This window comes from Levilactobacillus zymae DSM 19395, from assembly GCF_001434115.1.
In the GTDB taxonomy this organism is placed as follows: domain Bacteria; phylum Bacillota; class Bacilli; order Lactobacillales; family Lactobacillaceae; genus Levilactobacillus; species Levilactobacillus zymae.
In genome coordinates this window covers 1-48,691 of sequence record NZ_AZDW01000024.1, presented here as the reverse complement: position 1 = coordinate 48,691, position 48,691 = coordinate 1, and the positions used below count along the sequence as shown (strand labels likewise).

Annotated in this window: 41 protein-coding genes; 9 read left to right on the top strand and 32 right to left on the bottom strand. The window is 54.8% G+C overall.

Annotated features, from left to right (window positions below; genetic code table 11):
* Positions 1–158: 158 nt before the first annotated feature.
* The 4 genes from preA to FD38_RS05650 form a co-directional block, all read right to left on the bottom strand.
* Positions 159–1,427, bottom strand: a complete 1,269-nt coding sequence (preA, locus tag FD38_RS05665) for an NAD-dependent dihydropyrimidine dehydrogenase subunit PreA (RefSeq protein ID WP_057732159.1) — start codon at positions 1,425–1,427, stop codon at positions 159–161.
* The gene (locus tag FD38_RS05660) at positions 1,420–2,655 is read right to left on the bottom strand and encodes an FAD-dependent oxidoreductase (protein WP_057732157.1); all 1,236 of its coding nucleotides are present in this window, start codon (positions 2,653–2,655) and stop codon (positions 1,420–1,422) included. Before FD38_RS05660 ends, preA begins: the two co-directional genes overlap by 8 nt.
* A gap of 540 nt (positions 2,656–3,195) precedes the next feature.
* Positions 3,196–6,969, bottom strand: coding sequence for a helicase-exonuclease AddAB subunit AddA (gene addA / locus FD38_RS05655; RefSeq protein ID WP_057732155.1), 3,774 nt, complete (start codon positions 6,967–6,969; stop codon positions 3,196–3,198).
* Complete coding sequence (locus FD38_RS05650) at positions 6,962–10,561, bottom strand: PD-(D/E)XK nuclease family protein (RefSeq protein ID WP_057732153.1); 3,600 nt, start codon at positions 10,559–10,561, stop codon at positions 6,962–6,964. The genes addA and FD38_RS05650 overlap by 8 nt, the downstream gene beginning before the upstream one ends.
* A 189-nt stretch (positions 10,562–10,750) precedes the next feature.
* Between FD38_RS05650 and FD38_RS05645 the strand changes: the two genes are divergently transcribed.
* Positions 10,751–11,887 carry an ArgE/DapE family deacylase gene (locus FD38_RS05645; protein ID WP_057732152.1) on the top strand — a complete coding sequence of 379 codons (1,137 nt, stop codon included), beginning with the start codon at positions 10,751–10,753 and terminating at the stop codon, positions 11,885–11,887.
* Between the two features lie 80 nt (positions 11,888–11,967).
* Here the strand turns inward: FD38_RS05645 and FD38_RS05640 are convergent, their stop codons facing one another.
* The 3 genes from FD38_RS05640 to FD38_RS05630 all read right to left on the bottom strand — a co-directional run bounded on the left by FD38_RS05640 (position 11,968) and on the right by FD38_RS05630 (position 14,521).
* Positions 11,968–12,993, bottom strand: coding sequence for a polysaccharide deacetylase family protein (locus FD38_RS05640; protein ID WP_147007847.1), 1,026 nt, complete (start codon positions 12,991–12,993; stop codon positions 11,968–11,970).
* Positions 12,994–13,453: 460 nt separating this feature from the next.
* The gene (locus FD38_RS05635) at positions 13,454–13,819 is read right to left on the bottom strand and encodes a hypothetical protein (protein ID WP_057732150.1); all 366 of its coding nucleotides are present in this window, start codon (positions 13,817–13,819) and stop codon (positions 13,454–13,456) included.
* A gap of 99 nt (positions 13,820–13,918) precedes the next feature.
* A complete protein-coding gene (locus tag FD38_RS05630; RefSeq protein WP_057732148.1) occupies positions 13,919–14,521 on the bottom strand; it encodes an SDR family oxidoreductase in 603 nt (200 codons plus the stop codon).
* A 157-nt stretch (positions 14,522–14,678) separates the two neighbouring features.
* Between FD38_RS05630 and FD38_RS05625 the strand changes: the two genes are divergently transcribed.
* Complete coding sequence (locus FD38_RS05625) at positions 14,679–15,662, top strand: aldo/keto reductase (protein ID WP_057732146.1); 984 nt, start codon at positions 14,679–14,681, stop codon at positions 15,660–15,662.
* A 255-nt stretch (positions 15,663–15,917) separates the two neighbouring features.
* The gene (locus FD38_RS05620) at positions 15,918–17,228 is read left to right on the top strand and encodes an NCS2 family permease (RefSeq protein ID WP_057732143.1); all 1,311 of its coding nucleotides are present in this window, start codon (positions 15,918–15,920) and stop codon (positions 17,226–17,228) included.
* 59 nt (positions 17,229–17,287) lie between these two features.
* On the opposite strand, the gene FD38_RS05615 is transcribed toward FD38_RS05620, so the two are convergent.
* The 5 genes from FD38_RS05615 to FD38_RS05595 all read right to left on the bottom strand — a co-directional run bounded on the left by FD38_RS05615 (position 17,288) and on the right by FD38_RS05595 (position 19,442).
* Positions 17,288–17,695, bottom strand: coding sequence for a hypothetical protein (locus tag FD38_RS05615; RefSeq protein ID WP_057732141.1), 408 nt, complete (start codon positions 17,693–17,695; stop codon positions 17,288–17,290).
* Positions 17,692–18,099 carry a hypothetical protein gene (locus tag FD38_RS05610; RefSeq protein WP_057732139.1) on the bottom strand — a complete coding sequence of 136 codons (408 nt, stop codon included), beginning with the start codon at positions 18,097–18,099 and terminating at the stop codon, positions 17,692–17,694. Before FD38_RS05610 ends, FD38_RS05615 begins: the two co-directional genes overlap by 4 nt.
* Before the next feature lie 8 nt (positions 18,100–18,107).
* A complete protein-coding gene (locus FD38_RS05605) occupies positions 18,108–18,347 on the bottom strand; it encodes a hypothetical protein (protein WP_057732137.1) in 240 nt (79 codons plus the stop codon).
* Between the two features lie 28 nt (positions 18,348–18,375).
* Positions 18,376–18,786 (bottom strand): hypothetical protein, encoded by a 411-nt coding sequence (locus FD38_RS05600; RefSeq protein ID WP_057732135.1) that lies wholly within the window; start codon positions 18,784–18,786, stop codon positions 18,376–18,378.
* 65 nt (positions 18,787–18,851) lie between these two features.
* Positions 18,852–19,442: a TetR/AcrR family transcriptional regulator gene (locus FD38_RS05595; protein WP_057732133.1), complete on the bottom strand. Its 591-nt coding sequence runs from the start codon at positions 19,440–19,442 to the stop codon at positions 18,852–18,854.
* A gap of 124 nt (positions 19,443–19,566) precedes the next feature.
* Between FD38_RS05595 and FD38_RS05590 the strand changes: the two genes are divergently transcribed.
* Positions 19,567–20,454 (top strand): NAD(P)H-binding protein, encoded by an 888-nt coding sequence (locus FD38_RS05590; RefSeq protein WP_057732131.1) that lies wholly within the window; start codon positions 19,567–19,569, stop codon positions 20,452–20,454.
* Positions 20,455–20,500: 46 nt separating this feature from the next.
* Here FD38_RS05590 and FD38_RS05585 read toward each other — a convergent pair whose 3' ends face one another.
* From FD38_RS05585 to FD38_RS05575, 3 genes are read right to left on the bottom strand one after another with little or no spacing between them, the layout of a single operon-like run.
* A complete protein-coding gene (locus tag FD38_RS05585) occupies positions 20,501–21,007 on the bottom strand; it encodes a MerR family transcriptional regulator (protein ID WP_057732129.1) in 507 nt (168 codons plus the stop codon).
* A 31-nt stretch (positions 21,008–21,038) separates the two neighbouring features.
* On the bottom strand, positions 21,039–21,545 hold the full coding sequence (locus FD38_RS05580; RefSeq protein WP_057732127.1) for an SRPBCC family protein: 507 nt from the start codon (positions 21,543–21,545) through the stop codon (positions 21,039–21,041).
* A gap of 16 nt (positions 21,546–21,561) precedes the next feature.
* On the bottom strand, positions 21,562–22,551 hold the full coding sequence (locus FD38_RS05575; RefSeq protein ID WP_162254316.1) for a zinc-binding dehydrogenase: 990 nt from the start codon (positions 22,549–22,551) through the stop codon (positions 21,562–21,564).
* A gap of 214 nt (positions 22,552–22,765) precedes the next feature.
* Between FD38_RS05575 and FD38_RS05570 the strand changes: the two genes are divergently transcribed.
* Positions 22,766–23,551 carry an alpha/beta fold hydrolase gene (locus FD38_RS05570; RefSeq protein ID WP_057732123.1) on the top strand — a complete coding sequence of 262 codons (786 nt, stop codon included), beginning with the start codon at positions 22,766–22,768 and terminating at the stop codon, positions 23,549–23,551.
* On the opposite strand, the gene FD38_RS05565 is transcribed toward FD38_RS05570, so the two are convergent.
* A complete protein-coding gene (locus tag FD38_RS05565) occupies positions 23,548–24,492 on the bottom strand; it encodes a sugar-binding transcriptional regulator (protein WP_057732121.1) in 945 nt (314 codons plus the stop codon). The two genes, FD38_RS05570 and FD38_RS05565, sit on opposite strands and share 4 nt — an antisense overlap.
* A gap of 155 nt (positions 24,493–24,647) precedes the next feature.
* Here FD38_RS05565 and FD38_RS05560 point away from each other — a divergent pair, with 155 nt between their 5' ends.
* From FD38_RS05560 to citG, 4 genes are all read left to right on the top strand, one after another.
* The gene (locus FD38_RS05560) at positions 24,648–25,802 is read left to right on the top strand and encodes an NAD(P)-dependent malic enzyme (protein WP_057732119.1); all 1,155 of its coding nucleotides are present in this window, start codon (positions 24,648–24,650) and stop codon (positions 25,800–25,802) included.
* 610 nt (positions 25,803–26,412) lie between these two features.
* Positions 26,413–27,468: a [citrate (pro-3S)-lyase] ligase gene (citC, locus tag FD38_RS05555; protein WP_057732117.1), complete on the top strand. Its 1,056-nt coding sequence runs from the start codon at positions 26,413–26,415 to the stop codon at positions 27,466–27,468.
* 17 nt (positions 27,469–27,485) lie between these two features.
* Positions 27,486–28,043 carry a citrate lyase holo-[acyl-carrier protein] synthase gene (gene citX, locus FD38_RS05550; RefSeq protein WP_057732115.1) on the top strand — a complete coding sequence of 186 codons (558 nt, stop codon included), beginning with the start codon at positions 27,486–27,488 and terminating at the stop codon, positions 28,041–28,043.
* On the top strand, positions 28,043–28,894 hold the full coding sequence (gene citG, locus FD38_RS05545) for a triphosphoribosyl-dephospho-CoA synthase CitG (RefSeq protein ID WP_057732113.1): 852 nt from the start codon (positions 28,043–28,045) through the stop codon (positions 28,892–28,894). Before citX ends, citG begins: the two co-directional genes overlap by 1 nt.
* 61 nt (positions 28,895–28,955) lie before the next feature.
* On the opposite strand, the gene FD38_RS05540 is transcribed toward citG, so the two are convergent.
* The 16 genes from FD38_RS05540 to FD38_RS05465 form a co-directional block, all read right to left on the bottom strand.
* Entirely contained in the window at positions 28,956–29,249 is a 294-nt protein-coding gene (locus tag FD38_RS05540) for a hypothetical protein (protein WP_057732111.1), read from the bottom strand.
* Positions 29,250–29,316: 67 nt separating this feature from the next.
* Entirely contained in the window at positions 29,317–29,784 is a 468-nt protein-coding gene (locus FD38_RS05535) for a hypothetical protein (protein WP_147007846.1), read from the bottom strand.
* A 142-nt stretch (positions 29,785–29,926) separates the two neighbouring features.
* A complete protein-coding gene (locus FD38_RS05530; protein ID WP_057732107.1) occupies positions 29,927–30,820 on the bottom strand; it encodes a LysR family transcriptional regulator in 894 nt (297 codons plus the stop codon).
* Between the two features lie 30 nt (positions 30,821–30,850).
* Positions 30,851–32,389, bottom strand: a complete 1,539-nt coding sequence (gene citF, locus FD38_RS05525; protein WP_057732105.1) for a citrate lyase subunit alpha — start codon at positions 32,387–32,389, stop codon at positions 30,851–30,853.
* Complete coding sequence (gene citE / locus FD38_RS05520; RefSeq protein WP_057732103.1) at positions 32,379–33,293, bottom strand: citrate (pro-3S)-lyase subunit beta; 915 nt, start codon at positions 33,291–33,293, stop codon at positions 32,379–32,381. The genes citF and citE overlap by 11 nt, the downstream gene beginning before the upstream one ends.
* A gap of 2 nt (positions 33,294–33,295) precedes the next feature.
* Positions 33,296–33,589: a citrate lyase acyl carrier protein gene (gene citD / locus FD38_RS05515; protein ID WP_057732101.1), complete on the bottom strand. Its 294-nt coding sequence runs from the start codon at positions 33,587–33,589 to the stop codon at positions 33,296–33,298.
* A 334-nt stretch (positions 33,590–33,923) separates the two neighbouring features.
* Positions 33,924–35,342 (bottom strand): anion permease, encoded by a 1,419-nt coding sequence (locus tag FD38_RS05510; RefSeq protein WP_057732099.1) that lies wholly within the window; start codon positions 35,340–35,342, stop codon positions 33,924–33,926.
* A gap of 68 nt (positions 35,343–35,410) precedes the next feature.
* Positions 35,411–36,805, bottom strand: a complete 1,395-nt coding sequence (locus FD38_RS05505; RefSeq protein ID WP_057732097.1) for a flavocytochrome c — start codon at positions 36,803–36,805, stop codon at positions 35,411–35,413.
* Between the two features lie 25 nt (positions 36,806–36,830).
* Positions 36,831–37,397, bottom strand: coding sequence for an NADPH-dependent FMN reductase (locus FD38_RS05500; protein WP_057732096.1), 567 nt, complete (start codon positions 37,395–37,397; stop codon positions 36,831–36,833).
* 109 nt (positions 37,398–37,506) lie between these two features.
* Positions 37,507–38,889 (bottom strand): class II fumarate hydratase, encoded by a 1,383-nt coding sequence (locus tag FD38_RS05495; RefSeq protein WP_057732094.1) that lies wholly within the window; start codon positions 38,887–38,889, stop codon positions 37,507–37,509.
* A 478-nt stretch (positions 38,890–39,367) separates the two neighbouring features.
* The gene (locus FD38_RS05490) at positions 39,368–40,228 is read right to left on the bottom strand and encodes an FAD synthetase family protein (protein ID WP_057732092.1); all 861 of its coding nucleotides are present in this window, start codon (positions 40,226–40,228) and stop codon (positions 39,368–39,370) included.
* A gap of 72 nt (positions 40,229–40,300) precedes the next feature.
* Positions 40,301–42,046: a pyruvate oxidase gene (gene spxB / locus FD38_RS05485; RefSeq protein WP_057732090.1), complete on the bottom strand. Its 1,746-nt coding sequence runs from the start codon at positions 42,044–42,046 to the stop codon at positions 40,301–40,303.
* A gap of 375 nt (positions 42,047–42,421) precedes the next feature.
* Positions 42,422–43,327, bottom strand: coding sequence for a LysR family transcriptional regulator (locus FD38_RS05480; RefSeq protein ID WP_057732088.1), 906 nt, complete (start codon positions 43,325–43,327; stop codon positions 42,422–42,424).
* 203 nt (positions 43,328–43,530) lie between these two features.
* Entirely contained in the window at positions 43,531–44,484 is a 954-nt protein-coding gene (locus FD38_RS05475; RefSeq protein ID WP_087742694.1) for an L-lactate dehydrogenase, read from the bottom strand.
* A gap of 222 nt (positions 44,485–44,706) precedes the next feature.
* Positions 44,707–45,312, bottom strand: a complete 606-nt coding sequence (gene pcp, locus FD38_RS05470; protein WP_057732085.1) for a pyroglutamyl-peptidase I — start codon at positions 45,310–45,312, stop codon at positions 44,707–44,709.
* A gap of 84 nt (positions 45,313–45,396) precedes the next feature.
* The gene (locus FD38_RS05465; RefSeq protein ID WP_057732082.1) at positions 45,397–48,495 is read right to left on the bottom strand and encodes a YfhO family protein; all 3,099 of its coding nucleotides are present in this window, start codon (positions 48,493–48,495) and stop codon (positions 45,397–45,399) included.
* Positions 48,496–48,691 lie beyond the last annotated feature (196 nt).

Here is a 48,691-nt window from a genome sequence, read left to right as displayed (position 1 = left end):
GGGGCTTCAAATCGTGCCCGCAGGCGTTCCAGCCCCTGAGCGCCGGAAGGCGACCAATTTTATCTCAATTCAATCCAAACAAAAGACCCGCCCCGGTGCGATTAGCCGGTGCGGGTCTTTCGTATAAGTTTGTTCAATGTTGCTTAGGTGTCGATTGACTAGTGGGTCAAACGAACAGATTCAATATCAATGTCTTCAACGTTACCTTGCCGGCCCGGTTTCATCTCAATCTTCCCGGTCGAGATGGCGCCCACTGGGCAGACCAGGTTACACAACTGGCAGCCGACACACTTGCTGTAGTCGACGGATGGCCGCCGGGTCTTTTCGTCCCAGGTGATGGCTTGGTGCGCCCCGTCGAAACAGGAGATGAAGCACCGGCCACAGCCGATACACTTGTCCCAGTCGATCTTCGGGTAAACCTTGTAGTCCCGGTCCAGGTCTTCGGCGGGCAGGATGTTCTTGTTGGCAATCCCCACCAGGTCGGACAGGTGGTCGACACCCTGTTCTTCCATGTAGTGCATCAACCCGTTCTTCATGTCTTCAACGATCCGGTACCCGTATTGCATGACCGCGGTCGTGACCTGTAACGTCGTGGAGCCCAAGAGGATGAATTCAACGGCGTCTTCCCAGGTTTCAATCCCACCAATCCCGGAGATTGGCAATTGTTCCATGCCGGCAGCGACCCGCAGTTGTTGGATGAACCGCAGAGCGATTGGCTTGACGGCCTTCCCGGAGAATCCGGAAATGGAAGACTTGCCGTTAACGATTGGTAAGGCGACCTTCTTGTCGAGGTCCAGGTTGGCCACGGACTTCACGGTGTTGATCGTGGCAATCCCATCGGCCCCACCATCCATGGCGGCCTTCGCAGCCGGTACCATGTCGGTGATGTTTGGCGTCATCTTGGCCATCATTGGCAGGTCGGACCCGCGCTTAACGGCCGCACAGTACTTCTTGACCAACGCTGGATTGGTCCCCACGTCGGACCCCATGGCGTGCGAGGTCATTTGTGGGCAGGACAGGTTCATTTCGATCATGTCCGCGCCGGCTTCGGTGACTAACCGAGCCAGTTCTACCCAGTCGTCTTCGTTGGTCCCCATGATGGAGGCGATGACGATCTTGTTCGGGTAGTTCTTCTTCAACTTGGTCAAATCATCCAGGTTTTCTTGCAATGGATGTTCGGCGATCTGTTCCATGTTCTTGAATCCCACGAACGGGGTCCCTTCCTTGGTCAGTTCGTCAAACCGCGGCGACACTTCGTCGATCTTGAAGTGTTCCGGGCCGATGGTCTTGAAGACCACGCCACCCCAGCCTTCATCGAAGGCCTTGGCACACATTTCGTAACAGTTGTCAACCGGTGAGGAGGACAGGCAGAACGGGTTTTCGAAATGCACGCCCAGAAAGTCAATTCCTAAATCTTTATTAATCATTTTGGCGACCTCCCATTAACGTCTTGTCGATTTCTTCAGCAACTTCCTTACCCTTCCGAACGGCCCAAACGACGGTCTTGTCGCCGTGCGCGATATCGCCCGTGACGTAAACCTTCGGATCTTGGGTTTGGTAACCGATGAATGGGACTTCGCCGCGCTTGGTGGTGATGCCTAAGCCGTCGGTGTTGACCTGTTGGCCAATGGCTAAGATGACCTTGTCGGCCTTGATCTTCATTTCGGCATCGATCTTCCGGTGCTTGAAGGTCACTTCGTTGCCGGTCATCGATTCGGGCACGTAGCCGTCGACGATGGTGACACCGGCCTTTTGGGTCCCGGCGAGTTCCTTCTTGGAAGCCCGGAATTCGGCAAATTCTTCGTAGACCATGTCGGTCACGTGCTTAACGCCTAAGCGCTTCAACGTGGTGGACACATCCATGGCCACGTCCCCACCACCGACAACGACGACGTTATCGGGTTCGGTGACTTCGCCCTTAGCGTCCTTGACGCGGGCCAAGAAGTCCACGGCCGTTTCGACGTTGGCTTGGTCGTCAAACATAGGTAACATCTTGGCTTCACTGGCCCCCACGGCTAAGATCACGGAATCGTAATCGGCCTTCAATTGGTCCATAGTGATGTCGCTGCCAATGGCGGTGTTCAGGTGTAAGGTGGCGCCCAAATCGGTGATCCGCTTGATTTCGTAGTCCACGATGTTTTGCGGTAACCGGTATTCCGGAATCCCGTAGGTCAGGTAACCACCGGGCTTGGTGTTCTTTTCGTAAATGTCGACCGCGTAACCCTTTTCGAGTAAGGTCGTGGCGGATTGTAACCCGGCAGGACCACTCCCGACGATGGCGATCTTCAGGCCGTTAGACTTGCCCTTTTCCAAGATCTTCATCCCGGCTTGTTGTTCAAAGTCGGTGACGTAACGTTGAATCCCACCGATATCGATTGGCACATCAATCCCACTCCGGGAGCAGGCCAGTTCACAGTATTTTTCGGTGGGGCAAACGCGGGCACAGATGGCACCTAACGCGTTGTTTTCCCGAATGGTTTCGGCAGCGCCCTTAATGTTCCGGAAACGCACGCTGCGGATGAAGCGGGCTGGATCGGTGCCGGCCGGGCAGGCTTTGGTACACGGGGCATCGTGACAGAGAAGGCAACGGGCGGCTTCTTCGGCGACCGTAGTCATGGTGTAACCCGAATCTTCTTTCGTATAATTATTGCTCATGATAGATTGGCTCCTCACTTTAAAAAGATAGGGTAACGCAACAGAAAACTTTTCCGGTTCGCTCGTGGTTAAGTGATGTCTAGTGGAATAATAGCTGAAGTGGTGAACCGGTCTTGCTTTACATGAGGAAGTTTAGCAGAAGCGCTTTCAACGCGCCAAAGCCCCGGTGATCCTGCCGAACGTTTTAAGGGAATTGCCTTATTAGTTAAACTACTATTTTTGTTCCTAGTTCAAATCCTTTTGCGCATAAAATTTCTGATGAAAATATACTATTTTATATAGATGCCAGCGAATGTGGCCGGTGACCTGCTTTTTCACCCGCATTTTGATGAGTTAAAATTTCACATTCTTTCGGGCATGCCTCAAATTAAATTAAATATACTATTTTGGCATAAAATACTGCGTATATTTCCTGGTTCTCACCCTGCAGAGGCCGGTAAATCCCCAGCACAAATTGACTTTGATCACCTGTCTAGCTGGATTCAAAAAGGCGATTTTCCACCCGTTATCAGGGGAAAATCGCCTTTAGATTATTTACTATTAGTCGGTTTGTAAGGGTTTCGGGGCGACCGCCACCAATTTACCAATCTCTAAGAGATACAGGTATTGGTGCAAAATCGGTTGTCCGGTCATCTGTTGGAGCGCGAGGGCGTACAGGTTGACCTGACCAGCGTACCGGTCGACCAACTTGGCCACGCCGGCCTGCTGGTCGCGGCTGTTGACGTGGTCGGTCTTGTAGTCAAACAGGATCAAACCGTCGGGGGTCGTCAAATAACCATCGACGATCCCGTGGACCAGGACCTGCGACTCCCGTTCCTGAAAGTCGCGGAACAAGCTTTTGGCCGGCATCAATAACGAGAACGGCACTTCTCTGTGGAGTTGATCGGGATGCGCCAGAATCGCCTGCCCCACCGGCGTGGCGTAGAATTGCAGAATCGCCTGAGGGTCGATCCGCTGTGCCACCTCGGCCGTTAAGACCTTACCGGCGACCAGTCGATCAATCAACGCCTGAATCCGTTCCACCGTGGGAAGCGTCGTGACGTCTAATTGCTGCAAAACCAAGTGGGTCGCCGTCCCGATTTCGGTCGGTAAGGGCGCCCGCACGGTCTGCAGGAATTCGGGCCGGGCAAAGTCGTGACTTACGTACCGCCGACCGGCTTGGCCCGTGGGCGTAGTTTGGCTTTCCGCCATCAGCGCCCTGTCGGGTTCCTCGAAGAGCCGTTTGGCTTCCGAAACGGATTGGTAGGCCGTGGTCACGGTCGCCGCCTGGTGCGGATACTGAAAGGCCATGACTTGCTGCAAGGCGGCATCGTCGACCGGCGTGACGGTCAGCTGATCGGCTGCCGCTTGCGCTTGGTCCAACCAGTCCATCTGGGTCGTGGCGACCGGTTCGCTAGGGGCGAGGTCGGCCGCCGTGGCAAAGGTCACCCCAAAGTGGGTCGGATCACCCGCCAACGGGCTAATGGCCGCGTGGTCTTCCTGCCAGTCCTGTTTTTGGGCTTGCGGCGTTCTGATCAGGCACATCCCCACCCAGTCTAGGTAGTTAGCCACCGTCGACTTTTCCCGCATGGTCGCGGGTAAGACCAGGTCCTCGGATTGAAAGGCCTGACTCCAGGTGGTCAGCGCTTGTTCGCGGCTCTTGGCCGACCCCACGATGTAGAGTCGCGCCTCCGCCCGCGTTAACGCCACGTAGAGTTTTCGCATTTCTTCGGCCAGACTGGCCCGACTAATGGCTTGCGCCGTCAGAAGTTTTTGGAGGCTCGGTGTCTTGACCCGGGTGCGGGTGTTGAGGTAGTCGATGCCGATACCGTCCTTCCCACTAAGGACGTAATTGCCCTGTTGGTCCTGACGGTTGAATTGCCGCGACGCATCCATCAAGAAGACTACCGGAAATTCCAGTCCTTTACTCCCGTGAATAGTCATCACGGACACCGCGTTGGTCGCCGTTTGCACGTTCGCACTGGCCAAGTCGTCGTCGCGTTCCTGGAGTCGTTCCACGAACCGTACGAACTGGAATAACCCCTTGAAACTACTGTGTTCGTAAGTTTGGGCCCGTTCGTAGAGGGCGTGCAGGTTGGCCTGCCGTTGAGCTCCCGCGGGCATCCCCCCGACGTAGTCCAGAAAGCCCGTCTCCTGGTAAATTCGCCAGATCAACGTGACTAGCTGGTTCTGTTGGGCAATGTCGCGAAATTCCCGGAGTTGTTCCAAGAAATGACTGATCTTACGGTAAACGGTCGCCTGCATGTCACTACTCTGGTGGTCGTTATAGGTTTGCTGGAAATGCAAGACCGCCTGGAAATAGTCGCCCGTGCGCTGGTTGATGCGGAGCAGGGCCAGTTCGTTTTCGTTAAGCCCCACGATGGGTGACCGGAGCACGGCCGCCAGCGGGATATCCTGATACGGGTTGTCAATAATTCGCAGCAAGGCCATCATGATCTGGATTTCGGTGGTCTTGAAATAGTTCTGCGCGTCGTTGACCACCACGGGAATGTCTAACCGGCGTAATTCATCGGTAATGATCAGGTTGTTGGTCCGCGTCGGCGTCAATAGCGTGATGTCGCGGTACTCGATGGGCCGGGTCACCTTCGCGTCCCGGTCGTAAATCGGGGTCTTGGCCGCGATCAGTTCCTGAATCTTCTTCCCGGTCAATAAGACCTCGCCCTGGTGTTTGTCGTCGACCTGGAAGGTGGCATCCATGGCCTCGCCATCGTCGGCCGACGTGGGTTCGTCACTGAGGTAGACCAGCAATTCGGCCGTACTCTGCACGTCAGCGGGGTAGTAGGTCGCCCCAAACTTCAGCAAAGCGTCGCCCGTATAGGCCACCTCACCCAGTTCACGGTTCATTAACTGTTTAAACACGAGGTTGGTGAAGTCGTCGACGTTTTCCATCGACCGGAAGTTTTCGGCCAACGTGATGGTGCGGCCGGCCTGCGCGTCGGTCGCATACCGATCGGCCTTGTCCATGAACAGCGTGGGGTCGGCCTGCCGGAAACGGTAGATGGACTGTTTGACGTCCCCCACCATGAAGCGGTTCCCCGTCGGCGCGGGTTGGGCGATCGCCGTAAGAATGGCTTCCTGCAGACTGTTGGTATCCTGGTATTCATCGACCATGATTTCGGCGTACTGGTCGCGCATCTGGTCGCGGACGTGCTGCGAATCCGGGGTGTCCTGGCTTAAAATTTCTAGGGCCGCATGTTCCACGTCCGCAAAGTCCAAGACGTGCCGCCGGAATTTCTCCTGGAGGTAGGCGTCCCGATAGGCGCTGACCACCCGGGCCAATTCGGTGACCAATTCCTTGGACGCTTGCATGGTCGCCCGCACATCCGTTTCGTTCTGAAGGAAGTAGGTTTCTAGTAACGTCTTCCACTGTTTCCGCGCGGGGTCGTAGTAGGTCTTCTTGAGGTCGTCGAGGACCGGGCGGTTTTCGTCGGTCTTGCCGACCGGTGGCATCCGCCCCCACTTGAAGCTCTGAACGCGGTCACGCAGGTCGTTCCACTGACTATTAGCCAGTTCGGCAATCAGCTGATCCCACGCCTCGCACAGGTCGGCCAAGTGGTCCGCCGGTTTCACCAAGCCCACGTTCTCGGCCATCTCCTGGGCACTCGCCAGGTCAGCACGAATCTGTTTGAACTGGTCGGCCAATAACGGTTGGAGCTGCGTTTGGTAGAAGCGACTCGCTGTGAGTTGGTCGGTCTCCAGTTGATAGGCCTGCGGTAACGCCGCCAGCCAAGCCTTAGGGTCTGGGGCCGCGTCGGCAAAGGTGTAAACGCGTTGGACCAATTCCGTTAACCCGTCATCGTTGCGGTCCCCGGAGAAGTTTTCCGTCAACCGGGCAAACTGGCCGTCTTGGTCGTCAGCGTAAAGTTGCTCGCGCAGGTCCGTCCAGACCTCGTCACGCAACAAGCTACTTTCGGTGTTGTCGGCGAGTAACCGGAAGACCGGATCGTAATCGATGACGTAGTAGTATCGTTGCAGGACGCGTAAACAAAAGGCATCCAGCGTACTGATGTCGGCGACCGGAAGCAGGTTCAGTTGTCGCAGATAAAATTGTTGCCGCTGACTGTTCCCCTGCGTCGCCGCGAGTTCCTGCCGCAAGGCGGTTTGAATTCGGTCGCGCATTTCGGCCGCGGCGGCCTTGGTAAAGGTCACGATGAGGATGTGGTCGATCCCGGTTCCGCCCTTGAGGCGTTCGATGACCCGTTGGACCAGTACCCGCGTCTTCCCGGACCCCGCCGAAGCGGAAACTAACAAATCAGTTCCCTCTTGGTGAATGGCCTGGTCCTGACTCGGCGTAAATTGAAAATGACTACTCATGGTTGTCCCCCTTTGCGACCTGCCGCTTGGCGATTTCGGCCTGAATGAGTTTCAAGACCTCGTCACGCTTCAGCGGCTGTAAATCGTGGTAACTGTTTTCTTGAAGTAACGGGTCAAACTGCATGATCGCTTTATACGGCGAATACTGCAACGCCGTCTTGTTCTGTTCGCGCACCGGACTTAAATCGACCTTCCCCGCAAAAATCTGCGTGGCGGCCTGTTGAATCAAGTATTCCGTGTGTGCCAGCAAATCGTCGAGTTCTTCTGGTGTGACCAGTAATTTACTACTCGACGTGAAGCCCTTAGACGTTTTGCGCAGGCCCTGGAAGAGTTGGGAATAGTCGTTTTTCGTCTGGAAGAGTTCCTCGACGTTTTCCAAGAATTCTTCATCTTCCAATAACAAGCCCTGGTAACGCTCGGCCTTCAGGAGGTCGAGTAACGGGTTATTGGGGTCCTTGACCGCGGCGGCCTTCAAGATTGGGTCCTGGAGGTGCAGGTAAACTGCCCCGGCCAGGTTAGCCGTGGTGGCGGGAACGCCGATTTCATTGGCAAAATTCTGCTTCACGGCGTCCAGGTAGGTCAGCATCTGCATGGCCTGCCCGTAATAGGCGTCTTGGAAACTAAACTGGTGCGGCGAACTCTTGTAGTCCACGATCCCCAGGTAGGTCTTGTCGTTAACATCGAGTTGGTCCAACCGGTCGATGCGCCCCCGCACGCTGACCTGGCGGTGATTAGCCAGGTCAAAGGTCAATGGTGCCCAACCGTGCTGGTCGCCCATCCCGAACTGAACTTCCGTCTTGCGCGGTCGTAACGGGGTCCGTTGGCTTTGTTGTTGCAGAGTCCAGGCCATTCGTTGCATGGTCTTGATCAGTTGCGTGCGAATATACCCCATCCGTTCCGAACTCTCCAGGATCGCAAACTGCGGATTCTGGGTCACGTCGAGGACCTTGGCCACGGCCTCGTCGGTCATCTCACGGAGTTGGTCGTCATCCAGGTCCTTCAGGTTCAACTTCTGGTCCTTGACCATCTTGATCAGGTCGTCCAGCGTGGCGTGGAAGAATTCCCCGGTACTGGCCGGTGAGAGTTCGAAAACGTCCCGCTCCTGCAACCGCAACCCGTATTTCAAGAAGTAGGCGTACGGGTTCGCGTAATATTCCTCCAACTTGGAGATTGAGGTATTGATCTTGGTCCCGTAAAGTTGCGTCACGATATCGGGCGTCAGCTGGGTCGGCACGTTGCGGTATTGCAGGCTGCCCAGTAACTTAGTGGTCAGGCCACCGTACTGCGGATCTTGACGCAACCGGGTCATGATGGCTAACCAGTTAGCGGCCAGGGGCTGATTCTCCAACTGACTGGCGTGGCTGGCCTGAACCAGGTGTCGCAGCGTGGTCCGCCGGGTACCCACGAAGGCTTGGACGTCGTGCCCATCGGCGGCCGGCGTGGTGTTGACCGTGGTCACCGGCAACTGGAAATGGTCCCGAATCCGGGCCAGATACGGCGAGATTTGCAGGTCGGCTTCCCCGTCGTTCGTCGCCGGATAGCTGAAGATTAGTTGCTCACTGCCACTCAAGAAGCCCAGGTAATTCAGGTAGGGTTCTCCCGCCAGCTGGGTCGCGGCGTCATCGCGCAGGTACGCCCCTTCGTCGGCGGCTTGCAACTGGGCGCTGAGTTCCTGCCGATCGGTATCGGCCAGCAACGTGGCGGGTACCTGGTTGTCTGGCATGGTATCGGCCGTGGCCCCCATCAGAAAGGTCACCTTGCGATTGTTGGCCTGCACGATCCCGCTTTCGGACACCATGACCTGGTCCAGCGTGGACGGGATCTGACTGAATTTCGCGCCGGTAAAGCCAGCCTGTAACAGGGCCTGAAAGTCGGTCTGGTCAAAGGCTAGGTCGCCTAAAATCGCGTGGCATTCGTCGAGCATCTGGCAGAAGGTCTGCCAGGTCTGTTCCGGCTGACCCGCCAAGGTCAAGTCCTGGTTGGCAATCGCTTGATCGCGCCAATTCATCAATTGGTCGGCGACCCCGTGATTGGCCAAGAATTGGTAGAGAATCGTGGCCGCATCCGTATAAGTCTTGGCGTGTTTCAAGGCCGCGAAAAACGGCGGAAGCGTCTGGCCGATGAAGTGCCGAATCACGTTGATTTGCCGGGTGATGGCAAGGTCCTTGGTGGTCTGCACGGTGTCGTCTCCCGGCGTGAAGCGGGTATATTGCCAATCGTCGGGTTGAGTCCAGCGCCGTTGCCCCTCGAACCCCGTCTTCAACACGAAGTTTTCGGTCAGCGCAACGGCCTGCCGATAGGTTTCCAGGTCGATCGGTTGGCCGTCGGCGTCTCGTGGTAATAATAACGCCGTCTTCAAGACCCGAAAAACGTCGCTGTAACGGTAGTTTCGCCGTTGAACATCGAAAAGCGCGTTGATCAGTTCCACGAAGGGGTGGTCGGCCATCTGCACGTCCGCGTCGTCAAAGTACGGAATCTCTTGCATGCTAAAGATGGGGTCGATCACGGTCTGATAGGCGTCTAGGTGCCGCGTCAGAATCAAGAAATCGTGATAGCGGTACTTGCCGGTGGCAACCATCCGGCGAATCAGATTAGCAATGTGGGCCACTTCACCGTAACGGTTCGGCGCCTCAAATAGCCGTAGCTCCTGCGGTACCGTGGTCGCGGGTGCCGGTTGGGCCCCAATCGTGTTACTGGTCTGCCAGTAATCGTCTAAGGCCAATAAGTCGGCCGATACCCGGGGCGTCTGGGCCCGTTGGTCGACCTGAACGGCTACGTGGTTGGCCCGCGCGTTGACGTAGAGTTGGTGGTAAAGTTTGCCCGACTGGAAAAATAGGTCGGTCACCGGCGGCAACTCCTGCGGATAGGCACGATCTAGGTTCAACGCGATGGTCACGCTGGCCGCCTGCTGAATCAAGACGGTGACCAGGTTGCGTTCCTGGGCGCTAAGCTGCGAAAAGCCTTCCAAATAAAAGTGGGCGTGGCTTAAATCGACCTGGGTCAGGTAGTCAGCCAACTGGTTCAAGAGGTCCGTGTTGGCCACGTATTTTCCCTGCATCTGCGTCTCAAAGGCCGCATAGATCACCAGCAGGTCGTGGAGCTTAGCCTGTAAGTCCGCACTCCCCGGTGCTAACCGGTCGATGGCGGCGGTCAGGTCGCTAGCCGTGACTTGGCCGACCCGCAGTTCAGAAAGTTGCGCGGTCAACTGGCTGATGAAGCCGGGCCGGGTCACCTCACCGCGAAAGATGGTCAGCTCGTCGGCGTGACTTTGAATGATCTGGTAGATCAACATGTTCAACCCCGCCGGTGAGATCCGGGGAAGTTGGTAGACGGGTTCATTTTTCATGAAGAACCAGGCCAAACGGGTAAACGAAAAGACCTGGACCTGCGTCTGGGCGAACAGCGGTTGGTCTGGGGCTAAGCGCTGTTGTAACGCGCGCAACACGTCCACTTCGGTTTCAAACTTGATATGGTTGGGCACCAGGTAATAACACTGGTCCGTGGGCTGGTCGGTCAAATGCTGGGCCATGGCCGTAATCATGGGTGTGCGGTGATCGCGGCCCGCACTGCCTAAAACAAACTGTAAACTCATGTGATGAGGAACCTCCCCTATCTGACTGTCGTTGATTCTATTCTAGCATAGCGCTCGCAGTAAGCAAACATACGTTCGTTTAAATGAAAGGCAAATGGCAATCTTTTCCAACTTTTTACACACCACCGCCAACAAGCGTGCTAAACTGGAGACAATATTAAAATATGATGAGAAAGCCGGCTTAACTTTATGCAAAAGAACGAACAAATTCAAATCCTGCAACACCTAGTCAGTCTAAACTCCGTGAACGGCAACGAGGCCGCCGTGGCCAGTTATATTCAAAAACTGTTTGCCAACCACGGCATCGAGAGCAAGATCATTCCTTACGCGCCCGACCGGAGTAACCTGGTCGCCGAAATCGGGACTGGCGATAAAGTGCTGGCCTTATCCGGTCACCTGGACACCGTGGCGACGGGTGATCCCGCTCAATGGCAATTCCCGCCGTTTGACGCGCACATCGAAGGTAACCAGCTTTACGGTCGGGGTGCCGCGGACATGAAGAGTGGATTGGCCGCCATGATCATCACCTTCATCACGTTGGCCGACCAACCCAACGCACTCAACGGCCGCTTACGCTTCATCGGGACCGTGGGAGAAGAAAATGGGGCCATGGGCTCACGGATGTTGACGGAACAAGGCGTTGCCGACGACCTAGACGGCATGGTCATCGGGGAACCTACCGGCGGCAATATCGTTTACGCGCACAACGGGTCGTTGAACTACCACGTCTTCTGCCAAGGGAAGGGCGCCCACAGTTCCATGCCGGAAAAGGGCATCAACGCTATCACCAACCTGATCAAGTTCGTCACGGCCGAAGCTACCGCCTTTGACGACGCCCCGGTCAGTCCTGAATTAGGGCCGCTGGTCCACAACGTCACGGTCTTTGATGGTGGCGAACAGGTCAACAGCATCCCCGCCAACGCCGAACTTCAAGGTAACATTCGGCCAATTCCGGAATTCGACAACGCCGCCGTCATCAAGCGGCTCAACGAAGTCGTCGACAAGTTAAACGCCGAGACCAAGGCCACCCTGAAGTTACACGTCGACTACAGCTTCAAGCCCATCATTAGCGACCAAAGTGAACCCCTGATTCAACTGACCAAGCAGATTGCCGACGCCGAATTCGGTCACCCCATCAAACTCGAAGTCATCCACGGGGCCACCGACGCTTCCGAATTTACCAAATCGGCGCACGCCTTCCCGGTCATGGTTTACGGTGCCGGTGAATGGTCCGCCGCCCACGCGTTGAACGAATCCGTCGATCTCGACCAATTCATCCACGTGCAACACGTTTACCAACAGTTAGCCGAAAAGTTCTTAGCCTAACACTGACTCACCATGTCTATAATACAAAAGCAGCTCGTCATCATTTGGCGAACTGCTTTTTTTCTTAAAATAATTTCAATTTATTTGCCGGCGGTCCGGTAATCGTGTTGCCCGAAATACTGCAAGCCGGGTAAGGCTTGTTGGTCTAACAACTGGCCGACCGTGACGAAATGGTAACCCTTGGCCTTCAACTTATGGATGATGGTCGGCACCGCCGCCACGGATTGGGCGTGAATGTCGTGCATCAAGATGATCGACCCGCTACGGGTGGCACTGACCACGGACTGAATGTCCTTCTTCGTGTTCAGGTAAGCCCAATCGCGCGAATCCACGGACCAACGAATGATGGGTTGCTCGATTGCCCGCCCCTCAGCGGCCGTGATGTTCCCGTACGGTGGCCGGACGTATTCCGGTAACTGCCCCGTGGCCTTGTAAATCGCCTGGTTCGTGCGGTTGACCTGACTGACCGTCTTGGCCGTGCCGATGGCGTTAAAGTCGGGATGGTTCCACGAGTGGTTACCCAGCTCGTTGCCCCCGGCAAGGACGGCACGCGAAACCTTCGGGTAGCGGCTGACGCTTTGCCCCACTTCAAAGAAGGTGGCGTGGACCTTGTTGGCCTTTAACGTCTTCAACAGGCGCGGCGTCAAGGTTGGGTCCGGCCCATCGTCAAAGGTTAAGGCCACGACCTTTTTAGTCTTCAGTGGCGTTACCCGGTTGGCCTTCGGCAGGTACTTGTTCAGGACCTTCCCCTGGAGTTGCTTGTACGGAATCGTGATGTGCTTAACCTTAAAACTGTTCGGCAATAAGTTCATCTTGACCCCGTCCTTGGTCAGGGTCGCCTTCTTGGCCATGTTGTGTGGCAACTTGACCTTGTAGACGGCAGCGACCTTACTGCTCTTCGCGTGAGTGGCGGTCAAAATTTCCTGCCGCGCGGCCTGACGAATTGCTGCCAACCGGTGTGGATTATGGTTGGTTAATTGACTAAACGTGACCACCTTGTTCGTGGTCTTCGCCTTCGCTTGCGCCGCCGTGGTCCCTAGTCCGGTTAACCCCACCACGGCCGCAACGGCCACCAGTCCGGTGACCCAACGTGTTGCATATCGCATAACGATCCCCTCCTCAAAAATTCTTAGTATCCCCATAACTTAGTTTCAGTTTAGCAGGTTTTCTCCTAAACGGGGTGGTTAACGCTGTTTGAATTTTAGGGGCTTCCCGTACGTGCGTGATTCACTGAACGACCCGGTCACGTTAGCGGTGTGGGGGAACCACCGTTTACAGTTTCTACCATAGTCAGGTTGGACGGCGGCTGGACACACTTAGCGCTTCTGGCGGCACCGAAACGTGTCCCTACCGGGCAACTGGTTCCGCTTAACGTCGTTGGCATTTCAGCCCCGGCTTTCTTCTTAGATTGCCGAAACGTGTCCCTATCGGGCAGCCCGCTCCGCTTAACGTCATCAGAGAAAAAATCCAAACCCAGGATTTTCTCCCCAACGACGTTAATGCTCGCCAGTTAACCGCCCTTCGGAACACTCTTGCATAAAAAAGGCACCCGACCTGGTCGGCTGCCTAGTTGTCTGCGTCATCGGGTGCGTTTTCCGCCTGGTGATTTTCTCTTAACACGTCGTTGGTACAATCTTCCAGATCCGCCAATACGTCCGCATTGTCCTGCTGTTGCGCCGCTAAATTCTCCGCGACCGCCCAGCGGGCCAACGTATCCGTGATGGGCACGATATCTTGAATGATCACCATCTGCGCGTCATTTTGATGTTGCTCTTGAATCGTTCGGAAACTTTCAAAGTCCGTAATCAACCGCAACACCTTGCCCGTTTGCTTCTCCACAGATTGGAAAATCACAAAGTGCGATTTCTGATTAGCTTCGTCGATGCGCTCCCGCACAATCTGTAATTGTTGATCGTTGATGTCTAAAGCCACTATCTTCACCCCCACGTCCTTTATTCTAACAAAGAACCGTCCTGATTAACCGCAATTATATCGCAAATCCGGCAAAGTGGCGCCACCCTTTTTGTTTCCTTAACAAATTGCCAGTGATTGGTAGTCGTGACCGCCGTTGAGCAGCAACTCACCGGCTACTCGCGCCACTGTTTCACGTGAAACAGTTCCTGCGGGGACCGGTTGGCCCTCGGCAATAATCTTAGGCGTGGCCGCCGGTGCGTCGGTGAGCGTCACCGGGCGCAAAATCGTATACGGGAACTCGGCTTCATCGACCTGCTTCGCCGCGTAACGTTGCTGGTTCAGGTACTCCTTTACGTCGGTAATGCCGGGATATTCCAAGTCGCCCGTCACCTCTTGATCGACCCCCGCCGTGCTCAGCATGACGAACCGAGTCAACGGTAGCTGCTGGCGGTACTGAGTATCGAACAGCGCTTCGAAGGCCCAGTCAACGTCCATCCCCGTCAGTGCCGAGAACACCACCGGACGGTCCTGTAACGCGGGACCATAGGTAACTGCTTTATGCAGGTCTCCCGTTAGATCGGTCACCTGGTCCGCCAGGTCGGCCGGTAACTGTGTCGTTGCGCCGTGTAAGTAACGCACCGTGGTGTCCGGTTGGTTGACCAGTTGTCGGGCCACGGCCACGCCGATCGGTGTCGCTCCCAGAATTAAATAAGTTGTCATCCTCATCGCTCCTATCTTGCTTCCCAGTGTACCAGAAACCCCGGGGGTGCGAAAACATCCGGACAAATCTTTTGAGATATTCCCGTCCCAGACGAATTCGGTTATAATGGCTTTAGGATCTTGAATCCGTTTTCATGATTAACTAGGAGGTTTTGTGATGACACATGATATGGTAACAATCGGCAAGACGGACGTTCGGACCACCCCCTTAGGCCTCGGGACTAACGCGGTGGGTGGCTACAACCTCTTCCCCGATTTGCGGGACGAAGACGGTCTGGCGCTGGTTCAAGCCGGGTTAAATCACGGGATTCAATTACTTGATACGGCCTTTGTTTACGGCATGGGTCACTCCGAAGAATTAGTCGGCCAAGCCATCCACGACTTCGATCGGCACAGCTTTACGCTCGCCACGAAAGGCGCGCAGGACTTTTCCAGTGGTGAACAAGTTATCAATAACGACCCACAGTTCTTGACCCAACAGGTTGAAACCAGTCTCAAGCGCCTCAATACCGACTATCTCGATATCTACTATATTCACTTTCCTGACAAACAAACTCCCAAGGCCGAGGCCGTGGGGGCCCTCCAGCGGCTCCGCGAACAAGGCAAGATTCGGGCCATCGGGGTCTCGAACTTTAGCCTCGACCAAATCAAAGACGCCAACGCCGACGGTTACTTAGACGTGGTCGAAGACGAATACAGTCTGCTCCACCGGGACCACGAAACCGACCTAATGCCTTACTTAAGGGACCACCAGATCAGCTTTGTGCCGTACTTCCCGTTAGCTTCCGGCCTCCTGACCGGTAAATACGACCGGACCGTTAGTTTCCCGGCCAACGACATTCGAAGCCAAATCAGTGACTTTCAGGACCCCCGCTATTCGCAGGCCCTAGACGCCGTCGACCAGGTCCGGCCGATTGCCACCGCCCACCACGCAACGGTCACCCAAGTCATCTTAGCCTGGTACATGCAAAATCCGTTAGTCAGCGTCGTAATTCCGGGCGCCAAACACGCCGACCAGGTGAGCGCCAACGCGCAGGCTTTGGACGTAACGTTAAGTCCCGATGAATATCACACCATCGACACCGCCTTTGCGGCCTTTCAGCACACCACTAACGGCAAGTCACTAGCCGATCCCGACTAGCGGCTCCGTACTGCCGACAAATCAAACCGCCCAGGATTCGCTTTTCAAGAATCCCGGGCGGTTTTTGCGTTGAGCAACGTTCCGGCTTCACCCAAATTAGCAGTTTCCGAACAATCAATTTTATATAAAAATCGTAATTCGGAATTGTAATCATTTAGTGGGTGTGATACACTACTTAAGTAAAGAGAGAACGAATAAACCCGAACTATTCAGTTAAATGTTCGGGTTTTACTATTGATTTAAGGAGTGCACAGTATGCAACGAATTGCCGAGTATTTTCACTTTAAGGAAAACGGAACGAATTTTAAGACCGAAATGCTGGCGGGGTTAACCACCTTCGTCTCCATGGCCTACATTCTGTTCGTTAACCCCCAGGTCTTAGGGGCTTCCGGTATCAACCAAGGGGCCGTGTTTACCGCGACGGCCTTTGCCTCCGCCTTCGGGTGTTTCCTAATGGGCATTCTCGCCAACTACCCCATCGCCATCTCCGCGAGTCTGGGGATCAACGCCTTCTTCGCCTACTCCGTGGTCATCGGGATGAAGGTCCCGTGGGAAACGGCCTTGGCTGGGGTGTTCGTGGCCTCCATCTTATTCATGATTTTAACGGCCTTCAAGCTGCGGGAAAAGGTGGTTGACGCCATCCCGCGTGACCTCAAAATGGCCATCAGTGCCGGGATTGGGCTGTTCATCGCCTTTATCGGTCTCAGCGAAGGGGGCATCGTGCAAGCCGACAAGTCGACCTTCCTCACGTTGGGTTCCTTACACGTCGGCAGTACCTGGTTGACCATCTTCGGGTTGCTGGTCACGTTGATTCTGATGAGTGCGCGGGTGCCCGGCGCCATCTTTATCGGGATGATTGCCAACTCGATCCTAGGTCTGGTCACCGGTTTGATTCCAATGCCTCATCAAATCATTTCCGGGGTGCCCAGCATCAGCTCAACGTTCATGGTCGGGCTGACCCACGCCGGCAGCATCAACTCGCTTCAACTGATGGTGGTGGTCCTGACCTTCTTACTGGTCACCTTCTTTGACACCACCGGGACGCTGGTCGGGTTGGCCGAACAAGCCGGCTTGGTCAAAAATAATAAGCTCCCCCGTATCGGGAAAGCCTTGATGGCCGATTCCAGTACCATGGTGGTCGGGTCTCTGTTAGGGACTTCACCAATGGGCGCCTTCGTGGAATCCTCCGCGGGGATCGCCGTGGGTGGTCGGACCGGCTTTACCGCCATCACTACCGGGGTGCTGTTCATCTTCGGGGCCTTCTTCTCCCCGTTGCTGGCCGTCGTGACCAGCCAAGTCACCGCCCCCGCCCTGATCATCGTCGGGGTCCTGATGGCCCAATCCCTAAAGAACATCCACTGGGAAAAGTTCGAAGTGGCCGCTCCTGCCTTTCTAATCGTGCTGGGCATGCCGCTGACCTACAGTATCTCCGACGGGATCGCTTTAGGGTTCATCACCTACCCGCTGACCATGATTGCCGCTAAGCGTGGCAAGGAAGTCGGCGCGATGATGTACGGGTTGGCCGTGGTCTTCGTTCTGTTCCTCTGGATTTTAAACGCTAAATAATCGGGCTACACTGCCTAAAAAAACCGGACCATCCCTGCGCGGGGTGGTCCGGCTTTACGTTATTTTCGGGGTGGTTGGTGCCGCACGATTCGATAGTAGAAAAACTCGATATCCAGTATCAGGGCCACACCACAGAGTAACATGGCGCCATCCCACAGCACGCGCCACAAGAAATCGGTGAACCACGAGCTTACCGCCCAGAAAAAGAATACATCGGGAATGGCGAACAAGACGTACGTCAAGAAGAACTCATCTAACCGGTCCGTATCGCTCTGGTGTTTCTGCCGGGTATCCCTCAGCCAGTCCCAGTAACGCGCAATGAACCAAGCGGCGCTGCTGTTGACCAATAGCGCAAAACCGGTCCAGAACAAACACATGGTTCCAGTTCCTTTGACGCCAAAGCCAAAGTACAGGGCCGCCCCAACGCCCACGACCAACCCCCATGTTAATTTTTCCGTCATTTTCATCGCCGTCGGCCCCCATCCGGGTAGCGGGCGCGAATCGCTTTAATGAATCCAGCTTCTAACAACACGAGCAACGAGTACAAGAATTGAAACGCTGCTAAAGTGCCAATGATCCCGCTGGACTGAGTCAACGGGAACCAGAAGATCAGCCCCAAAAAGATGGCGATTTCTAGCCCTAAATATGTACAAAACTCTAACGCATTACTCCGATGCTTCGCCCAGCCGTAGTCGGCCAGGGGGTGCTCTGGATCACTAATGACCAAGGCCCCATAGATATTCACCGCCAACATCACTAGCGCGAGACCGACCCGTAAGCCGAGCCCGTCGTTTTGTTGGAGAATGCTATTGGCCACCGGCAACAGGATCCCCGTGGTCAACGGGCCCCAACGTTTTAATTTTCTCCCCATAGTTCCCCCTACTTCTGTTTCGGATGCGCGTGCCGGTACCAGTGGCTCAGCGCCGTAGTGAGGGTGAAAAATAACGCGCTACCCAACGTGATGTCCGCAAACAGTTGAATGTAGTGCCACCAAAAGTACTGGCCCTGCGTCGCCAGATCCATCACGCCCTTAAGCACGAACGTCACGGGAATCGTCACGACCCACAACAGTTCCACTTGGTCGAGCACCTCACGCCAGAACAAATGATACTTAAGCATCTGATTTACCTCCGTCCCCTAAGTTCGCCTACTGGTCCTCGCGACCGCGCTTGAGTCGGCGCCGATAATCGACCTGCGTCATCCCCAAGATCCCGGTCGTGACCACCAACATCCAGCTGATAAAGTCCGCCACATGCCACAGGTTAAACGAAACATCCGTGAGCGGCGTTTTCAAGCTATCACTGATGAGCCAAAATACGCCAATGATAATGACTACCGCTAATTCTTGTAACGGGTGGAAGTTGCGTTGCCACCACTTTTGCGGGTAGGTCGGGGCGACCTTGAGGCAGAACCACAGGATGTACCCCAGGCACACCAGTAACCCCACAAAGGCGCCCACCTTAACGGGTCCCCCGTAGGCCAGGTTAAAACTGAAGAAACTGATGACGCCCAGCCCAATTATCCCGGCTAAAGCGGTCACCCAAGTTCGTCGTTGCATGTTATCCCTCCTCATTAATTAGTTTAGCATACTAACCCGTTACGGAAAAAGAGCGCTTAACGGGCTTATTGGTTCAGCCAATCTTGATAAGCCTGGGGTTGCAGGACCGCCCCCAAAATCATTTGGGTCAAGTTGACTAATCCCGCTTCGTTACTAGTCGCCAATTCGGCGTAATGGTACACCGGATCGGTCAGAAAGTATCGAATGAGATTAAGGCTATCCGATCGTAATAGTCCCCGTTGCACCCCCGCCGTTAACAGATTTTGAATCTGCTGATTGGTCGCATCCGCCGTCTTAGCTGCCAGCCCGGTCTTGAACTGCTGGTCAGCCGTTAGTAACCGAATGACCCTGGCCTCATCCGGAAAGGTCGTTGCAAAGCGGTACAGTGCGGTGATGCTGGTGGCCAATTGTGTCACTAGCGGTAGTTGTTGATCGAGCGCCGCCGTCACGGCCACACTTTGTTGATGAACCGTTGTCAGATACACTGCCGTCAATAGGTCCTGTTTATTCGCAAAGTAAATATAAAGATTAGATTGCGGCACTCCCGCCAATTTAGCCACTTTAGTGGTCGAAAAATTGGCTAGCCCGCCTTGCGCCAAAATCGTGATTGCAGCGGTAAGAATTCGTTGGTGTTTCTGTTCGTCTTTAGGTTTCATGCGCTGACTCCTCCATAAAATCTTAGTTAAATCGATTATAATCTTTGACAAAAGATAAGTCTATCTCCTATAATGAGCTCAGTTAAAAGATAGACTTATATTTTATAAAAAGGAAGCCTTACTCATGAAAATCATTTTAACCGGTTCTTTGGGCCACATCAATGCGCCCCTCGTTCAACAACTCATCGCCGCGCACCACACCGTCACCGTGATTAGTCACAATCCGCAACGCCAAGCAGCCATTACCGCATTAGGGGCCATCCCCGCTATCGGAAGCATCACCGATCAAGCCTTTCTGACCCGAACCTTCACCGGGGCCGACGCGGTTTATTTAATAATTACCAGTGCCACGGGCGGGGCCGACCTCTTCGCCGCTGGCCGCCAGCAGGCCACCATTTACGCGAATGCCGTCCGCGCTGCGGGCGTCACTCACGTGGTCAACCTTAGTAGCGTCGGGGCTAACCTCGGTCCCGAAGTGGGCTCCCTCCACATTTACAACGTAATCGAAGGCGTCTTGACTCGCCAATTGCCCGGCATGAATCTGACCTTCATTCGCCCGACCGGTATGTTTTATAATCTCTTCAGTCAGCTCACCAGCATCCGTCAACACCATGCCATCTACACCAATAGTCAGCTCGACCAACGCAACTCTTGGGTGGCGCCTGCCGATATCGCCCCGGTAGTGGCGCAAGCCCTCACGGATCCACAACCTGGCGTCACCAGTCAGTACGTTGCCAGTGATGAACGGAGTTTCACCGAAGTAGCCGCTACGTTAGGCGCCGCGCTCAATTTTCCAGACCTTCAAGCCATCCAAATTAGTGACACCACGATGCTGGCTAACCTTATTCAAGCCGGAATGCCCACCGAATTTGCGACCCAGTACGTTAAGACCACCGCTTACGAGCGCGACCACGACTTCTATGCCGACTATCAAGCGCACCATCCTGTCCTGGGTCCGACCAAACTAAGCGATTTTGCTCAGGAATTTGCCCAAGTCTACGCCCAATCATAACTAAAAAGCTCAGTCCCACCTCAATAAAGTGGTGACTGAGCTTTTCTTATCTCCGGTTACGGTAATCTCGCACGTTAGCGAAACGCCGCAATGCTTCAACTTGACCGGAAGCGCGTAAATGTTGTTCATACTGCTGGCTTAATTGAGGGTCAACCTCGTTAGTCCCCGGAACAAAATGGATTGTTTCGGTACCCGCCGCAGCGGCTGTTTGATAGTACCATTCCTTGAATTTTAGGTAACTCATCGTATCTTGAAGATCCACTATCTGTTGCCGCAGGTCCTGCTCGTGATCCCGTAACAAGTGATACCGCCGATCGATGGTCGTGTCTCCCTGAAGTCTGAGATCAATAAAGGTGGCAATATCGGCGACGGACACTCCTGCGTTTTTTAAGCAAATAATGGTCCGCATCAGATGTAAGTCGTTGTCGCTAAACTCCCGCCGACCCGCGGCGTTCCGGTGCACGAACGGTAATAATCCCGCTTTATCGTAATACCGAATCGTGTCAATCGTCACGCCTAATCGCTCCGAAACCTGACCAATACTATAGGCCATCTCGCCACTTCCTTCGTTTTCTCCGATTGTACTACAGTTGGCCCTTGGCTGCGCGAACCAACCCATCTAGCCAATTTTGATGACCGTTTAACATCGGATTAGGCGTCTGCGTAGCTAACTCTGCCGCGGGGCGCCCGACCTGAGATTCTTGGGTCAATAACCGTACCCGACCATCCGCCAACGTTTCTAATAAAAAAGCGTGGTAAACGTCAAACTGGGTAGCGGCGTCTCCGTTTTGCCAGCCGTGCCAGGCTAACCGTGCAACCCCGGCCGTGGGCGCCACTAACTCCATGACTTGGGCATCGATGGGAAAACCAAAGGTATCGAACCGGAAATGTTCCGCAAAGTGTAAGCGGCTATCATTGGAATCGTCTAACTTCACGTTCGTCGCATTGTCGTAGTAGGTTGCCCACTTAGCCGTGTCAACTAACTGTGCCCAAATAGCTTCTAAAGTGGTCCCACTGGTAATGATTTCATTAGAAACAAAATTATCGGTGGTACCTGGTAAATAATCCGTAGACCAATTAATCGTGTGCATAAGACATTCCTCCATTTTAGTGTTCATTCATGATGACTAACTTCCCTAACATCTGGTGATCACCTAGTAACCGGTGGGCTTGTCGCAGGGTTGCCGCGTTAATAGGCCCCGTCAACGTCCTGGTCCGGGTTGTCCGCACGATGCCCGCGTCTAACCACCGCTGTAAGACCGTCAATGCTTGTCCCTGGGTAGCGAGACGGTACTGGTAGTGACTCTTAGTAAACATGAGCTCCCAGTCAAAGCTGAGGGACTTCGCCTGTAACTCAACCAAATCCAAGGGAATCGTCGTTTGCGTCAGATTGACCAGGTGGCCAAATGGTCGGGCTAACGCGACAGTCTCGGTGAAATAACGGCCGGTATCGAAGAGGTTAATGGTCGCATCAACCTGTGCATACCCCGCTGCGTGAACCTGAGCTACCAAGTCTTGATGGTAGTCCAGTGGCACAGCCACCCCATGCTGTCGAAGCCAGTCAAAGTGTTGCGGACTACTCGTCGCTAGCACGGTCAGTCCCATCCGGTGGGCCACTTGTGTCAAGATTGATCCGGCGCCACCCGCCCCATTAATCACGAGGAGCGTCCCCCGTTGATTGGCCTGGTTCAAAACATACCCCAGTTTATCCGTTAAAATTTCCACGGCCGTTAACCATGTTAGGGGAAGCGCCGCGGTATCTGCCAGGCTCACCCGCGTGGGAGCTAAGGCCACTAACCGCGCATCAACAACTTGAGTTTGGGCGTAAGTTCCCGCGCGTTGCGTACTTCCGGCATACATAACTCTTGCCCCTAATTGAAGCTCTGTGACCGCTGCCCCCCGCTCGATAATCCGTCCCACGGCATCATACCCCAGAATTCGGGAATCTCCAGGACCAATGCGCGTAATCCGTTTTAAATCAATCGGATTTACTGAAATGGCCTCAATCGCCACTCGAATATCGTGAGGACCGACTGGTAAGTCCGGAACTGTCTGATCCACCAGTTTTCCTGCTGTGTTCACAACCACCGCCTGCATGGCACTCATCTCCTTTGACTAGACCCATGTTACGACCTGGAGTCGACTCCAGCACAAGTCTAATGATCAAAAAAGTTTAAAAGTTTTAAATTCCATTCAAGCATTCCCCACTAGGCCAAATCAGCATTCCTAATTTTAGAACACCCATAGCGATTTTCTCGCCCTAGGGCTTATACTAAAATCAGCATATTGCATAGAAGGAGTTTTCAAATCCATGAAATTTATGACTAGCGACCACGTGCGCCTCGACTACAGCGATACCGCCACGACCGGGCAACCCGTGGTCTTACTCACCGGCATCGGTGGCGCCAAGGAAATCTGGGCCGACCAAATCACCTGGCTGAGCACCCACGGCTACCGGGTCTTGGCCCTCGACGCCCGCAACCAGGGCGCCTCGCAACACACCGTTAAGGGCCGGCGGATGACCCGCCACGCCCTCGACCTGCACGAGTTTATCACCGAGCTGGGCTTAGACCGCCCCCTATTGATGGGTAATTCGATGGGGGCCGCCACCCTGTGGGCCTACGTGTCCCTGTTTGGCGACGGCGATTTAGCCGGCCTCGTGGACGTCGACCAGAGTCCCAAGATGATCAACGACGACACCTGGTCCTTCGGCTTTACCGACCTGACCTGGGACACCTTCCCCACCCTGTTGAAATTCCCGTTGGGCTCAGCGACCTTCACCCACATCGCCGACGCAACTTACGCGGACGTCAAAAAGGCTGAGGCCGGTCACCCTTACGATGCCGAACTCAACCTACCGTTCCTATTAGACCACGCGTTTCAGGATTGGCGCGATATCGTCGCGCTCCTCCACGTGCCCTTTTTGATCATTGCTGGTGAAAAGTCTCCCTATTTTAATCCGCAATTTGCGGCGGTCACGGCCAACCTCGCCGCCAACGGCCACAGTGTGGTCATCCCCAACAGCGGCCACATCGTGATGGCCGAACAACCCGCGGCCTTTAATCGGGCCTTGGGCGAATTTTTCCAAACGCTCTAAACGTCGGCCGCCAAGATCCGTTGGGCAATCGCCTCGTTTAACACGATGTCCGTGACCAGCTTGCCCCGTAAGGCACCCAGGGCTGCATCGGTCTTGAACTTGTTACGGATCACGCCCAACCGGCGCGGCGTCCGCAACAGCTGGTCGAGCGGTAACCCGACCGTTTTGTCGGCGCCCTGGTTCAAGAAGTTGCCGTCAATATCGTAGGGCCGACCGTACAGGATGCCGGCGATGCGGTCGGCGGGCACGTTCGGAAAGATGGTGCCGTAGTGTTCCTGCCAAACCGGAATCGACTCGATGGAAGCCAACGTGCCGAAGCCGCAGAACAATGCGTCCATCTGTGCGGCCTGGGTAAACGCTGGTTTCAACGCCGGTTCCTGCGGTAACGCCGCGCGAATCTGGTCGTTGATCACGTATAACGGGCTGGCCAACGTGACGTAGTGACTGCCGTAACGGGCCGCGGCCTTCTCCACCATTTGCCGGGTGCCGGCCACCGAACTGTACTTCATATTGTCGCCGACGAACTGGGTAAACGTCAGGTCGTTACGAATCTTACCGTTTAATTGGTCGATAATGCTAAAGACCGTGCTGCCCCAGGCCACGCCGACCACGTGCGCGTGTTCGATCAGCGTCTGGACCTGCATCGCGGCGTACTGCACGATATTGTCCGCATCTTCCGCCGGGTTCTCGGCGTTGAACAAAATTGCCACGTTAGGAATGTCGAAACGGCGCTTGAATTCGGCCTCAAGGGCCACGTTCCGGGCGATTGGGTCGTTGACGGAAATGGTGACCACCCCACTCTTCAAGGCCTCATCCAGGTGCTTGGTGATTAAATAACGACTTAAATGGTACTTAGTGGATAGATCGGCAATCGAGAGCTGGGACAAATAGTAGTCCTGGGCAATCAAAGCCAACAACTTCTGGTGCGAAATATCGTCCATGTGGCGTTTCCTCCTATACGAATTTTAGCTTGTACGTTGATTTTACCACAGAATACGTTTTGATAAATGCAAAAATAATTGGTATTTTTTGAATTTTGTAAAAAATCAGCGTATGCTAGAGAAGACTTAAAATTCGGAAAGAAGGACGTCAGAATATGGCTGATTTAAACGAAATCATCAAATTACACGAACGCGCAACGGGGGTCTTGGACATCAGCTCCGAACTGCCCGTTAAAAACGCCGCCGACCTCGGCAAGGCCTACACGCCTGGCGTCGCGGGCATCTCGAAGCTCATCGCCGCGCAACCCGAGATGAAGCGCAAGTTAACCCTCAGTGGGAAGCTGGTGGCCGTGGTCACCGACGGCTCCGCGGTCCTGGGTCTCGGTAATATCGGCCCGGCCGGGGGTCTTCCCGTGGTTGAAGGCAAGTCGTTACTTTACAAGGACTTAGCGGGCGTCAACGCCCTGCCCATCGCCGTCGACCAGGTGCCCGTCGACGAATTCGTCGCGACCATTAAAAACACGGCCAAGAGTTTTGCCGGAATTCACCTAGAAGACATCGCGGCGCCACGGTGTTTTGAAATCGAAGATAAATTGAAACAGGCCCTCGACATCCCCGTCTACCACGACGATCAGGAAGGCACCGCCATCGTAGTTTTAGCCGGTCTGATCAACGCCGCCAAGGTGGCTGGTAAGGCCTTAGCCGACCTCAAAGTCGTGGTCAACGGTGTCGGGGCTTCCGGCATCGCCACGGCCAAACTCCTTTACGCCGCGGGGATCCATCACCTGACCTTGGTTGATAAGCTCGGTCTGGTTACGCCCAACGATACCGACTACAACGCCTACCAACGCGGTTTAGCCCAACAAGTCGGTGAGACCAGAGCGGCCAAAACGCCACTGGCCGACGTGATGGCCGACCAAGACGCCTTTATCGGCTTGTCCGACGCCCACGTCTTGACCGGCGCCGACGTCGACCACATGGCCGCCGACCCGATCATCTTTGCGTTGGCTAACCCGGTTCCCGAAATCGACCCACAGGAGGCCCACGACCACCACGTCGGCGTCATGGCTACCGGTTCGAGTCAGTATCCTAACCAGGTCAACAACATTCTGGTCTTCCCCGGCTTGTTCTCCGGCCTGTTAGCGTCCGGCTTGACCGCCGTGAACGCCGACCTGGAAGCCAGCGTGGCGCACGCCTTAGCGGGCATGATCGCCCAACCGACCGCCGACAAGATTATCCCTAGCGTCTTCGATGACGGTGTCGTATCTACGGTCACCGCCGCGGTCGAGGCGTTTGCGCAAAAAGACTAATTTAGAGTATTCAGCGCCTCCGGGCCAGTCAGAAATGGGCTGGAACGGAGTGGACACGGCTTCAAGCCCATAGTTCAGGTCTTGAAGACCGGCCTTTGTCTAGGCTGGCAAGAGACGCCAGCCAACACAAATTTCACTCCTGAGCCCATTTCTGACTGGCCCTCCAGCTTACATGAGTCATAACAATAACTAAACTGGATTCTTTTCGGTAAAAGGTAATGGATGTCGGTGATTGAATTTTAAGACAGACTCTAAACTAGTATTTCTATTCTTTTAGAGTATTCCCGCTAACTAAAATTAACAAAACACTAGTTAGCGCTGACTATCATTATGTATAGAAGTCTTCCCATTCGCTAACGTTACATTAAAATACTATTTTATAATCTATGTTCAACGTACAACCTGGAGGCGAGCAGGGGCTCAGCCAGCGAAATTATTCTTGGCCGGGGAATTTTCCCGACCTAGAATAAGGCCAATCTTCAAAACTCGCGATTTTTGCGAGGTTCGAAGTTGTGCCCGCAGGCGGTCCAAATGTTCGCCCCTGAGCGCCGGAAGGTGACCAGTTTCATCTTCACTATTCACTCATTCATCTAAGAAAGGGGCTTGCCCGATGCAACCCGAGATCATTGACCTGTATTTAAGCGACGCCGCCACCCGTAAAGAGTGGCAGGGTCTGCTCACCGACCTGGGCATCACCAACTTCGCCGCCAGCGAAACGGCCCACCTGGACCACACTATCGGCATCTACGAGGGTGACAAGCTGGTGGCCACCGGTTCCACGGCCGGCAACGTCATCAAGTACGTGGGGGCCTGCCACAAGAACAGCGAGGCTGGGGCCTACTTCAACGCCATCATTTCCGCGCTCCTAAACGACCTCGCGCAACGCCAAATCTTCCACGTCTTCGTCTTTACTAAGCCGAAATACGTGGCCAGCTTCGAGTACGTCGGCTTCCACGCTTTGGCCCAGACCGACAGCGGTGCCATCCTGGAAACCGGCGATACCGGTGTCCAAGACTACGTGGCCGCCCTTCCCAAGATTGAACACCAGGATCAAGCCAAGGTCGCCGGCATCGTGATGAACGCCAACCCGTTCACCCTGGGCCACCGCTACCTGATTGAGACCGCCGCTAAAGAAAACGACCTGGTCTACGTCTTCGTGGTCAATACCGACGCGTCCCTGTTTACCACGGCCGAACGCCAGCAACTGGTCACGGCCGGCACCGCCGATTTACCTAACGTGCGCGTGGTCAACGGGAGCGACTACATGGTCAGTTACGCGACCTTCCCGGCCTATTTCTTACCCACGCCGGAAGCCGCGATTCGGTTCCAGACGCAGCTGGACGCCCAACTGTTCAAAACGCAGATTGCCCAACCGTTGAACCTAACCACCCGCTACCTGGGCAGCGAACCGTTCTCCAAAACCACGGGCATCTATAACCACGTCTTACAGGAAATCTTGCCACCGGCAGTTGCCGTGAAGATCGTTGACCGTAAAGCCGTTAACGATCAGCCCATCACGGCCACGGCGGTCCGGCAAGCCATCGCCGATAATGTCGTTGATACTGTGGCGGCTAGCTTACCGGCCACCACGTTACAGTTCATTCAAGCTCACCTGACCATGCTGCAGGCCCGCATCCAAGCCGGTCAACGCATCGCCGGGAACTAAGAAAGGAAGTTTTGGTGATGCCTAACGCCACCTTTGCCACCGGGGACCCGCAAGACATCCCCGCCGTTCTCGCCAACAAGGACCACCGCGCGGCCCTGCAACACCACCTGGTCACCACTTATCCAGACCAGGCCGTCTTGGCGCTGAAGCTCAACATCCCCGGCCCCATCAAAAACAACGCCCGGTTGACGGCCACGTTTAACGCCGGACTGACGGCCTTTGATCAGGTCTTACATGACCATGCGCTAGCCTACCAGTTGGTCGAGCAATGGGATCACCCGACCGGCCCGGAAGCCTTTTTACGCAGTCCCGCCGCGGCCACCACGTTAAAGGCCGTCGCCGTTAACTTCGAGGATCACCACCCGCTAGGTCGGCTCTTCGACATCGATGTGCTGACCAGCCAACAGCCCGGCCCCCTGAGTCGCCAAGACAGCGGCTTACCGGTACGCCGCTGCTTTATCTGCGATCAGCCGGCCAAAGTCTGCGCCCGGTCGCGGGCCCACAGCGTCGCCGAGTTACAGGCGGCCATCGACCACACCATCACTACCTACTTTGACGAACAGGAGACCGACTAATGCCCACTCGTGACCCCGCCGTTTTAAACGCGACCCGCGCTCTACTCTACGAGGTGTCCGTCACCCCCAAGCCGGGGCTGGTGGACCCGGCCGACGTGGGCCCGCACCCCGACATGGACGTCTTCACCTTCATCGACAGTGCCACGGCCTTAGAAGACTACTGGACGACCTGCTTTGCGTTAGGCCAAGCCTTCACCGGCGCAGCGTTACCGGACCTCTTTCGCCAGCTGCGCCCGGCCGGAGTCGCCGCCGAAACCGCCATGTTTCACGCGACCCACGGCGTTAACACCCACAAGGGCGCGGTCTTTTCCCTGGGCGTCATCGTAGCGGCCGCGGGGTATCAGACCCAAGCGGCACCCTACGCGACCGACCAAACCCTGGCGGTGGTGCGCGCCATGCTTGACGGCCTGACCGCTAACGACTTTGCGGGGCTGGACCAGAAGCCAGCCGACCAACTCACCGCCGGGGAACGCCAGTACCTGAAGTACGGAACTACCGGCATCCGCGGTCAAGCCGAAGCCGGCTTCCCGGTGGTCGCCACCGTGAGCCTGCCCTACCTGCGTCAGAGTCGAGGGACCCGGACGCAGCGCCTGTTAAACACCCTGATGACCATCGTGGCCCACACCGCCGATAGCAATCTGATTAAGCGTGCGGGGACCGCCACCATCGTTCCCTGGGCCCAGGAAACGGCCCAAGCGATTCTGGACGCGGGCGGGTGCCAAACGCCGGCCGGTCAAGCCCAACTTACCCAGATGAACCGCAGCTTTAAGGCTAAAAATCTCAGTCTGGGTGGGTCGGCCGACCTGCTGATTTTAACGATCTACTTCGGATTAATGGAACAAATCCTTTAATCAAAAAATGGCCTCACCAACGGTTTTAAACCGGTTGGTGGGGTCATTTTTAAATTGAATTCTAATAGCCCGCTTCATGGTACTGCCGCCCAATTTGGCGTTCCAGCGCTAAGAGCTTTAACGGGTTCAACCGCCGCAGCTGTGCGGAATCGTACCGTAAGACCAGCTGATTGGTACCAACCTCTTCGGCCGCTTGCACCCCGTTCAGGCCCAATAAGGTGGCCTGGACGGCTTGCCGCAGGGCTGGTTGGTGCGGCCACACCGCCGAGGTCAGCACGATCTGACCGTGGTCGGGGTGTTGCAACTCAATTTGATATTTCTGCAGATACCGGGCGAACAACTCTTCTGGAGCCATACCGGCCACCTCCTGGGATAAGTTGTCCTTAGTGTGCCAGAGGTGCCCATAAAACGCAACAACTAAACTAGTGCCGCCACCGCAACCAAGCCCGCTTCGCCCAGTGCCCCGCTAGCAATATCGGCCCCAATAGCAACAAGATGAACGTGACCCACAGGTGCTCGCAGAACACGTAGAGGGGATTCAAGATGTCGTCGGTGGTCTGTGTGTTACCGGACATGTACAGCCACGGATTAGCCTGTAACCCGCTGGGCGTCCACTTCCGGGCCGTATGGTGTTGGGCAAGGTCCCGCTCGTGGAAGGCCAAGGCCCGGTTCTTATACGATTCCATTCGTTCGTCGTCCTTGCTGTACAGGTTCGCGTACCACTGCCGCAGCCACGGGTAACCCACCAACCAGCTCACGAATACCCAGATAGTGAACGGCCCCAACGGCAGCTGCCACCCCTGCGCCGTGTGCCGAAGATTCCAGGTCAACAGCAGTGCCATGATGACCACGCTTTTCGCTAAATTCCATATGTATTGTCGCAGCCGCATTCGATCACGCCCTTTGAAATTATCCTGATTATAGGCTACCCTCCCGAAAATACAAGTGACAACCCGCGCGTCACCCCAGCATTTTCTATCAAAAAGACCGTTTACCAGCCAACGCCAGTAAACGGTCTTTGAACGATTTCAATTAAGCTTCATGATGGTGGCGCAAACCGAACAACACGCTGATGAACTCCCGTTGAATCTCGTTAGGTAGGAAGTTTTTGCGCACGACCAGCGACATGTTGAAGCGGTCAGCGACCGGATCACTCAGGCGCAGAGCCACGACTTTATCGCTGGCGTGAATGGTGTCGCCTACAATCAGGCTGACACCGAACCCGGAGGCCACTAGCGCCTTGATCAGCGAGATGTTCGGGGTGTTATACACGATGCGCGGGTCAAACCCCGCAAACTGACTGTAGTCGCGCAACGCCTGGGGATGGACGAACTTCCCCGTCAACGAGATAAAGTTCTCGTTAGCCAGTTCGGCAAACGCAATTCGCTTGCGGGTCGCCAGTCGGTGTTCCGGACTGACGATCGCCCGAAATTCGTGGGCCCCCAATAGCGTGGCGTCCAGCCCCCGTTCGTTGAGCGGGCGGACCGACCCCAGCAGGGCCACGTCGATTTTACCGGCGAGCAATTCCTGAAGCAGGTACCCGGACCCCATTTCCAAGGTCTCCACGTACTTCAACAAACCGCGGGAAAATAGTTCCCCGGCCACCAACGGAAACCACAGGGTCCCGATGATGGGTGGCATGCCGAAACGAATCGTGGATTGGTCCGCGCGTTGGACTTCGCTGTGGGCGAGATCCAAATCCTTTAACACCATCTGCGCACGCTGATAGAGCATCAACCCCGGTCGGGTGATGGTCAACGTGTTATGCGCGCGGTCGCGTTGGACCAACGTGGCGTTAAATTCCGTCTCCAGTCGCTTGACCGCCACCGTAATGGTGGGTTGGCTGACCGAGAAACGCGCGGCAACGGCGGTGTAGTTCTTCAACTCCACCAACGCTGAGAAATAGGCTAAGTCCCGTGTATTCACTATGCTGCCCCCATCTGCCAAACAAAGAGGTTAGTCCTTAACTTCCTTAATTTCGTCGATGATACTGCCGTCACGGTATTCCACCATGGCAACGGTCCGGTCGGTGAATTCAAGGGGCTTCGGCGTGCCCACTTTCTTTTCGGCAAGTTTTTGTAAGTCTTCAATCGTGAAGACGGGGACACCCGGAATGTTGCTCAGGCTAGCGATTAAGTCCTTACGCTTAGGGTTGATGGCAATCCCAACTTCGGTCACGACCACGTCGATCGAGTCACCAGGGGTCACGACGGTCGTCACGTCGGGTACGATGGTGGCAATCCGGCCCCGAACTAACGGTGCGGAGATGATGGTCAGTTTGCTGGTCGCGGCGTCTTGGTGACCACCCACGGCCCCCCGAATCACGCCGTCCGAACCGGTCATGACGTTGACGTTGAACTTGGTGTCGATTTCCAAGGCACTCAGGATGGCCACGTCGAGTTGGTCGACCATGGCGCCCTTGTTGTCGGGATCGGCATACCAGGAAGCGTCGATTTCTTGTTGGTTCGGGTTCGATTGCATCGAATCAGCGGCACCCTTATCGAAGTCTTGCACGTCCATCACGCGACGAACTAAGCCTTCCTTTAAGAGGTCGGTGGTTGGCTTGGTAATGCCACCCAAAGCGAAGGAAGCGGTAATCTTGTTGGCAATCATGGCTTCACGCAGGTAACGCGTCACGGCCAAAGCAGCACCACCGGAACCGGTCTGGAATGAGAAGCCGTCCTTGAAGTATGGTGAATGCGTAATCACGTCGTTTACCATGCCGGCGATCTTCAATTCCTTCGGGTCCTTGGTGAACCGAGTTGCCCCTGATCCAATTTTATCAGGATCACCGACTTCGTCAACTTGAACCACGTAGTCCACTTGGGTCTGCTTGATGGAAGCTGGCGTGTTCGGGTAGTCGACCAGGTTGTCAGTCAACAGCACCACGTTGTCAGCGTATTGGGCGTCCATTAAGGCGTAACCCAGTGAACCGAAGACGGCTTTACCGGCCATCCCGTTGGCGTTCCCCAACTTGTCAGCGTTAGGAACCCCTAAGAAGGCCACGTCGATCTTGATGTCGCCGTGTTCGATGGCCCGTGCCCGGTTTCCGTGAGACCGGAAGATGACGGGGTTCTTTAAGCCACCGTGAGACACGAAGTCCCCTAAGGAACCGCGCATCCCAGAACTGGTGATGTTGGTGATGGTCCCCGCCTTGATGGCTTCGATCACCATGTCGTTCATCACACCGGTCAGTGACGATGGTGCTAAGGTCAGGTTCTTGATGCCGGCGTCGATGATGACCCGCATCACTTTGTTAAAGACGTAGTCCCCGTTCCGGAAGTGGTGGTGAAACGAAATGGTCATGCCGTCTTTGACCGTGGCCTTGACCACGTCTTCGATGGAATCAACCACCTTGTCGTTCCCCGTGGAAACGTGAACCTTAGGCGCAACCCGTTGGATTTCAGGGTTGCCAATTTCAGTTGAGGTGTATGGCTTGTAGTCGAGTTTGGCCATCAAGTCGTCGGACAGGGTCCGGTTTACATTATTCTTCAATATCATTACCCTCCTCATCAACTAAGTGCGATGCTTTGGCTAAACGCATTACACGTTGGGCCCGCAGAACAACTGGGCGGTCAACCATTTGACCGTTCATGGAGATAACCCCAGAGCCCTTTAATTTAGCTTCAGCGATGGCGTTGATCACGTTACGCGCGTTGGCAATTTCCTTAGCCGTTGGTTCGTAGACGCTGTTGACCATCTTGATTTGCCGTGGGTTGACCAGCGACTTCCCGTCGAACCCAAGTTGGTGAATGTAGCGGGTTTCGCGGTAGAAGCCTTCCGTGTCGTCCATGTTGGTGAAGACCGTATCGAAGGCGGCAATCCCGGCAGCCCGAGCGGCGTGGAGCACCATGTTGCGGGCAAATTCGAGTTCGGCCCCGTCTGGGTACCGGTGGGTCTTCATGTCGGTGGTGTAGTCTTCGGCGGATAAGGCGACCCCGATCATCCGGTCGGAAGCGGCGGCGATTTCTGGGACGTTCAAAACGCCCTTAGCGCTTTCGATGGCAGCCATCACGTGCGTTGAACCAGCTTCGCGGCCGAATTCCTTTTCAGCGGCGGCCACATCCTTGACCAGGTCCTTGATCATTTGGGCGGATTCAACCTTCGGCAGGCGAATCACGTCGATGCCAGCCTTGACCATGGCCCGTACGTCGTTGTGGTAGAACGGCGTGTCGATTCCGTTGACCCGCACGACCAATTCGGCCCCTTCGTAGTCTTGGGTTTGTAAGGCTTCGTAGACTAATACTCGAGCGGCGTCCTTTTCAGCCAAGGAAACGGCGTCTTCGAGGTCAAACATAATGGAGTCGGCACCATAGATCCCGGCATCCTTAACCATTGCGGGGTTGTTCCCCGGCACGAACATCATGGTCCGGCGTAAACGTTCTGAATTTTCTGCCATCGTTAGAATACCTCCCATGCAGGTTGATCGGTGGTTCCTAAAGCCCGTTGTGCGGCGGCAATGGTCCGCGCTTTGATCACACAGTCCAAGGCCCCTTTGTCCACGGCTTTGACGTTAGCGGCGGTGATATCCAAGGCTTGTAAGGTCTTGGTAATCAAGTCCCGAATCTGATCGCCAAATTGCTTTTCAACGGCGGAGTCCAAGGTAACCTTGATACCGTCCGTTCCTTTACTCAACATAATTTGGATATCGGAAGATTCCAAGGTACCCGCTAATGCTGTTTGCTTAATCTCCATTAAGTCCATCCCTTTCACGAGTGTCAGTTAATCGTGTAAATAATCACGAATTTATCTACCCAAAACTCATTTGTTTCCTGCTCTAATTATAGCTCATTTTTTAAATAATTCAAATATATCTCGTATTTTTACATTTTTTAAATTATTTTTGTGAAGTTCGCAACAGATAATTCAAAATTATCATCGGTAACGGGGAGACGGTTCCTTCCAGGCTCTCTGGTAACTCAACTCATCCCCCGCACTTCACTCTGCCGAGCAAGCCAAACATTCAACAACAAAAAGGGCTTGGCAAGCACACCGCTTACCAAGCCCTTCGTTTAGACTCAATTAAAGTTTACCAGAAGCCCAGAACCTTAGTCCATAAGGCCCCAATTCCGAACCAAACCACAATGTAGAAAACACCTAAGATGGCGTTCATCCGCCACCAGTCGGCTTGCTTCACGTAGCCGGTCCCGAACAGTAACGTTGCTGGACCACTCGCGTAGTGCGACGTAGAACTGTAGAGCGCCCCACACATTGCTAACAGCGTTGCCGCTAACATTGGTGGTACCCCAGCAGCAATGGCAACCCCTAACAGGGCCGCGTACATGGCACTGACGTGGGCCGTCCCACTGGCGAACAGGTAGTGAGAGTAGAAGTAGAAGACCAACAGAATGGCTAAGACAATGCCCCAGTTCATCCCGTTCAAACTACCACCCAAGGCCTTCGACAACCAAGGAATAAACCCTAATTCGGTCAATTCGTTGGCCATGAAGATCAGGATGGAGAACCAGATCAAGGTACTCCAAGCACCCGTTTCGTGGAGAATGTCGCTAACGGATAAGACCCCACAAACGACCAATACGGCAACGGCTAAGAAGGCCACCGTAGCGGCATCGATGCCGATGAAGCTTGATAAGATCCAGAGTAACAACGCCCCAACGAACACACCGGTCATAATCTTTTCGGCAATGCTCATTGGTCCCATGTCAGACAATTCACCCTCAGCCCAACTCTTGGCGTTTGGTGAATCCTTGATTTCAGGTGGGTACATCTTGTAAATCAAGAATGGTACGACTAACAAGCTAATGATCCCAGGAACTAAGCCGGCTAAGAACCAACTCATCCAGGTGATATTGACGTGCGCGGCCTTCGCCAAGGAAACGGCTAACAGGTTTGGCGCCATGGCCGTCATGAACATCCCAGAAGTGATGATGTTCCCGTGGAATTCAACGAAGGTCAGGAAAGACCCCATCTTGCGTTCCGTCCCGTCTTTCGGGTCGGAACCAAAAGTCTTGGCTAAGGATTCCAGAATCGGGTAAACGATCCCCCCGGCACGGGCGGTGTTACTTGGCGTTGCGGGTGACAGAATCAAATCGACCCCGACCAACGAGTAGGCTAAACCTAACGTCCGTTTCCCGAACAACCTAACGAAGAGTAACGCGATTCGCCGACCTAAACCGGTTTTCACGAAGCCCCGTGACAGGCAGTAGGCCATCACGATCAGCCAAACGGTCTTGTTCCCAAAACCAGTGACGGCCGTTTCCATTGGTACAATGTTCAACAATACGGTCAGGACGAAGCCGACCAATGCGACCCCGGCAATCGGTAACGGTTGGGTGATACATCCAATGATGGTCGCCACGAAGATGGCAAACATGTGCCAAGCCGCCATCGACACGCTGTCTGGTTTAACGGGTGACGCAAACCAGATAATCAGCCCTACCAATAATGGCAGGATAAATTTCTTATACTTAACTTTTTCCAATGTCATGATAGTGCCCCACTATTCTATGTGTTGAAACTTCTCTCTTACCTCACTAGGACCAGTACTGACTGGGTCTAGTCTTTCAAATATGTGTAAACTTGTTCCCCGGCTTGACGACCGAAGACCACCGTTTCGGCGATGGAATTCCCACCAATCCGGTTGTTACCGTGTAACCCACCGGCAACCTCACCGGCAGCGAACAATCCGCTTAACGTGGTGCCATCTTCCTTGAGCACTTGGGTTTGGGCGTTGATCTTGATGCCCCCCATGGTGTAGTGGATGGCTGGTGCAATGTGGATGGCGAAGAATGGTCCCGCGGAAATGTCGCGATCCATCCCCATGTTCCGGCCGAAGTCCGTGTCGTTCTGCCCGGCTACCGCTTGGTTCCAGGTCGTCACGGTACTGGACAACGTGTCGGCATCCATGTTCAACGTTTGCGCCAAGTCGGCGATGCTGTCGCCGTGCTTGACCAACCCGATGTGGTCGTAGAATTCAACGGCCTTGACCCGGGAACGAATCCCCGTATCAAAAATCAGGTAAGCACTCTTTTCCGGGAGTTGGTTGATGGCGTTCGTGACGTTCTTCCGGGTATCCAGTTCGTTGACGAACCGCTTCCCGTCGGCGCCCACTAAGATGGCCCCTTCACCCCGGACCGCTTCACCAATCAGGAAAGCGTGGTCGGTGTCTTGTTGCACCGTTGGGTGAACTTGAATCTGATCCATGTCGACCAGTGCGGCCCCAGCGGCCGTCGCCAGTTCGATCCCGTCGCCGGTCGCGCCGGGTTGGTTAGTGGTGTTGTAGCCGACCAGGTCTTCACGGTACTTACCGATCAACTTCTGGTTGGCCCCGAAACCACCGGTTGCCAAGACCACGGCATCGGCAGCGATTTGCACGCCGTCAGCCTGTTCGTCCTTGACCGTAACCCCGGTGACCTTGTCGTCGGTGACGTTAAGCTTAGTCACCGTGACGTTAGTAAAGACAGGAACCTTTTCGGCCTGAATCTGCTTTAACAGTTCGGTGACCAGGAACCCACCAATCGGTGCCATGGAACTTGGCCGGTGGGTCCGCTTCTTCTGCATCCCCCCGGTGACCGTCAAGTCATCCAAGACGATTCCGTGATCGGCCAACCAGTCGATGGCTAAGGCACTGTGACTGGTGAAGTAACGTAACATTTCAGGGTTGTTGAGTTGGCCCCCACCCTTGAAGGTGTCGGCGTAGAACTCTTCGTAGCTGTCGACCACGTGGTTGTGTAACTGCACGTTGGTTTCGGCGGCGTTCATCCCGGATGACGCCCGGTTGGTGTTCCCACCTAACTTGGGCATCTTTTCTAAGACCACGGGCTTCAAGCCTAATTCATGGGCTTGCATCGCGGCCACCAGCCCGGTACCCCCGGAACCGATGACGACTAAATCATAGCGGTCTTGTAATTCAGCTAAATCAGTTGGTACAAATTGGAATTTTTCTGCCATGAGAAGGTTTCCTTTCGTAATGAGGTTAGGCGCTAACGGAGACGGGGTTGAGGGCGGCGAATTGCACGAAGTTCGCTAGGCATTGGCCTAAGAAACTCACGCTGCGGTCGTCGACCAGTTGTCCCTGTTGGTCAAACTTGTCTTTGACCGTCGGCAACATGAATTCGTTACCGGGTAACACGCAGGCTTGAACGCCCGGTGCATCGAGGACTTGGCGTAAATTGGTTTGAGCCCGCACCGTTCCTTGGACCCCATAAGAAGTCCCCACGACCATTACTGGTTTGTTCTGGAAGGGGTGCGTGGCGCTCGATAGCCATTCCAAGACACTCTTTAACGCGGCGGGAATCGCGTGATCGTACTCGGGGGAGGCAATGATGACCCCGTCGGCCGCGTCGATGGCGGCACTCAAGGCCGTCACGCTAACGGGCGGGTTCTTCATTTGATTTTCGTTAAACAATGGAATATCCGCGATTTCGCGAACTTCGATCTCGGCCTGATCCGTGTAGGTCCGGCTCATGAACTGCAACAAAATGCGGTTGTAAGAAAAATCGGCGTTCGTGCCTACTAGGGCGATAAAGTGTGGCTTAGTCATACGTAAAATCCTCTCAATTCTCTCTAATAAGTTTCTCGGACAGATTGGCCCCCGCAAAGCCTACTGCGCTTCACGACGACCAGTCTGGTTAAACTACTATTTTTTAAAATTACCGATCGATGTTGGTCATCTTTAATGGATCGACCCACTTGTCGAAGTCTTCGGCGGAAACCTTACCGGACTTAACGGCGGCTTCTTTCAAGGTCGAACCAGCCTTGTCAGCGGCTTGGGCGATCTTGGCACTGTCGTGGTACCCAATGTGTGGAGAAAGGGCCGTGACCGTCATCAGGGAGTTGTCGACGAGTTCTTCCATCCGCTTGGCGTTGACCGTCATGCCGTGGATCATCTTGTCGGCGAAGCCCATCATGGTCCCGCGTAAGAGTTCAGCGGATTCCAGGAAGGCGTCGATCAGGACGGGCTTGTAAACGTTCATTTCGAAGTTCCCTTGAGAAGACGCCACCGTAACGGTCACATCGTTCCCCATGACCCGTGCAGCCGCCATGGTGATGGCTTCGGCTTGGGTTGGGTTGACCTTACCGGGCATGATGGAAGAGCCGGGTTCGTTAGCCGGGATGTTCAATTCGTCGTAAGCGGCCCGTGGACCGGAAGCTAAGAACCGTACATCGTTGGCAATCTTCATCAGGTCGGCAGCTAAGGTCTTCATGGCTCCGTGGACCACGTCTAAGCCGGAGTGGTGTGCTAAGCCGTAGAACTTGTTGGACTTCGCGGTAAAGGCTGGGCCGTAAACCTTAGTCATCTTCTTGGCGATTTCTTCGGCAAAACCAGGAGCGGCGTTCAAACCAGTCCCGACGGCGGTCCCACCCATGGCTAATTCCAATAAAGTTGGGTCTAAGGACTTCAAGTAGTCCAAGTCGTGTTGGATGGCACTGGCCCAACCACTGACTTCTTGGCCAAAGGTTAATGGCGTAGCGTCTTGTAAGTGGGTCCGGCCAATCTTAACCACGCGCCAGTATTCCTTTTGCTTAGCGGTTAATTCGTCGATTAAGTGTTGAGCGGCCTTTTCCAATTCTTGGACGGCCACACTGGCCGTGATGTTCATGGCCGTTGGGAAGATATCGTTGGAACTTTGACCATGGTTGACATCGTCATTAGGCAGCACTTCGATGTCGGGATTGATTTGCATTGCCTTGTGGGCGACGACTTCGTTGGTGTTCATGTTGGTTTGAGTCCCCGAACCCGTTTGGTAAACGCGTAATGGGAAGTCCTTGCGTAAGTCTTCGTCGCTTAAGGCCAATAATTCGTCGATGGCTTGTTGAATCAAGGCACCCTTTTCTGGGGAAATTTCGCCCAGGTCTTGGTTAGATTCAGCGGCGGCCTTCTTGATTTGAAGTAAAGCGCGAATCATTGCGATCGGCATAAATTGACCAGTCGGGAAGTTGTTCCGACTCCGTTCAGTTTGTGGGCCCCAAAGAGCCGTGCTAGGAATCTTAACGTCACCTAAGGTATCTGCTTCAATGCGATAATCTGCCATGGTAAGTTCCTCCAAATTTTTGTGATATTAGTAACTATTAATTTTAAAACTTGAGGGGACTCTTCGCGGTAAACTTGAAAAATCCCCTTTGACTTTACGAACAAGCTTAGAATAACCGGGAATTAGAGCTATAGTCAAACCCTCGCGGGGGTATAAAAAAACATAATAAGGTGTTGAATACCTCTTCACAACCCTACTCGTGTACGGATTCACAATTTCACAAGCGTTTTTTAAAATTACGAGGGACCTTTGCAAAATAAAAATAATTATTTGTAAGCGTTTACAATAATCATCAACAATTCCGTCTAACTTAGGGACCTGCGTCCAGGAGTGGTCCCCTACTGGCGCTTCGTCGACTGGCCCCCATCAGTGGGTGGATCGCTAAACTTTTTTAATACGGTCTTTCTCCGGCACCAAAAAGGACCTAGGTGGTATTGGCCTAGGTCCCTGGTATGACTGTCTACTTTTTAAAGCTTGGTTACATGGCGCGGACCGCGATCACCGGCGCGCTCCCCCGTTGCCAGGGGACCACGCGGGCCGCCTGGCGGGCTAAGATGGCGACTTCCACGGTCCGCTCTGTAGCGGAGAGGGCGGCCGTTTGGATCGTAAGCCCGTCAGTCGTGATGGTCAGCGTACCGGGCCACATCCCCGCCGTCGTCTTGAGCTGGCAGCGATAACTGCCCTGCGGTGGCCGTTGTTGCAGGCGACTCGCGGGATTGAAGGCGAAGGTCCCCCTAGCTTGGGGAATCACCTGCCCCGCTAAGGCGTACGGGTGGCCCAGTAAGGCGTTGGCCCGGGCGACGTTACCCACCTTGACCAGGTGACGAATGGCGGTAGACCCGATTTTCTCTTGGGCAGCGTCGTGTTCGGCGACCACCGTGACCGTGAAGCGGCCCCGGCTGTACTGTGCCATCTGAGAAATCTGGGTGTGCCCGCCCCGGCCAAAGGTGTAATCGAAGCCCCCGACAACGCCGCACACGTTGAGACCAATCAGGTAGGTCTCCACAAATTGTTGTGGCGAAATGGCCGCAAACTGCCGGTCGAAATCGACGACGTAGACGATGTCGGCGTGGTTTTGCCCCAACAGGTCCACTTTTTGACTAATGGTGTTCAGGTACCGAAAATCCGTGGTTAAGGTGGTCTCGAAGGCCCGGGAGGCGTGGCGGCTAAAGGTCATGACCGCTAACGGGACTTGGCGTGCGTCGGCCAACCGCCGGGCTTGGGCCAAGACGGCCTGGTGCCCGCGGTGGACCCCGTCAAAGAAGCCCAGGGCCATGACGACCCGCGGCATGGTGCGGTAGTGTTGAATCGTATTCGCGTTGAGTCGAATCACCTGCATCCCGATCACCTCCTGATAAGCAATCAGGGGAGATACCGAGATATCTCCCCTGGTTCCCGTTTCAACTTAGACTTAGTTCGTTTGGGCCTGCTTTAAGAAGTAGCTAAACGGCTTCAAGTCTTGAGCTTGGTACTTCTTGACGAATTCATCGATCTTGGCTTGGTCTTGCCATGCTGGGTCGATAAACATGTGTTCCGTGGTAAATGGCATCTCGTGAGTCAACTTCACGTCGATCAAGACTGGCTTGTCGGTGTTCTTAGCGGCATCGATCGCCTTTTGGAATTCGGCCTTGGTCGTGACAGTGAAGGCTTCGGCACCCATCCCTTTAGCGGCGGTTGCCCAGTCGGTGGCTGGCAAATCAACCCCGGATAATGGTTGGTGACTGTCGTCGGTTTGTTCTGCTTCGATGTAGCCTAAGGTTTCGTTACTGAAGACCACGTTGACGATGTGCAGGTTGTACTTCACTTGGGTGAGGATTTCTTCCATCAACATGGCGAAACCACCATCACCACTCAGACTGTAAACGTCGCGGTCTGGGTAAGCAACCTTGGCCGCAATGGAGGCTGGTAAGCCGAAGCCCATCGTAGCGTACTTCCCGGAAGTAACCCACTTCTGGTCGCCGTGAATGTCGACTAAGCGTTCGAAGTTGATGTTGACGTTACCAACATCGACCCCGAAGACGGCTTTGTCACTAGCGGTCTTGTTCAAGACATCGAAGATTGGTTCTGGCCGAACTGGCATCTGGTCGCTGTCCTTGAAGCTGTCTTGCCAAGCGACCCAGTTCTTCTTGTCGGCTAAGGAAGCTTCGTAGAAGGCGGAGTCTGGCTTAGCTTCACCGGCATCGATGATGGCCCGTAAGGCCTTCTTGGCGTCGGCTAACATTGGCAGATCCACGTGACGCCGCTTGCCTAACTTTTCGCTTTCAACGTCGATTTGGATGATCTTGGCTTTCTTGCTGAACAGGAAGATACTGAACGGCACGTCGTTACCAACCCACACAATCAAGTCGGTCGCAAAGCCCACTTCGGTCCCGGGCTTAGGGGCGACCCGACCAGTGGAGCCCAAGTATGCGGGGTAGTCTTCGTCTAAAATGCCCTTAGCTAAGACGGAAGAAACCAGTGGCATCTTGAACTTTTCGGAAGCTTCCTTTAATTCGGCTGCCGCGTTCTTGGCACCGATCCCAAAGTAGATCATTGGGGACTTGGCGTCCTTGATCATTTGAGCGGCCTTGGCAACGCTGGTTGGTTCTGGATCAGGGTAAACGGGTTCCACGTGCGTGTTCGCAGCGGAAACGTAGTTGTCTTCGATTTCGGCCCAACCAAAGTCCTTTGGAATGGTCAAAACGGCGACACCCTTCTTTTCGTAAGCTTGCTTGATGGCTTCGTCGGTCAAACGAGGCAGGCTTTCGGCCGTGGCTGCCGTGCGGTTCCAAACGGCAACGTCGTCAAAGATTGGTTCTTCATCCATGGCTTGGAAGAAGTCGATGTTCATCCGGCTAGTTGGCACTTGGGCCACGATGGCTAAGACTGGCGTACGGTCAACCTTGGCATCGTACAACCCGTTTAACAAGTGAACGGCACCAGGACCGGCAGAACCGAAGCAAACCCCGATCTTACCCGTCAACTTGGAATCCGCAGCGGCCGCAATGGCGCCGGCTTCTTCGTGACGAACTTGGATAAACTTCAACGTATCCTTTTGGTTGTGTAAGGCGTTCATGGTTGAGTCGAACGACCCACCAGGATACCCATAAATATGGTTAACGCCCCAGTCTTGAATCACTTTGAGAACTGCATCTGAACCACTAATCTTATCTGACATACGGCACTATCTCCTTATCATCATAGCCGTTGATCACCGTCCACCCACTTTACAACACGACTTATTCGGCGGAACGCTAACGGCTATCTCTTGATTACAAGTTACATATTAAAGCGCTTTCAAGATTATAGTCAAACTCTGAGTGCATTATAAGCAATGCTTATGTGGTTGCTATGACAGCGGTTACAGCCGTGTATTTTTGCACATGCTCAGCCGCTTAAAAAAAGTTTTATTTTTTTCACAAGTCCTTTGGTGGGTAATCTGTTAATTTAATGGTGGAAATAGGCGTGGCTGGGGCCCGGCCCTCCCCCATTACGGGGCGAATGACCGCTAAAAAGGCGCTCCATCTGCTGACAGAGCGCCTATAAGTTTTAATTATTGGGTCAAAGTCATGGGATCGGGAATCCGCATCTGCGACAGCAGCTTCACGAAAGCCGTCTCTTCGGGCGTCATGGAGTAGCCCTGCCGGTAAGCAATCGAGACGTTGAAGCGGTCCATCAGCTGGTCCGTGATTTTCAGGCCGACTACACCGTCGATCGCGCTCACCGCGTCTTGGACCAGAAACCCCAGACCCAGGTTTTCCCGCACGATGCCCTTGAGCCAGGCAATGTCCGGCGTGCGGTAAACGATGTTGGGCGTGATTCCCGCGGCCTTACAGTAGGCCCGGAAGGCTTCGGGATGGGCGAACTTCCCGTCGAGGCCGATGAATTGTTGCGTTCCTAATTCGGCAAAACTGATCGATTGGCGCTGGGCCAACGGGTTATCCGGGCTCACAATCACGTTGAACGGTCGGGCCCCCAGCGAAATCGCCTCGACGCCCTGATGGTGCAAGGGACGCGGGGAGCCAATCAACGCAATGTCGATATCGCCGCGGATCAGGTTGGTCAAGAGCTGGACCGACCCGTTTTCCACGATTTTGATCTGTTTCATCCAGCCACGGCGCAACAACGCCGCCGCCACTTGAGGGAAGTACAGGGCCCCGATGATGGGCGGTAGGCCGAAGCGAATCTGGCTTTGCTTGGAAAAATCAATCTCCCGGTGGGCCAACGAAATGCTACTCTGAATCGCCTGCGCGTTCTGGTACAGCAACATGCCGGCCCGGGTAATCACGGTTTGGTGGTGGACCCGGTCCTGCTGGACTAACGGGGCATCAAACTCCCGTTCCAGGCGCTTGATGGCCTGACTGACCGCGGGTTGGGAGACCGAAAACCGTTCCGCTACGTAGGTATAATTCTTGTACTGCACGATGGCCCGGAAAAACGCTAAATCACGGGTATTCACCAGCTATCATCCTTCTCTATCGGGTAGCCGGCGATCCCCCATCCCCGGTCAGTTCCCGTTATTATTACCTATTGTTATAACATACTCCCGGCGGTGGCCCTATTAATTTCTGGTCGCTGGGTAGCGGTTGGCCTCAGGCAGCTTCTTTTAATCAAAAAAAGAGCACCGAGAAATTTCCCGGTGCTCCAGTTAAATTCAAATGATTAGTTGACGGCCATGGCGTCGTCGAGAACCTTCTTCATCGCCTTGGCGGAATCGAGCATCTTGCCGCGTTCTTCAGCAGACAAGTCGAGTGGTAAGACCCGAGCGACCCCTTGGGCGTTGATCAGCGCTGGCGTCCCTAAGTACAGGTCCTTCACGCCGTATTCCCCATCCAGGTAAGCGCCGACGGGTAAGACCGCGTCTTCGTTCCCCAGAATGGCCCGCGTGATGCGCGCTAAGCAGGTCGCCACCCCGTAGAAGGTCGCGCCCTTCAAGCCGATGATTTGGCCACCCTTTTTACGGGCAGCGGCTTCCGTGGCTTGTAAGTCCGCCAACGACACGCCCTTGGCCTGAGCCACATCAAGTAACTTTTGGTCCCCGACCATGGCGTGCGAGTAAGCGGCAAATTGGGTATCCCCGTGTTCACCGATGACGTTCACGTTCAGCGTTTGCGGGGCCAAGTTCAGTTGCTTGCCTAAGGCCACGCGTAACCGGACCGTATCCAGCGAAGTCCCGGTCCCAAAGACCCGGTTCGTTGGGAAGCCGGACAACTTTTGCGTGGCGGCCGTTAGGATGTCGACGGGGTTGGCGGCGACCAAGAAGATGCCGTTAAAACCACTGTCGACCACTGGGCCCACGATCGTCTTTAAAATGTTCAAGTTCTTGTTGACCAGGTCCAACCGTGATTCACCGGGCTTCCGGGGAACCCCAGCCGTAATTACGACCAGGTCGGCATCCTTAGCATCGGCGTAGGTCCCAGCGTGAACCCACTTTGGCTTCCCCCAGAGTTGGGTGTCTTCCAAATCAATGGCGTCGCCCTCACTGTGGTCCTTTGCGATGTCGACAATCACCAGTTCATCCATGACTGGTTGTTGCATCATGAGCAAAGCGTACGACGACCCGACAGAACCGTCACCGACTAAGACAACTTTTTGATATTTTGTTTGTTTAAGCAAAATGAAACACCCTTTCAGCGCGTAATATCGCGGTTAGTAAAGGATAGCTCGTGCTACCCAGTGAAATTTCTGTGCGTGTCGTAAAGTCACCCTTATCATAACACGCTTTTTAAAAAATGCAATTTTTTGTGATTATTTTTAAAAATAAAAATAATCACCTCAAAAATTTCACAAGGGATTTTGGCCAAAATGAAAACCGCAGCATCCCTACTGCGGCTAAGGCTAATCCGTGATAATCGCTTCTAAGGCGGCCGTGATGCCCCGAACGGCATCGGCCAACGCTAAACTGGGGGTTCCCGGCCGGTGGATCACCTGTTCCGGCAAGAAGGGAATGTGCAGAAAACCGGCGCGAAGGTCGGGGAACTCGGTGGCCCGTAAGTATTGGGCCTGATACATCAGGTGGTTGCAGACAAAGGTCCCCGCCGTGGTCGATAGTTGGGCGGGCAAACCGGCCTGCTGGATGGCGGCGACCATGGCCTTGACCGGAAGCTGCGTGAAATAGGCCGGTGCCCCCGTCGGTTGAATGGATTGGTCCTGGGGCCGTTGTCCCGCATTATCGGCGATGCGGGCATCGTCTAAATTGATGGCGACCCGTTCGGGGGTCAGCGCCGCCCGACCACCTGCCTGGCCGATGCTGAGCACCACATCCGGTCGTTCCCGGACGATGGCCGCGTGCAGGACCTCGGCACTTTGACCAAAGACGGTCGGAATCTCCTGGGTCACGATGGTCGCCGTTTTCACCGTGGCGGGTAACCGCCGAACGGCCTCCCAAGCCGGATTAACGGTAGCGTGGTCAAACGGGTCAAACCCCGTTACTAGAATTTTCATGTTAGCAACTCCCTTCACTTTGGCCGCGCAAAAAAAAGCCGGCCACTCTTGTTAACGAGTGTACGACTTTTGGCCCGAAATAGCTTAATGTTTCGACTTGAGTGGTCGGCGTAGCAGGTGCCATAGTCCGCCGGCAAGGAGCAGTAACGCGCCGTCGAGGCTTAACCAGAGTCCGAGCTTTAGGCCCGGCGTCCGGTAGGTCAACACGATGCGGTGGTGACCCGCCGGTAAATTGGCCCCAACGAACCCGTCGTTCACCACCTGGGTGGCGGTCGCTTGACCATCGACCGTCAGGCGCCAACCGTCGGAATACGGGATCGACGTGGTCAACACGCTGGGCTGGGCCGCAGCTAAAGTCCCGCTGACCCGGTTGTCCGTGATTTGAGCGTGCTGCAACCCGCGTTGCTGGGCCGCGTGGACCTGACGATCGTAGGTCTGGCTAAACGGCATGGCGATCAGCTTGACCGACTTGAAGTTGATCTGTTGCGTGGCGCTAAAGGTCACGTCTACGGTCTGACGTTTTTGTCGACTATAACCCAGGTTAAGTAACACCCGGTGCTTTGGTTCGTAATCCGATAAGTTATCAATCCCGAATTGCGAGAAGGCCTGCGTTTGGTTTCGCGTCTTGGCCGTGACCCAGTAGTCGCCTAAGTCCGGATTCCGAACCGCATCGCGCCAATCGTTTAACTTGGTGAGGCGCGACCGCGGCGTGAGCCCCAAGACGCTGGTGTTATCCGCGGCCTGCATCCGTTCTTGGGTGGTCTGCGTCTGGGCCTGAATCCCGTCCAGTTCCAGATACAGTTCGGTCCCCTGGGCGGCTTGCGGCCGGTCAATGGTCAGGGTGTAGCTTAGCGGTTGGCCCTGCGCGTCACTGACCATCTGATGTAGACCAGTTTGGTTTGCCTGCTGGTTGTTGGCCACGATCTTTTGGTTCTGCGTCAAGACCCGGTCAAGGGCTTGGCGGTTATGGTTTAATTGCGCCAGCGGGACGTAGAGCTTTTCATCCGCCGCGCTCAATAAGCCGTTTTCGTCCAGCTTAAACTTCGGCGCCTTCAACGTCGCCCCGAAGTTGGCCGTTTGTTGCTGGTTCAAATTTCCCTTCTGCCCCACCACGGCCTGTTTGACCCGGTATTGGATGGCCTTATTGAGGCTGTCGACCACCGGAATCGTGTTCGCGGTCACCGTATAATCCAAATTCCGTTGCATCGGCGTGTAGTCAGCCGTGGTCACGTTTTTCGCTTTTTGTTTGACCAGCGCCGCTTGCGTCAGGCTACGTTCGCGGTCCGGACCCGAAAGCCGACGCCATTGTGCGGTCGTCAGAGCTTGGGGTTGACTGTAGACCAGTGGAAAGGCGAGCTTACTGGTCAGCACCTGCGTGCCGGTCCCGTTGGATAACCCGTAGACGGGGTGCTCGTTAAACACCTTTTTAGCCACGTGATACCCGTACGGCAACGCCTTTTTAGCGGCAATCTGGTCCTGACGGGCAAACAGATATTTTACGCCCAACAGGTTATTGAACGCCGTGCGGTTGTCCGCCTGAGTAATCGGCGAGTTCATCGCGTATTGCGAGTTCTGCAGGTCCTGACTGAACTGCCCGACGTAGCCGTTTTCCACGGAGAAGTACGACATGATGCCGTGCAGGCCGTGGAGCATCGTGAAATTATTCCCCACGGTCCGCAGCAGATTATAGTCCGGCAGCGTGCTGACCCGGGTAAACTGTGGATCTGCCTTGGGGACCACCTGAGCTCCGTCGTAGTAGTCTTTCAAATACTTGGTGGCGTCACCGCGACGTAACTGTTGCGTCGCCGGCCGACCCGCGTTGGGATCGTAATACCCCCAGGCGTTACTGATCAGGTTTAATCCCAACAACCCACTGACCAAAGTCAATGTGACCTTCGCCGGTTGATGGGCGCTACCGACCAAGACCACCGTCAAGGCCAGCAATAGCCCGTAGGTGATCAGATTACGTCCTGGGTTATTAAACACTAACCCGTTGCTCAGATATACCAGCAGCAGTAAGCCACCGGTCGCTCCCATCAACCACCACCGGTCGTGCGGCGTCAACGTGGTCACGTGGTCGGTCAGCACCATCGTCGCCAGCGTTACGGGGACGGCCACCAGCAACAGCCAGCGGTTAGACGGCGTCGAGAGGACGTTAAAGAAGGCCGCGACCGCCGGGAAACCCAGACCGACGATGATCAAGACCAGCGTCAGCGCTAGACTGCGCTGTTGTCGCCAGTGCACCAGGACGTACACGCAGCCCAGAAAGCCCAGGCCACTCATTCCCAGAATCGCCCAGTAGGTCGGACTATTCCCGGTGGTCAAAATCGCGTTACTGAGTTTTAAGTAATAGCTCAACGGGTACAGCCACAGGCCGTTGGCGAATTTCGCCGCCGCCCGCGTGGACTGAAGCATCATCAGCACCGATGGTAGGATCAGGACGCCCGCGAACAAGGCCCCACTCACCGCCGCCAGTAAACACCGCCGAATCGCGGCGCCCAAACTAATGGCCAAGTCGTGGGCCGCCCGCAAATGACCATAACGAATCACGGCGTAAATCAAGCTTCCCAATCCTAATATGTAAGCAAAATAGAAGTTACTCAGGATCGCAATTCCCGTGACCATTCCCAAAAAGGCCCAGCTTTGCCCGTGATAGATCCGGTCAATTCCCACTAGCAACAGCGGGAACCAGATCATCGGCAAGAGAAAGAACGGATGGTGGTCCCCCACCATTAACGAGTAGCCCGTAAAGGCGTAGGCTAACGTCCCTAATAGTTGACTGATTGGTTTAAAATGGTAACGTTTGGCTAACGGGATAAACGCCAGCCCCGTGGCGTACAGGCGTAAGATGATGAACAACCCGTAGCCCGCTTCGAAATGTTTCAACGGGAAGAGGGCCAGAAGATACGCGAAGGGGTCCCCCAACACGTAATAGGCCAGCGTTGTTAGCTTATCCGCACCCAGCCCGAAGGTCCACGACCAACCGGCCAGACCGGCCAGACCCTTTTGAGTCAACAAGCGGTGTAACTCGATCATGATTGGATAATGTTGGGTGATGCCGTCCATGTTCCAGATCAACGTCCGGTGGGCTAGTACGAAGACCCCAAAGCTCAGGCCCCCAATCACCAAGAACGCTAGCGTATAAAGCAGCGTGATGGGCCACCGGTGGTGTGCAATCTCCATTTTTTATTAAACCCCCAATAATTTTTACACGTCTTTAAAATTGTCTAGTTTTAATGTACAAAGCTGACCAGCGAGTGTCAAACTCGCCGACCGGCCGAAACTGGCGCCGCTTTGCCAAGCACCGCGTTTTGCGCTACCCTTATCCTGAATTATTCACCAGAAACTCCAAAATCCCCATCAAACACATGATTCAAGT

Coding starts and splice junctions, on each gene's coding strand:
- FD38_RS05570 (WP_057732123.1), top strand. CDS start 22,766: ATGAAATTTATGACTAGCGACCACGTGCGCCTCGACTACAGCGATACC.
- addA (WP_057732155.1), bottom strand. CDS start 6,969: ATGAGTAGTCATTTTCAATTTACGCCGAGTCAGGACCAGGCCATTCAC.
- spxB (WP_057732090.1), bottom strand. CDS start 42,046: ATGTCAGATAAGATTAGTGGTTCAGATGCAGTTCTCAAAGTGATTCAA.
- citX (WP_057732115.1), top strand. CDS start 27,486: ATGCCTAACGCCACCTTTGCCACCGGGGACCCGCAAGACATCCCCGCC.
- FD38_RS05540 (WP_057732111.1), bottom strand. CDS start 29,249: ATGGCTCCAGAAGAGTTGTTCGCCCGGTATCTGCAGAAATATCAAATT.
- FD38_RS05560 (WP_057732119.1), top strand. CDS start 24,648: ATGGCTGATTTAAACGAAATCATCAAATTACACGAACGCGCAACGGGG.
- FD38_RS05640 (WP_147007847.1), bottom strand. CDS start 12,993: ATGCGATATGCAACACGTTGGGTCACCGGACTGGTGGCCGTTGCGGCC.
- FD38_RS05490 (WP_057732092.1), bottom strand. CDS start 40,228: ATGCAGGTGATTCGACTCAACGCGAATACGATTCAACACTACCGCACC.
- citC (WP_057732117.1), top strand. CDS start 26,413: ATGCAACCCGAGATCATTGACCTGTATTTAAGCGACGCCGCCACCCGT.
- FD38_RS05590 (WP_057732131.1), top strand. CDS start 19,567: ATGAAAATCATTTTAACCGGTTCTTTGGGCCACATCAATGCGCCCCTC.
- FD38_RS05625 (WP_057732146.1), top strand. CDS start 14,679: ATGACACATGATATGGTAACAATCGGCAAGACGGACGTTCGGACCACC.
- FD38_RS05610 (WP_057732139.1), bottom strand. CDS start 18,099: ATGGGGAGAAAATTAAAACGTTGGGGCCCGTTGACCACGGGGATCCTG.
- FD38_RS05600 (WP_057732135.1), bottom strand. CDS start 18,786: ATGCAACGACGAACTTGGGTGACCGCTTTAGCCGGGATAATTGGGCTG.
- FD38_RS05535 (WP_147007846.1), bottom strand. CDS start 29,784: ATGCGGCTGCGACAATACATATGGAATTTAGCGAAAAGCGTGGTCATC.
- pcp (WP_057732085.1), bottom strand. CDS start 45,312: ATGAAAATTCTAGTAACGGGGTTTGACCCGTTTGACCACGCTACCGTT.
- FD38_RS05580 (WP_057732127.1), bottom strand. CDS start 21,545: ATGCACACGATTAATTGGTCTACGGATTATTTACCAGGTACCACCGAT.
- citG (WP_057732113.1), top strand. CDS start 28,043: ATGCCCACTCGTGACCCCGCCGTTTTAAACGCGACCCGCGCTCTACTC.
- FD38_RS05505 (WP_057732097.1), bottom strand. CDS start 36,805: ATGGCAGAAAAATTCCAATTTGTACCAACTGATTTAGCTGAATTACAA.
- FD38_RS05620 (WP_057732143.1), top strand. CDS start 15,918: ATGCAACGAATTGCCGAGTATTTTCACTTTAAGGAAAACGGAACGAAT.
- FD38_RS05595 (WP_057732133.1), bottom strand. CDS start 19,442: ATGAAACCTAAAGACGAACAGAAACACCAACGAATTCTTACCGCTGCA.
- FD38_RS05615 (WP_057732141.1), bottom strand. CDS start 17,695: ATGAAAATGACGGAAAAATTAACATGGGGGTTGGTCGTGGGCGTTGGG.
- FD38_RS05660 (WP_057732157.1), bottom strand. CDS start 2,655: ATGAGCAATAATTATACGAAAGAAGATTCGGGTTACACCATGACTACG.
- FD38_RS05510 (WP_057732099.1), bottom strand. CDS start 35,342: ATGACATTGGAAAAAGTTAAGTATAAGAAATTTATCCTGCCATTATTG.
- FD38_RS05465 (WP_057732082.1), bottom strand. CDS start 48,495: ATGGAGATTGCACACCACCGGTGGCCCATCACGCTGCTTTATACGCTA.
- FD38_RS05495 (WP_057732094.1), bottom strand. CDS start 38,889: ATGGCAGATTATCGCATTGAAGCAGATACCTTAGGTGACGTTAAGATT.
- preA (WP_057732159.1), bottom strand. CDS start 1,427: ATGATTAATAAAGATTTAGGAATTGACTTTCTGGGCGTGCATTTCGAA.
- citE (WP_057732103.1), bottom strand. CDS start 33,293: ATGGCAGAAAATTCAGAACGTTTACGCCGGACCATGATGTTCGTGCCG.
- FD38_RS05605 (WP_057732137.1), bottom strand. CDS start 18,347: ATGCTTAAGTATCATTTGTTCTGGCGTGAGGTGCTCGACCAAGTGGAA.
- FD38_RS05645 (WP_057732152.1), top strand. CDS start 10,751: ATGCAAAAGAACGAACAAATTCAAATCCTGCAACACCTAGTCAGTCTA.
- FD38_RS05650 (WP_057732153.1), bottom strand. CDS start 10,561: ATGAGTTTACAGTTTGTTTTAGGCAGTGCGGGCCGCGATCACCGCACA.
- FD38_RS05575 (WP_162254316.1), bottom strand. CDS start 22,551: ATGCAGGCGGTGGTTGTGAACACAGCAGGAAAACTGGTGGATCAGACA.
- FD38_RS05565 (WP_057732121.1), bottom strand. CDS start 24,492: ATGGACGATATTTCGCACCAGAAGTTGTTGGCTTTGATTGCCCAGGAC.
- citD (WP_057732101.1), bottom strand. CDS start 33,589: ATGGAGATTAAGCAAACAGCATTAGCGGGTACCTTGGAATCTTCCGAT.
- FD38_RS05585 (WP_057732129.1), bottom strand. CDS start 21,007: ATGGCCTATAGTATTGGTCAGGTTTCGGAGCGATTAGGCGTGACGATT.
- FD38_RS05630 (WP_057732148.1), bottom strand. CDS start 14,521: ATGACAACTTATTTAATTCTGGGAGCGACACCGATCGGCGTGGCCGTG.
- FD38_RS05500 (WP_057732096.1), bottom strand. CDS start 37,397: ATGACTAAGCCACACTTTATCGCCCTAGTAGGCACGAACGCCGATTTT.